At 65.0% G+C, this 57,671-nt stretch carries 44 protein-coding genes (2 of these 44 cut by a window edge); 27 read left to right on the forward strand and 17 right to left on the reverse strand.

Annotated elements, in window-relative coordinates; all coding sequences use genetic code 11:
- Positions 1–71 carry the end of a hypothetical protein gene (locus LFL96_RS03240; RefSeq protein ID WP_280997958.1) on the forward strand. It extends 547 nt beyond the left edge of the window, so only the last 71 of its 618 coding nucleotides appear in the window; the start codon falls outside the window, past its left edge; it ends in the stop codon at positions 69–71.
- A gap of 84 nt (positions 72–155) precedes the next feature.
- On the opposite strand, the gene LFL96_RS03245 is transcribed toward LFL96_RS03240, so the two are convergent.
- Positions 156–1,154 carry a 2-hydroxyacid dehydrogenase gene (locus LFL96_RS03245; RefSeq protein ID WP_280997960.1) on the reverse strand — a complete coding sequence of 333 codons (999 nt, stop codon included), beginning with the start codon at positions 1,152–1,154 and terminating at the stop codon, positions 156–158.
- 590 nt (positions 1,155–1,744) lie between these two features.
- On the opposite strand from LFL96_RS03245, the gene aspT (LFL96_RS03250) reads away from it, so the two are divergent.
- From aspT (LFL96_RS03250) to LFL96_RS03265, 4 genes are all read left to right on the forward strand, one after another.
- Positions 1,745–3,427, forward strand: a complete 1,683-nt coding sequence (gene aspT / locus LFL96_RS03250; protein WP_280997962.1) for an aspartate-alanine antiporter — start codon at positions 1,745–1,747, stop codon at positions 3,425–3,427.
- Positions 3,428–3,640: 213 nt separating this feature from the next.
- Positions 3,641–5,323 (forward strand): aspartate-alanine antiporter, encoded by a 1,683-nt coding sequence (aspT, locus tag LFL96_RS03255; RefSeq protein ID WP_281000533.1) that lies wholly within the window; start codon positions 3,641–3,643, stop codon positions 5,321–5,323.
- A 133-nt stretch (positions 5,324–5,456) separates the two neighbouring features.
- Complete coding sequence (locus tag LFL96_RS03260; RefSeq protein ID WP_280997964.1) at positions 5,457–7,121, forward strand: bifunctional aspartate transaminase/aspartate 4-decarboxylase; 1,665 nt, start codon at positions 5,457–5,459, stop codon at positions 7,119–7,121.
- Positions 7,122–7,340: 219 nt separating this feature from the next.
- Positions 7,341–8,579, forward strand: a complete 1,239-nt coding sequence (locus tag LFL96_RS03265) for an alanine--glyoxylate aminotransferase family protein (protein WP_280997966.1) — start codon at positions 7,341–7,343, stop codon at positions 8,577–8,579.
- 86 nt (positions 8,580–8,665) lie between these two features.
- On the opposite strand, the gene LFL96_RS03270 is transcribed toward LFL96_RS03265, so the two are convergent.
- Together LFL96_RS03270 and LFL96_RS03275 are read right to left on the reverse strand one after the other, a co-directional pair.
- Positions 8,666–9,994 carry a DUF1996 domain-containing protein gene (locus LFL96_RS03270; RefSeq protein WP_280997968.1) on the reverse strand — a complete coding sequence of 443 codons (1,329 nt, stop codon included), beginning with the start codon at positions 9,992–9,994 and terminating at the stop codon, positions 8,666–8,668.
- A gap of 225 nt (positions 9,995–10,219) precedes the next feature.
- Entirely contained in the window at positions 10,220–11,431 is a 1,212-nt protein-coding gene (locus tag LFL96_RS03275) for an MFS transporter (RefSeq protein ID WP_280997970.1), read from the reverse strand.
- A gap of 388 nt (positions 11,432–11,819) precedes the next feature.
- On the opposite strand from LFL96_RS03275, the gene xdhA reads away from it, so the two are divergent.
- The 3 genes from xdhA (at position 11,820) to xdhC (ending at position 16,461) form a co-directional block, all read left to right on the forward strand.
- Entirely contained in the window at positions 11,820–13,349 is a 1,530-nt protein-coding gene (gene xdhA / locus LFL96_RS03280) for a xanthine dehydrogenase small subunit (RefSeq protein WP_280997972.1), read from the forward strand.
- Positions 13,350–13,459: 110 nt separating this feature from the next.
- Positions 13,460–15,826, forward strand: coding sequence for a xanthine dehydrogenase molybdopterin binding subunit (gene xdhB, locus LFL96_RS03285; protein WP_280997974.1), 2,367 nt, complete (start codon positions 13,460–13,462; stop codon positions 15,824–15,826).
- Positions 15,827–15,894: 68 nt separating this feature from the next.
- Positions 15,895–16,461, forward strand: a complete 567-nt coding sequence (gene xdhC / locus LFL96_RS03290; protein WP_280997975.1) for a xanthine dehydrogenase accessory protein XdhC — start codon at positions 15,895–15,897, stop codon at positions 16,459–16,461.
- Between the two features lie 96 nt (positions 16,462–16,557).
- Here xdhC and LFL96_RS03295 read toward each other — a convergent pair whose 3' ends face one another.
- The 3 genes from LFL96_RS03295 to LFL96_RS03305 all read right to left on the reverse strand — a co-directional run bounded on the left by LFL96_RS03295 (position 16,558) and on the right by LFL96_RS03305 (position 20,002).
- Positions 16,558–17,535 (reverse strand): LysR substrate-binding domain-containing protein, encoded by a 978-nt coding sequence (locus tag LFL96_RS03295; RefSeq protein WP_280997977.1) that lies wholly within the window; start codon positions 17,533–17,535, stop codon positions 16,558–16,560.
- A 228-nt stretch (positions 17,536–17,763) separates the two neighbouring features.
- Complete coding sequence (locus LFL96_RS03300) at positions 17,764–18,441, reverse strand: 2-hydroxychromene-2-carboxylate isomerase (protein ID WP_280997980.1); 678 nt, start codon at positions 18,439–18,441, stop codon at positions 17,764–17,766.
- Positions 18,442–18,505: 64 nt separating this feature from the next.
- Positions 18,506–20,002, reverse strand: a complete 1,497-nt coding sequence (locus LFL96_RS03305) for a TAXI family TRAP transporter solute-binding subunit (RefSeq protein WP_280997981.1) — start codon at positions 20,000–20,002, stop codon at positions 18,506–18,508.
- A gap of 556 nt (positions 20,003–20,558) precedes the next feature.
- On the opposite strand from LFL96_RS03305, the gene LFL96_RS03310 reads away from it, so the two are divergent.
- The gene (locus tag LFL96_RS03310; RefSeq protein WP_280997983.1) at positions 20,559–20,906 is read left to right on the forward strand and encodes a BON domain-containing protein; all 348 of its coding nucleotides are present in this window, start codon (positions 20,559–20,561) and stop codon (positions 20,904–20,906) included.
- Between the two features lie 335 nt (positions 20,907–21,241).
- Positions 21,242–21,499, forward strand: coding sequence for a hypothetical protein (locus LFL96_RS03315; protein ID WP_281000535.1), 258 nt, complete (start codon positions 21,242–21,244; stop codon positions 21,497–21,499).
- A 40-nt stretch (positions 21,500–21,539) separates the two neighbouring features.
- Here the strand turns inward: LFL96_RS03315 and LFL96_RS03320 are convergent, their stop codons facing one another.
- Positions 21,540–22,328, reverse strand: coding sequence for a sulfite exporter TauE/SafE family protein (locus LFL96_RS03320; RefSeq protein ID WP_280997985.1), 789 nt, complete (start codon positions 22,326–22,328; stop codon positions 21,540–21,542).
- A 229-nt stretch (positions 22,329–22,557) separates the two neighbouring features.
- The gene (locus LFL96_RS03325; RefSeq protein ID WP_280997987.1) at positions 22,558–23,220 is read right to left on the reverse strand and encodes a LysE family transporter; all 663 of its coding nucleotides are present in this window, start codon (positions 23,218–23,220) and stop codon (positions 22,558–22,560) included.
- Between the two features lie 320 nt (positions 23,221–23,540).
- Between LFL96_RS03325 and LFL96_RS03330 the strand changes: the two genes are divergently transcribed.
- From LFL96_RS03330 to LFL96_RS03345, 4 genes are all read left to right on the forward strand, one after another.
- Entirely contained in the window at positions 23,541–24,434 is an 894-nt protein-coding gene (locus tag LFL96_RS03330; RefSeq protein WP_280997990.1) for a LysR substrate-binding domain-containing protein, read from the forward strand.
- Positions 24,435–24,633: 199 nt separating this feature from the next.
- Positions 24,634–25,740: a hydroxymethylglutaryl-CoA lyase gene (locus tag LFL96_RS03335; protein ID WP_280997992.1), complete on the forward strand. Its 1,107-nt coding sequence runs from the start codon at positions 24,634–24,636 to the stop codon at positions 25,738–25,740.
- Complete coding sequence (locus LFL96_RS03340) at positions 25,737–26,981, forward strand: CaiB/BaiF CoA-transferase family protein (RefSeq protein ID WP_280997994.1); 1,245 nt, start codon at positions 25,737–25,739, stop codon at positions 26,979–26,981. The genes LFL96_RS03335 and LFL96_RS03340 overlap by 4 nt, the downstream gene beginning before the upstream one ends.
- A 168-nt stretch (positions 26,982–27,149) precedes the next feature.
- Positions 27,150–28,634: an MFS transporter gene (locus LFL96_RS03345; protein ID WP_280997996.1), complete on the forward strand. Its 1,485-nt coding sequence runs from the start codon at positions 27,150–27,152 to the stop codon at positions 28,632–28,634.
- A 311-nt stretch (positions 28,635–28,945) separates the two neighbouring features.
- Here the strand turns inward: LFL96_RS03345 and LFL96_RS03350 are convergent, their stop codons facing one another.
- The gene (locus LFL96_RS03350) at positions 28,946–30,643 is read right to left on the reverse strand and encodes a hypothetical protein (RefSeq protein WP_280997998.1); all 1,698 of its coding nucleotides are present in this window, start codon (positions 30,641–30,643) and stop codon (positions 28,946–28,948) included.
- On the opposite strand from LFL96_RS03350, the gene LFL96_RS03355 reads away from it, so the two are divergent.
- Positions 30,606–30,914, forward strand: coding sequence for a hypothetical protein (locus tag LFL96_RS03355; RefSeq protein WP_280998000.1), 309 nt, complete (start codon positions 30,606–30,608; stop codon positions 30,912–30,914). The genes LFL96_RS03350 and LFL96_RS03355 overlap by 38 nt on opposite strands.
- A gap of 798 nt (positions 30,915–31,712) precedes the next feature.
- On the opposite strand, the gene LFL96_RS03360 is transcribed toward LFL96_RS03355, so the two are convergent.
- A complete protein-coding gene (locus LFL96_RS03360) occupies positions 31,713–31,856 on the reverse strand; it encodes a hypothetical protein (RefSeq protein ID WP_281000902.1) in 144 nt (47 codons plus the stop codon).
- On the opposite strand from LFL96_RS03360, the gene LFL96_RS03365 reads away from it, so the two are divergent.
- Positions 31,797–32,849 carry a glycosyltransferase gene (locus LFL96_RS03365; RefSeq protein WP_281000537.1) on the forward strand — a complete coding sequence of 351 codons (1,053 nt, stop codon included), beginning with the start codon at positions 31,797–31,799 and terminating at the stop codon, positions 32,847–32,849. The genes LFL96_RS03360 and LFL96_RS03365 overlap by 60 nt on opposite strands.
- 43 nt (positions 32,850–32,892) lie before the next feature.
- Here the strand turns inward: LFL96_RS03365 and LFL96_RS03370 are convergent, their stop codons facing one another.
- The 4 genes from LFL96_RS03370 to LFL96_RS03385 all read right to left on the reverse strand — a co-directional run bounded on the left by LFL96_RS03370 (position 32,893) and on the right by LFL96_RS03385 (position 38,528).
- Entirely contained in the window at positions 32,893–35,370 is a 2,478-nt protein-coding gene (locus LFL96_RS03370) for a PIG-L family deacetylase (protein WP_280998002.1), read from the reverse strand.
- A gap of 153 nt (positions 35,371–35,523) precedes the next feature.
- Positions 35,524–35,976 (reverse strand): GDP-mannose mannosyl hydrolase, encoded by a 453-nt coding sequence (locus LFL96_RS03375; RefSeq protein ID WP_280998004.1) that lies wholly within the window; start codon positions 35,974–35,976, stop codon positions 35,524–35,526.
- An 83-nt stretch (positions 35,977–36,059) separates the two neighbouring features.
- A complete protein-coding gene (locus tag LFL96_RS03380) occupies positions 36,060–36,185 on the reverse strand; it encodes a hypothetical protein (RefSeq protein WP_280998006.1) in 126 nt (41 codons plus the stop codon).
- 147 nt (positions 36,186–36,332) lie between these two features.
- Positions 36,333–38,528 (reverse strand): hypothetical protein, encoded by a 2,196-nt coding sequence (locus LFL96_RS03385; RefSeq protein ID WP_280998008.1) that lies wholly within the window; start codon positions 38,526–38,528, stop codon positions 36,333–36,335.
- An 876-nt stretch (positions 38,529–39,404) separates the two neighbouring features.
- Between LFL96_RS03385 and LFL96_RS03390 the strand changes: the two genes are divergently transcribed.
- The 9 genes from LFL96_RS03390 (at position 39,405) to LFL96_RS03430 (ending at position 52,047) form a co-directional block, all read left to right on the forward strand.
- On the forward strand, positions 39,405–40,430 hold the full coding sequence (locus LFL96_RS03390; protein ID WP_280998010.1) for a helix-turn-helix domain-containing protein: 1,026 nt from the start codon (positions 39,405–39,407) through the stop codon (positions 40,428–40,430).
- 92 nt (positions 40,431–40,522) lie between these two features.
- Positions 40,523–42,211, forward strand: a complete 1,689-nt coding sequence (locus tag LFL96_RS03395) for a sugar phosphate nucleotidyltransferase (protein ID WP_280998012.1) — start codon at positions 40,523–40,525, stop codon at positions 42,209–42,211.
- A gap of 53 nt (positions 42,212–42,264) precedes the next feature.
- Positions 42,265–43,650 (forward strand): undecaprenyl-phosphate glucose phosphotransferase, encoded by a 1,386-nt coding sequence (locus LFL96_RS03400; RefSeq protein ID WP_280998014.1) that lies wholly within the window; start codon positions 42,265–42,267, stop codon positions 43,648–43,650.
- A gap of 67 nt (positions 43,651–43,717) precedes the next feature.
- Positions 43,718–44,857, forward strand: a complete 1,140-nt coding sequence (locus tag LFL96_RS03405; protein ID WP_280998016.1) for a polysaccharide biosynthesis/export family protein — start codon at positions 43,718–43,720, stop codon at positions 44,855–44,857.
- 50 nt (positions 44,858–44,907) lie between these two features.
- On the forward strand, positions 44,908–47,142 hold the full coding sequence (locus LFL96_RS03410; RefSeq protein ID WP_280998018.1) for a polysaccharide biosynthesis tyrosine autokinase: 2,235 nt from the start codon (positions 44,908–44,910) through the stop codon (positions 47,140–47,142).
- A gap of 80 nt (positions 47,143–47,222) precedes the next feature.
- Positions 47,223–48,341 carry a GDP-mannose 4,6-dehydratase gene (gene gmd, locus LFL96_RS03415; RefSeq protein ID WP_280998019.1) on the forward strand — a complete coding sequence of 373 codons (1,119 nt, stop codon included), beginning with the start codon at positions 47,223–47,225 and terminating at the stop codon, positions 48,339–48,341.
- A gap of 5 nt (positions 48,342–48,346) precedes the next feature.
- Complete coding sequence (locus LFL96_RS03420) at positions 48,347–49,294, forward strand: GDP-L-fucose synthase (RefSeq protein WP_280998021.1); 948 nt, start codon at positions 48,347–48,349, stop codon at positions 49,292–49,294.
- A gap of 113 nt (positions 49,295–49,407) precedes the next feature.
- Entirely contained in the window at positions 49,408–50,550 is a 1,143-nt protein-coding gene (locus LFL96_RS03425; RefSeq protein ID WP_280998023.1) for a glycosyltransferase family 4 protein, read from the forward strand.
- 93 nt (positions 50,551–50,643) lie between these two features.
- A complete protein-coding gene (locus tag LFL96_RS03430; RefSeq protein WP_280998025.1) occupies positions 50,644–52,047 on the forward strand; it encodes a glycosyltransferase WbuB in 1,404 nt (467 codons plus the stop codon).
- A 32-nt stretch (positions 52,048–52,079) separates the two neighbouring features.
- Here the strand turns inward: LFL96_RS03430 and LFL96_RS03435 are convergent, their stop codons facing one another.
- The gene (locus LFL96_RS03435; RefSeq protein ID WP_280998027.1) at positions 52,080–52,637 is read right to left on the reverse strand and encodes a hypothetical protein; all 558 of its coding nucleotides are present in this window, start codon (positions 52,635–52,637) and stop codon (positions 52,080–52,082) included.
- Positions 52,638–52,821: 184 nt separating this feature from the next.
- Between LFL96_RS03435 and LFL96_RS03440 the strand changes: the two genes are divergently transcribed.
- Both LFL96_RS03440 and LFL96_RS03445 read left to right on the forward strand, forming a co-directional pair.
- On the forward strand, positions 52,822–53,442 hold the full coding sequence (locus LFL96_RS03440) for a DapH/DapD/GlmU-related protein (protein ID WP_280998029.1): 621 nt from the start codon (positions 52,822–52,824) through the stop codon (positions 53,440–53,442).
- A gap of 224 nt (positions 53,443–53,666) precedes the next feature.
- A complete protein-coding gene (locus LFL96_RS03445; RefSeq protein WP_280998031.1) occupies positions 53,667–55,406 on the forward strand; it encodes a GMC family oxidoreductase in 1,740 nt (579 codons plus the stop codon).
- A 114-nt stretch (positions 55,407–55,520) separates the two neighbouring features.
- On the opposite strand, the gene LFL96_RS03450 is transcribed toward LFL96_RS03445, so the two are convergent.
- Both LFL96_RS03450 and LFL96_RS03455 read right to left on the reverse strand, forming a co-directional pair.
- Positions 55,521–56,735, reverse strand: a complete 1,215-nt coding sequence (locus tag LFL96_RS03450; protein ID WP_280998033.1) for a glycosyltransferase — start codon at positions 56,733–56,735, stop codon at positions 55,521–55,523.
- Between the two features lie 63 nt (positions 56,736–56,798).
- A protein-coding gene (locus tag LFL96_RS03455) for a hypothetical protein (RefSeq protein WP_280998035.1) crosses the window boundary here: on the reverse strand, positions 56,799–57,671 show its 3' portion. It continues 609 nt past the right edge of the window; 873 of the gene's 1,482 nt are visible here — the last part of the coding sequence; its start codon lies off the right edge, out of view — the gene reads right to left on this strand; its stop codon occupies positions 56,799–56,801.

Consider the following 57,671-nt stretch of genomic DNA (forward strand, 5'->3'; position numbering starts at 1 on the left):
TGTGCGGCGCCCCGGACGATGCACGCACGGCGATCCGCTCGACCACGCTGGGCGGTCCTGGCAACCCATAAGCCGGCCGGGTGGCCGGGCGAGCTGCCCGGCGAACGGTGAAGCGGGCAAGAGGTTGAGCGCGCAGAGCTGTTCCGCGCGCCACCCTAAGCCGCGCCGCGCACCACATTGCGCGGCGTCCCCGCCTGCCACGCCGCGACGTTATCCAGCGTGGTCTGCGCGATCTCGCTCATCGCCTCGCGCGTGAAGAACGCCTGATGCGCGGTGACGATCACGTTCGGAAACATCAGCAGACGCGCGAGCACGTCGTCCTGCAGCGGCAGATTCGAGTGATCCTCGAAGAACAGGCCGCCTTCTTCCTCGTACACGTCGAGGCCGAGATAGCCGAGCCGGCCGTCTTTCAGCGCGCCGATCAGCGCATTGCTTTCGACCAGCCCGCCGCGGCCCGTATTGATCAGCATCGCGCCATGCTTCATCTTGCCGAGCGCGTGCCCGTCGATCAGGTGATAGGTATCCGGCACCAGCGGACAATGCAGGCTGACGATGTCCGATTCCGCCAGCAACGTATCCAGCGGAACATAGCGTGCGCCGAGCGCGAGCAGATCGCTCGCGGGCGTGCCCGGATCGTACGCCAGCACCTGCATGCCGAAGCCCGCCATGATCCGTCCGAACACGCGCCCGATCATGCCGGTCCCCACCACGCCGACAGTCTTGCCGTGCAGATCGAAACCGAGCAGTCCATGCAGCGAAAAGTCGCCCTCGCGGGTCCGCGCGGCGGCGCGCGGCAAACGCCGGTTCAACGCCAGAATCAGGCCGACTGCATGTTCGGCCACCGCATGCGGCGAGTAAGCCGGCACGCGCGCGACAGCAATGCCCAGGCGTTCCGCCGCCGCCAGATCGACGTGATTGAAACCCGCCGAGCGCAGCGCGACGAGCCGCGTGCCGCCCGCGTGCAACCGTTCCAGCACAGCGGCGTCCACGTTGTCGTTGACGAACGGACAGACCACTTCGTAGCCCTGCGCGAGGATCGCGGTCTCGCTATCCAGATGCGATTCCTGAAAGTGCAGTTCGTAGCCGTGCTTGCCGTTGGCCTCGGTGAAGGTGTCGTTGTCGTACTGACGGCTGCTGAACAGGATCATGCGCATGACGGGCTCCGGGAAAGGCAGGCCGGCGCGCCTGAATGAACGCGAACGGCGCACGGACGAATCAGTATAGGAGACGCGACTCGCCGCCTCTTTCCCGCACACGGCCGCGCCTGCGATCTTGTTCTGGATTGTGCCCGCGCTTGCGTTGATTTGCCGCAATTTGCCATTCGTCGATTGCTAAAGATCATCTTTTGCGAAGCCAATCCGGGCGAAATCGAAATTATTATTGACAGCCGTCGAGAATTTTAATATTTATTAAAAAAGCATCTGACAAAAACATGTCATTGATGTCGTAAAGCAGTCAAAATCGGCCATCGGAAGACGGCGCCTTTTTCAGGGGCGCCGAGCTTTTTTGCGAGGACAGCGTGACCGTTCAGCTATCACCAGCGCTTTTCAATAACATCGCCGCAGCGCGGCAATTTCCCCCGGCGCATTCCGCGTCATCCCATTGCCATAAATAGTGTCATTCAACCGTTATGCCGGTTGAGTAATTGCTGAGCCGTACCGGGTCCAGGCGAATTATTTGCACTTTTTCTGAGCATTTGTTTTTCAGTCTCCTGCTAATCAACCTTGTAAATCGGCGGATCTACATGATTGGTGAATTGCTGAGGTCTCAACCGGAGATCGCGCTGTTCGCAAGTCTCGCAATCGGCTATTTCATCGGCTCGTTCCGGGTCGGGCCGATTCAGCTCGGCGGCGTGTGCGGCACGTTGATCGTCGCGCTGCTGTTGGGACAGACCGGCGCGCGGCTCGCGCCCGACCTCAAGAACGTCGCGTTCGCGCTGTTCATCTTCGCGCTCGGCTTTACCGGCGGCCCGCAGTTCTTCGCCAATATCGGCCGCGGCTGGCGGTATGGCGTGTTGTCGCTGGTGGAGATCGTATCGGTGCTGGCGCTGATCCTGATCGCGGTCGTCGTGATGCGGCTCGACGCGGGCACGGCCGCCGGTCTGCTGGCCGGTGCGGCGACGGAATCGGCGGTGATCGGCACGGCGTCGGAGGCAATCGCCAAACTCGGGTTCGCCGACACGGAGACGTTGCGGCTCCAGGCCAACATCGTGACGGCGTACAGCGTGAGCTATCTGTTCGGCTTGATCACCATCGTGCTGTTCACGAGCCAGTTCGCGCCGCTGCTGTTGCGCGTCAATCTGCGCGACGAAGCCGAGCGCGTGTGGCGCAAGCTCGGCGGCGACGGCGCGTTCGGCGAGGGGCAGCGCGCGGGGGCGCCGGCGCTGGTGGGGCGGGCATTCCGGGTCGGCGCGGCGGCGGGCTCGACCGTCGAGGCCATCGAGCGGCTGCACGGCTACAACCTGACCATCGAACAGATCCAGCGCGCGGGCGGGGCCGTGCCGGTCGAACCACAAGCGGCGTTGACGGCCGGTGACCTGATCCTCGTGGCCGGGCGGCGCGAAGCGATCGTGACGGCGGCCGCCGCGTTGGGCGACGAAATCGACGGCGCCGTGTTCGGCCCGCTCGTCGCGGAGAAGATCGACGTCGTCCTGACACGGCGCGACGCGGAAGGGCTCACGGTCGCGCAGTTGCGCGAGCGCGCGAAGCCCGAGGACGGACGTGGCGTGTATATCGCGGCGGTCACACGGCTCGAAACCACGGTGCCCGCGTTACCGGGCACTGAACTCGATCGCGGCGACGTGCTGACGCTGGTCGGCGCGAAAGCCGACGTGGAACGCGGCGCGCGGCGCCTGGGTTACGTGTTGCCGCCGACGCAGAAGACCGACTTCGTCTACCTCGGTCTCGGCGTGCTCGTCGGCATGGCGATCGGTCACCTGGGCGGCCGCATCGGCGGCGTGTCGATCGCGCTCGGTACGGGCGGCGGCTGTCTGCTGTCGGGCCTGCTGTTCGGCTGGGTGCGTTCGCGCCATCCGCTGATCGGTTCGTTACCGTCGGCGGCCGCGCAGATTCTCAAGGACTTCGGCCTCGCCACCTTCATCGCGGCGGTCGGTCTGTCGGCGGGACCGGACGCGATCAAGCTCGTGCGCGAGTACGGTCTCGCGCTGCCGGTGGCGGGCATTCTGATGGTGCTGGTGCCGGGACTGCTGTCGCTGTGGATCGGCCGCATGTTCCTCAAGCTCGAAGCGCCGATGCTGCTCGGCGCGATCGCCGGCCAGCAATGCAGCACGCCGGCGATCAGCGCGCTGGTGGGGGTGACCGGTAATTCCACGCCGGTGATCGGCTACACGATCACCTACGCACTCTCGAACATTCTGTTGCCGTTGATGGGACCCGTGGTGGTGGGTCTCGCGGGCAAGCTCGGTTAGCAGGCAGGGCACGACACAACACAACACGACGCAGCACGACGCAACACGACACACGCGTCACGACAGGAAGCAGTACCACGCACGCGAAACGACAACGCGGCACGCGCATCGCGATTCCCATGACTTCGCTTCGCGCAACCGCAGGCACGGCGCCGGCCATCCCGGCACGCAGCACCCAGCACTCAATATCTCAAACTATCCAGCGAGGGCATGATGGACTGGCTACATCACATTTTTCAGAAATCACCCGAGATTGCGCTGTTTCTATCGTTAGCGGCCGGTTACTTCATCGGCCAGATCAACTTCGGCAAGTTTCAACTGGGCGGGGTCGGCGGTTCGCTGCTGGCGGCGGTCGTCATCAGCCAGGCGGGTGTGACGATCGACAACGGCGTGAAGTCGGTCATGTTCGCGGTGTTCATCTACGCGGTCGGCTACGACTCCGGTCCCGGCTTCTTCAATTCGCTGAACCGCAAGACCTTGCGCGAAATCGCGATGGCGGTGTTTCTCGCGGTGACCGCGCTGATTACCGTGGTGGTGTGCGCGAAGCTGTTCCACCTGAACAAGGGGCTCGCGGCCGGACTCGCGGGCGGCGCGCTCACGCAGTCGGCCATCATCGGCACGGCGGGCGATGCGATCGCGCGGCTCGGCCTGCCCGCCGATCAGGTGAAATCGTTGCAGTCCGACGTCGCGATCGCCTACGCGGTGACCTACGTGTTCGGCTCGCTCGGCGCGATCATCGTGTGCGTGAACATCCTGCCGAAGTTCATGGGGCAAAGTCTGCGCGATGCGTCGATCGAGGCGGAGCGCGAATTGTCGTCGGGCGGATCGTCGCTCGCGGCGGGGCAGATTCGCGCGCTGCCGGAACTGGTGGGACGCGCGTACCGGATCGACGTCAGCGCCGGCAAGACCGTCAAGGCGGTCGAGACCCTGCATCAGGACATGCTGACGATCGAGCGCATCAAGCGCGACGGCAAGAACCTCGACCCCGTGCCCGATCTCGCCTTGCAGGCGAACGACGAAGTGCTGGTGGTGGGCCGCCGCGAGGCGGTGGTCGCGTTCGGCGCGAACGGCAACGAGATCGCCAATGTCGAGGACATCGGCGTGGTGATGCAGACGCGCGACGGCGTGTTCACCCGCAAAGGCATGAATCACACGACGATCGCCGCCGCGCGCGACGTGGTGGATCGCGATCTGCGCCACGGCGTGTATATCCAGAACGTGACGCGCGCCGGCCAGCCGGTGCCGATCCTGCCGGAAACCAAGCTGGAGCACGGTGACGTCATCACGTTCTACGGCTCGCCGAAAGACACCAAGCGCGCGGTCGATGCCGCCGGCTACGAGCTGCCGTACAGCAACAAGACGGACTTCATCTACATGGGCGTGGGTCTCGTGCTCGGTCTGCTGATCGGGCTGATCGTGATCGACGTGGCCGGTATTCCGCTCACGCTCGGCTCGGGTGGCGGCTGTCTGCTGGCCGGCCTGCTGTTCGGCTGGATGCGCGGCAAGCATCCGATGTACGGGGTGATGCCGTCGGCCGCGTCGCAATTGCTGAAGGACTTCGGTCTCGCGGCCTTCGTCGCGGTGGTGGGCCTGAACTCCGGCCTGCAGGCGGTGGTGACGGTCAAGCAGAGCGGCATGACGATCTTCCTGCTCGGCGTGTTCGTCACGTTGTTCCCGCTGATCCTGACCATGCTGTTCGGCCGCTACGTGCTCAAGTACAACAACGCGGCGATTCTGGCCGGCGCGCTGACCGGCTCGCGCAGCGCGAACCCGGCCTTCGGCGGTGTGCTCGACAAGGCGGAAAGCGCGGTGCCCACCGTGCCGTTCGCGATCACGTATGCAATCGCGAACGTCGCGCTGACCTTGCTCGGGCCGCTCGTCGTCGGGCTCGTCTGACGCCGGCGGCGACCGGCGAAATACCCACGTCAACCATCGCATACAGCCGCTTTACCGATCTCTCTCACGCCGGCGTCCAACGGGCGATCCTCGCGACGCCGGCGTCATTCACCTGCTCACTGGAGAACGCATCATGGCAAAAGAGAAGGGCGACAAGAAACACGCCGACATGGCGCAAGCGGGTCTCGCCGCGCTCAGCCCGTTCGAACTGAAGGACGAACTGATCAAGGCGGCCGGTGGCGGCGCCGTGGAGCGCGCCGCGAACGTGTCGATGCTCAACGCCGGCCGCGGCAACCCGAACTTTCTCGCGACGATTCCGCGGCACGGCTTCTGGCAACTGGGCCTGTTCGCGATGCGCGAGTCGGAGCGCTCGTTCGCGTACATGCCCGAAGGCGTGGGCGGCTTTCCGCGCCGTGACGGTCTGGAGGAACGCTTCGATCTGTTCCTGCGCGAGAACAAGGGCGTGGCGGGCATCGACTTTCTGCGCGGCGCGGTCTCGTACGTGCGCGATCAGCTCGGCTACTCGGCGGGCGACTTCCTGTACGAAATGTGCGAGGGCATCCTGGCGTCGAACTATCCGGTGCCGGACCGCATGCTCAAGTTGTCCGAGCTGATCGTCGGCCAGTATCTGCGCCGCGAGATGATCGGCAATCATCCGTTCGTCGGCGAATTCGACGTGTTCGCGGTGGAAGGCGGCACGGCGGCGATGACGTACATCTTCAACACGATGCGCGAGAACCATCTGATCAAGGCAGGCGACACGATCGCGCTCGGCATGCCGATCTTCACGCCGTACATCGAGATTCCGCGCCTGAACGACTATCAGCTGAATGTCGTCAATCTCGAAGCCGACGTGGAAAACGGCTGGCAGTATTCGAAGAAGGAACTCGACAAGCTGCGCGACCCGAAGGTGAAGGCCTTCTTCCTCGTGAACCCGAGCAATCCGCCCTCGGTGAAGATCGACGACGAGAGCCTCCAGTACATCGCCGACATCGTCAAGGAACGGCCGGACCTGATCCTGCTGACCGACGACGTGTACGGCACCTTCGCCGACGACTTCGTGTCGCTGTTCGCGCTCGCGCCGAAGAACACGATCCTCGTGTATTCGTACTCGAAGTATTTCGGCGCGACCGGCTGGCGGCTCGGCACGATCGCGACGCATCGCGACAACGTGCTCGACCGTTTGATCGCCGAGTTGCCGAAGGACGCGAAGAAGCAATTGCACGAGCGCTACGAATCGATCACGACGGAGCCGGACAAGCTCAAGTTCATCGACCGGCTGGTCGCGGACAGCCGCACCGTCGCGCTGAATCACACGGCGGGTCTATCGACGCCGCAACAGGTGCAGATGGTGTTGTTCTCGCTGTTCTCGCTGATGGACACGCCCGACGCGTACAAGAACGCGCTGAAGCGGCTGATCCGCAAGCGCAAGCAGGCGCTCTACGAAGAGGTCGGCATTTCGTTCGAGGACGACGATCCGAATCAGGTCGACTACTACACGATTCTCGACATCGAATTCCTTGGCGAGAAGATGTTCGGGCGCGAGTTCGTCGACTGGCTGCTGAAAAACACCGAGCCTTCCGAGCTGCTGTTCCGTCTTGCACGCGAAGCGCGGGTCGTGTTGTTGCCGGGGCGCGGGTTTGGCACGCAGCATCCGTCGGGGCGCGTATCGCTCGCGAATCTGAACGAGTCGGACTATCGGCAGATCGGGCGCGCGCTGCGCAAACTGATCGAGGAGTACATCGAACGATTCAATGCCGCGACCGGAAAAAAGCTCGATAAAACGAAGGTGAAATAACACGCGGTGGGCGATTGTTGGCCAACTGGCAGGCATTTGCAGCGAAAGTGAATAAATTCGCTGCAAACGTGTTTAAAGGCTTGCGCAATCGCGCGGATCGGTGAATTATCCAACGCACGGCCTCGCCAGTGTCATTGCTGGCGAGGCCGCTTTTTACTCTGCGTTTGCTCGCGTTCCGACTTTCACGCCGACTTCTACGTCGACTCACACGTCTCGATCATGCCGACTTCTTCACACTCCTCCGTTGCTTCCGTCGTGCCCTGTCCGGTTGTCGACTCGCTCGACGCCATCCTTCCCGAAGAACCGTTGCTGATGATGGGCGCCGGCCCCGTGCCGATTCCCGCCGCCGTCGCCAAGGCCAACGCGATCGTGATCAATCACCTCGGCGGCACCATGGTGAAGGTGATCAACCAGGTGAAGACCATGGCGCGCTACGTGTTCCAGACGAACTCGAAGTGGGTGCTGGGTGTCGCGGGTCCGGGATCGGCGGCGATGGAAATGGCGATCTCCAATCTCGCGTGGCAAGGCACGCGCGTGCTGAGCATCAAGAACGGTTTCTTCAGCGAGCGGATGGCGGAGATGGGCCGCCGTGTCGGCGCGCAGGTGAGCACGCTGGACGTCGACGACGGCGTGGTCGCGAGTCTCGATCAGGTTGCCGAAGCGATTCGCCGCGAGCGGCCGGAGATCGTGACCGTAGTGCAGGGCGAGACCTCGAACACGGTGTGGAATTACCACCTGAAGGATATCGCCGCGCTCGCCAAGGCGGCTGGCGCGCTGGTGATCGTCGACGCGGTGTGCACGCTCAGCACGATGCCGCTGGAGATGGACGCGTGGGGCATCGACGCGGTGATCACCGGTGGGCAGAAGGGCTTGTCGTCGATCCCCGGCGTGTCGCTGATCGCGTTCTCGGATGCGGCGTGGGCGCGCGTGAAGGGACGCACGGCGTCGAACGCGCACTGGTGCCTGGATGCCTCGCTCGCGGAGAACTTCTGGCACAACGCGGGCTATCACTACACCGCGCCGGTGTCGGGCGTGCTCGCGTTGCACGAGGCGTTGCGACTGGTGTGCGCGGAGACGCTGGAGAAGCGTTTCGCGCGACATCTGAAATGCTCGCTGGCGTTGCAGGAAGGGATCGCCGCGTTGGGGCTGAAGCTGTATGCGCCCGCCGAGTGCCGGCTCAATTCCGTAGTCGGCATCGAAGTGCCGCAGGGTTTGAATCCCGGCGACATCTGCGGGCATATCTCGCGGCAGCATCAGGTGGAGATTTCGGGCTCGTTCGGTTTGCCGATCGTGCGGATCGGCCAGATGGGCGAGCAATGCCGCGAACACAATCTGTTCAGAACGCTGCACGCGCTGGGCCGCACGATGCGCGATCTCGGCGCGAACGTGGATTTGCCGGCGGGCGTAGCGGCGCTGGAGAAATCGCTGTCGGGTGGGGCGCGCGCGGCAGCGCGGTGACGCGGCGTGAACGTCCCTGTCGCACGCCTGATCGAAACTGAAGCAACGCCGAAGCCGGCCGCCGCGCGCGCGGGCAGCGCGGCGCTTCACTTGAGATAGAGCGCCGGCGCCCAGCCGCCTTCGCGCGAAGAAAACTGCACGCTGCGCCCCGTCGTGTTGCGTATGCAGATGCCGATCTGCGTCGCGCCGGCGGCGACCTGCGCGGCCACGTAGCTCGTCACGTCGTTCGTGCGCACGCCGGGCAAGTTGTCCAGATAGATGCCGCCTATGTGTTGCGTCGAGCAGGCGCTGGCAGTCGGCGGATGCGTCGCGTCGTCCCAATCCGTGGACGCTGCGTAAAGGTCGAGCATCACGGCCGTCGAGTCGCTGACGTTCTGCCCATAGGTTTGCAGCGAAGACGTCGCATACGGATAGGCGCCGAGATCGCGAGGCGTGTCGAATTTCATCAGTACGACGCTGCCGGTCGTCGACATCAGCGTGGCGTCGGTGGCATGCACCACGCCGTTCGTGTCGGTCCACGCGTCTGCGTTAGCGACCGAGTAATACGTCGGGATGCTCTTCGAGCAGGTCGAGCCCTGCGTTACCGGCGCGTTCATGCACGTGTCGATCATGTATTGCATCGAATCGACCTTCCACGCGTCGATAAAATCGCCGTGGGCCGTGTACATGCCGCCCCATTGCAGCACCCAGCGGCCATCCTGCCACACCGGGTCCAGCGATAGCTGCGCGCTCGACATATCGGGGTCCTGTCCGAGGTCGTACGCGATGTTCATCTGCAACTCCGGCAGCTTGACCGGGAAGGCGCTGGGGCACGTACCGTCCGCATTGCGATACGCCATGTTGACAATGCCGGCCATGGGGTCGGGCACCAGCGTTTTGCCGTCCCAGCAATCCGGGAAATGCACAGAGATGTCGAGCTGCGCGTACGGGCCGTCGCTGCCGGTCACGAGCGGGCACTGGGTCGGGGCGACTGTCGTGTACGAGCCGCCCGCGCACAGGAAGTTGATGTGGGGATTCGGTGTCGTGCCCTTGTGATCGCCCGCCAGCATCTCGAGGCCGGCGGGAATCGCCTGAAGCGGAACAACCGGTTGATCGTTCTTGTAATAGGTCTTCTGATACGACGGCACGACGATGCCGGACGCGCGCTTCAGTTGCGGCGCCCAGTAGGCCGAGACGTCGGCGGTCGAATCGCAGGTGGTGAGCTTGTTGTCGTTCAGTGAACCGTATGTGCTGGATGCATTCGTCGCCGTGTTGCCGAAGAAATCGTGACCCATTGCCTGACCGGGAAGACCGGGATACATGATCGGATCATCCGGCAATGTATGGGAGTAAGCGCATTGCACGTTGAACTCGTTGGCCCAGGCGGGGGCAGCGACCGACGCCAGAAGTATCCAGAGCACGCGAAAGATTTTCATGTCGGACTCCGTTGAGTCGCGACGTATCGCGAACCCGTGCGGCCGCGAGCGTCATTGATGAAACCTGTTTCGTAGTATGACGAACTAATCTGTCTGGAAGCGAAGACGGGACCGACAATGACGAAAGTCTAATGAGCGTGCAATCCGAATCCGCCGGTGCGGCGGGCGCCGTCTCCGACGCGGCGTGCCGCGTCGGACAGGAAGAAGGAACCGATCGAAGCTGAATCAGGTCGCCGCGGGGGCGACCGGCGCGCGTGCATTGCGCAGATAGAGAACCGTCGACAGCACGACGGCCGCGGCCGACGCCATCGCCGCAAACAGAAACACCGAGCCGTAGCCGAACTCACCGGCGATATACCCCGCCAGCGGCCCGGTAATCCCCAGCGACAGATCCAGAAACACCGAATACGCCGACAACGCCGCGCCGCGGCTTGCCGGCGGCACGAGGCCGACCGCCTCGACGCCGAGCGCCGGAAACACCAGTGCGAAGCCGAAGCCCGTCAACGCGGCGCCGGCGAGCGCCACGTGCGGTTCGGGGGCGAGCCACAGCATCAACAGCCCCGCGCATTCGAACGAGAACGACGCAATCGCGACGCGGAACCCGCCGTAAGTCTTGATCGTATTGGCGAACAGCAGACGCGCGCCGATGAAGAGCGTGCCGAACACCGTCAGCGACAGCGCCGCGTTCGGCCAATGCCTCGCCGCATAGAACAGCGTGATGAAGGTGGCGATCGAGCCGAACCCGGCCGAGCCGAGCGCGAGCCCGAGGCCATGCGGCAACACGCGCGTGAACACGCTGCCGTACGACATGCGCTCGCCGTGCACGACCGGCACCGGCGCGATGGGCCGCGCCAGATAGAAACCGAGAGCGGCCAGCAGAATCACCAGAATGCCCAGCGCGGCGAAGCCGACCGTATGCGCGATCGCGACGCCGAGCGGCGCACCGACCGCCAGCGCGCCATACGTGGCGATGCCGTTCCACGAAATCACCCGCGCGTTGTTGCTGGTGCCGACCCGGCCGATGCCCCACAGAATCGCGCCGGTGCCGCACAGGCTTTCGCCGAAACCGAGCACGAGCCGGCTACACACCAGCAGCGCGAGGCTCAGCACGGGCCAGCGGCCGCACAGCACCGCGGCCAGCAACAGCACGCCGCTCGCACCGCACCCCAGCAGACCGATCGACACCGTGCGTTTCGGCCCCAGCGTGTCCGCCGAGCGGCCGGCCAGCGGCCGCGACGCGAGCGTCGCCAGGTATTGCACGCTGATTGCCGCGCCGGCCAGCACCGCGCTATAGCCGAGGTCGTCGTGGACGTAGCCGGGCAGCACCGCGAGCGGAATTCCGATCGTCAGGTAGCAAATAAACGTGAAAAAAACGACCGGAATGATCTGCAAGGTCGTCGCAAACTGGCTGCGAGGTGCCGCTGAGTCGGTGGACATGGGGAAAACGAGACTTGAAAACGCCGGAAAGCCGTGATTTTCCCATGGAACCGATTCCCTTGCAGGGATTGCTTAATAATCCAGGCGGTTAATAAACGGTGCCGGATGCATATAGTGGTCAGTTTTTGCTGCTTCGACGTCGTTTTTTCCGGTGCGACAGGTGAGTTGCGGCAGAGTGGGGTTGTCTTTATTGGCTTATAAATTAAAAAAATACGGTAAATTTCGCCTATGAACATAAGCCACCGACCGCTCAAATCCATCTCTATATCGTTTCAAGGATATGTCCCGCATGCGATCCGAGCTATGGGTTGTATTTATTGAGGATGATAGTTTTCGAACCATCACGCAGCACGTCCCCACGGACACAGAACTTCGAGAGTAAAGAGACATGACTGAGCCGATTCGCTTCTACCACCGCAACGCGATCCGCGAGATCAAGGACGCGCCTGTTACCCGCACGGTCCTGCAGTATCTGCGCGAGGACGCGCACTGCACCGGCACCAAGGAAGGCTGCGCCGAAGGCGACTGCGGCGCGTGCACGGTCGTGCTCGGCGAACGCAATGCGGCGGGCGGCGTCGACTTCAAGGCGGTCAACGCGTGCATTCAATTCGTGCCGACGCTGGACGGCAAGGCGCTGTTCACCGTCGAGGATCTGCGTCAGCCGGACGGCTCGCTGCATCCGGTGCAGGAAGCGATGGTGGAGTGTCACGGTTCGCAGTGTGGTTTCTGCACGCCGGGCTTCGTCATGTCGATGTGGTCGCTGTATGAAAAGCACGGCCACGAGCATAGCTGCGCGAACAGGACGGTGCCGTCGCGCGACACGATCAGCAACGCGCTGACCGGCAACCTGTGCCGCTGCACCGGCTACCGTCCGATCGTCGATGCCGCCGTGCGCATGTTCGACGCGCCGCCGCCGAAAGCGCCGGTCAACGTCGAAGCGCTCGCCGCGACGCTCGCGAAGATCGAACGTACCGACACGTTCCACTATCAGCACGCCGGCCAGCAGTTCGACGCGCCGCGCACGGTCGACGCGCTCGCGAAGATCAAGGAAGCCGAACCGGCCACGCGGATTCTCGCCGGCAGCACCGACATCGGTCTGTGGGTCACGAAGATGATGCGCGAGCTCGGCAACATCGTGTACGTCGGTCAGATCGCCGAATTCCAGAAGCTGGAAGTCAACGGCGACTGGATCGAGATCGGCGCGGGCGTGAGCGTCGAAAAGGCCTATACGGAAATCATCAAGCAGTATCCGGAACTGTTCGAAATGCAGCAGCGCTTCGCGTCGCTGCCGATCCGCAACGCCGGCACGCTCGGCGGCAATATCGCCAACGGTTCGCCGATCGGCGATTCGATGCCCGGCCTGATCGCGCTGGGCGCGCACGTGGTCGTGCGCGGCGGCGATATCGAACGCGAAATGCCGCTGGAAGATCTGTACCTCGCCTACCAGAAGAAGGACATGGCCGAGCACGAGTTCGTGGTCGGGCTGAAGGTGCCGACCCGCACCGGCGCGCGCAAGAACCTGCAATTCCGCACCTACAAGCTGTCCAAGCGCTTCGACTCGGACATCTCGGCAGTCTGCGCGGCGTTCTCGTTCATCGCCGACGGCAACATGATCCGCGAACCGCGCATCGCGTTCGGCGGCATGGCCGCGACCTCCAAGCGCGCCACGCACGCCGAAGCCGTGCTGCGCGACGCGGAATGGCACGAAGCCACCGCGCAGGCCGCGATGATCGCGCTCGGCAACGACTACGCGCCGCTGTCCGACATGCGTGCGACCAGCAACTACCGGCTCGATGCCGCGAAGAACACCTTGTACCGTTTCTGGCTCGAAACGCGTCCGAACAATCCGCTGCCGAAGAGCGCGCTCGACGTGCGCGCGGTCGCCCCGGCCTGTGCCCCGGCCGGCGCGAATGTCTAAGACGAGATAAGTACACAAAAGGCCGGCCGCCTGGCGCTTGATGCCGGGCGGACGGGCAGGACAACCGGGGCGTCCCGGCGCGGTCCTGGAAGCATACGGAGAACATCACAATGAATCAGCAAGCCGAACCGTTCCTGAAAGACCTCAAGGAGCTCGAGGACTTCACCCAGGTCCACGTTTCGCGACCGCACGAGTCCGCGCATCTGCACGTGAGCGGCCGCGCGACCTATACCGACGACATCCCGACGCTCGCCGGCACGCTGCACGCCGCGCTCGGCCTGTCGCCGAAAGCGCACGCGAAGATCGTCTCGATGTCGCTCGACAAGGTGCGCGCCACGCCGGGCGTGGTCGCGATCTTCACCGCCGAGGACTTCCCGGGCGTCAACGACGTCGGCCCGATCATCCACGGCGACGATCCGATTCTCGCGGACGGCCTCGTGCAATACGTCGGCCAGCCGATGTTCATCGTGGTCGCGACCTCGCACGAAGCCGCGCGTCTCGCCGCGCGCCGCGCCGAAGTCGTCTACGAAGAGCTGCCGGCGGTGCTGACCGCGCAGCAGGCGCGCGCCGCGAACCAGCACGTGCTGCCGCCGATGAAACTCGCGCGCGGCGATGCCGGCACGAAGATCGCCCGCGCCGCGCATCGCGAAGCCGGCGAAATGCTGCTGGGCGGCCAGGAACAGTTCTATCTGGAAGGCCAGATCTCGTACGCGGTGCCGAAGGACGACGACGGCATGCACGTCTACTGTTCGACGCAGCATCCGACCGAAATGCAGCACATGGTCGCGCATGCGTTGGGCGTGGCGTCGCACAACGTGCTGATCGAGTGCCGCCGGATGGGCGGCGGGTTCGGCGGCAAGGAATCCCAATCGGGTCTGTTCGCCTGCTGCGCGGCGCTCGCCGCATGGAAGCTGCTGTGCCCGGTGAAGCTGCGTCCGGACCGCGACGACGACATGATGGTCACGGGCAAGCGCCACGATTTCCACTACACGTACGAAGTCGGTTACGACGATCAAGGCGTGATCGACGGCGTGTCGGTCGACATGACCTCGCGCTGCGGTTTCTCCGCCGACCTGTCGGGTCCGGTGATGACGCGCGCGCTGTGCCACTTCGACAACGCGTACTGGCTCTCCGACGTCTCGATCGACGGTTTCTGCGGCAAGACCAACACGCAGTCGAACACCGCGTTCCGCGGCTTCGGCGGTCCGCAGGGCGCGTTCGCGATCGAATACATCATGGACAACGTCGCGCGTTCGGTCGGCCAGGATTCGCTCGACGTACGTCGCCGCAACCTGTACGGCAAGACCGAGCGCAATCAGACGCCGTACGGCCAGGTCGTCGAAGACAACGTGATTCACGAGCTGATCGACGAACTCGAAGCGACCAGCGAATACCGCGCACGCCGCGCCGCGATCAACGAATTCAACGCGAACAATGAGATCCTGAAGAAGGGTCTCGCATTGACGCCGGTGAAGTTCGGCATCGCGTTCAACGTGACCCACTTCAACCAGGCCGGTGCGCTGGTGCATATCTACACCGACGGTTCGGTGCTGGTGAACCACGGCGGCACCGAAATGGGCCAGGGTTTGAACACCAAGGTCGCGCAGGTCGTCGCGCATGAACTCGGCATCAGCTTCGGCCGTATCCGCGTGACCGCGACCGATACCAGCAAGATCGCCAATACCTCGGCGACGGCGGCATCGACCGGTTCGGACCTGAACGGCAGGGCCGCGCAGGACGCCGCGCGTCAATTGCGCGAACGTCTGCAGGCATTCGCGGCCGAGCGTTTCGGCGGCAATCAGGTGAGCGCGTCGGAAGTGCGCTTCGTGCACGACCGCGTGGTGGTCGGCGACGCCGTGGTGCCGTTCGAGGAAGTGATCGCGAAGGCCTACGTCGCACGTATTCAATTGTGGTCCGACGGTTTCTACGCCACGCCGAAGCTCTACTGGGATCAGGCGAAGCTGCAAGGCCGGCCGTTCTTCTACTACTCGTACGGCGCGGCCGTGTCGGAAGTGGTGATCGACACGCTGACCGGCGAAATGCGCGTGCTGCGCGCGGACGCATTGCACGACGTGGGCGCATCGCTGAACCCGGCGCTCGACGTCGGCCAGGTGGAAGGCGCGTTCATTCAGGGCATGGGCTGGCTCACGACCGAGGAACTGTGGTGGAACGCGGGCGGCAAGCTGATGACGCATGCGCCGTCCACCTACAAGATTCCGACCGTCAACGACACGCCGCCCGATTTCCGCGTGCGCCTGTTCAAGAACCGCAATGCGGAGGACAGCATTCACCGTTCGAAGGCGACCGGCGAGCCGCCGCTGCTGCTGCCGTTCTCGGTGTTCTTCGCGGTGCGCGATGCGGTCTCGGCGGTGGGCAACCACAAGGTCAACCCGCCGCTGAACGCGCCGGCGACGAGCGAGGAAATCCTCAAGGCCGTCAGCGCGGTGCGCGCGGCCGTCGCCACGCCGCGTCAGTGAACGCGCGGCGCGACTGACGCAGGCGCGGCGCAAGACGCATGACTCAACCTCTCACTGGAATGATCGCCATGAACGCTTCTTCTTCCGTTCAGATCGGCCGGCGCAGCACCGTGCAGGTGCCGCGTCCGGCGCCGATGCACATCGTGCTGTTCGGTGCCGGGCACGTCGGTCACGCGCTCGTCGAGCTGCTCGGCAGCCTGCCGTGCGTGGTCCAGTGGGTCGACGAACGCGACGAGCTGTTCCCCGACGAGACGCCCGCCAACGTGCAGATCGAAGCGACCGACACGCCGGATGCGATCGTCGATACGGCGCCGCCCGGTGCGTATTTCCTGGTGATGACGCACAACCACGCGCTCGATTTCTCGCTGGCCGCGCGCATCATGCGGCGACGCGATTTCACGTACTTCGGCATGATCGGTTCGAAGACCAAGCGCGTGAAGTTCGAGCGCCGTCTGCTGGATCGCGGTGTGGATCTTGACCGGCTGGTGGAGATGACCTGTCCGATCGGCGTGGCGGGTATCGTCGACAAGGCGCCGCCCGCGATCGCGGTGGCGGTGTGTGCCGAACTGCTGCAGATCCGCTCGCGGCAGGTCGCGGCGCAGGCGACGCTGGATAAACTCTGCGCGAGCGTGTGAGCTTCACGTGAGCGTCGTGTGAGGGTTGTTTGAATGTGCCTTCGCAGTCTTTCTTCAAAGGGTGACGCGTAAAACGTCCCCTCCTTCCCGCTAACGTCAGCCTTGCGCTGACGTTTCTTTTTTCGGCGGCCGCTTGGCGCGCCGCACTTTCTGCGCGACCAGCTCGTCCGACACCTGCGACATCAGCGTGCGCAACCAGCCGACATCGCTCGGCCGATCTGGCTGCGGATGCCACAGCTGATAGCACTTGATGCGCGGAAACGGAATCGGCACGTCGACCACCGCGAGCGGCAGGATGCTCGCGTAGTGCATCGCGAAACGGCGCGTCGTCGTGAAGATCAGATCGGATTGCAGCAGCGTCTGCGGCACGAGGCCGAAGTAGGGCAGCGTGGCGACGATGCGGCGGTCGGCGCGCGCCCGCGCGAAGCCGATGTCGATCGCACCGCCGCGCGCGCCGCTATACGGCGTCGGCGCGAGATGCGGGGCCGCGAGGTAGGCCTCGCGCGTCATCGGCATGCGCGTGAGCGGATGGTCCGCGCGCATCAGGCACACCACCGTGTCGGCGAACAGATCGCTGCGCTCGAAGCGCGCGTCCGGCTTCGGCCAGTTGCCGATCACCAGATCGAGTTCGCCGGCATCGAGCGCGGCGGAGTGATCGAGCATCGGGCTCAGCGAATCGATTTCGAGCCGCGCGTTCGGCGCCGCTTCGCGAAAGCGAGCGATCACCGTCGGCATGAAGAAGTCGTTCAGATAGTCCGGCGCGGCCACGCGAAACGTGCGGCGCGAGCGGCCCGGATCGAAATCGCCGTGCGGCGTCGCGACGAAATCGACTTCACGCAGCACGCGCTGCGCGGAGGCCAGCAGCGACTCGCCGTATTCGGTCGGCACCATGCCGGATTTGCCGCGTACGAGGATCGGGTCGTTGAGGGTTTCGCGCAGCTTGCGCAGCGCGGTGCTGATGGCGGGTTGGGTTTGATTCAGACGCAGCGCTGTCTGCGTGACGCTGCGCTCGACGAGCAGCGTGCGCAGTACGCGCACGAGCCAGATATCGAGGGAGGCGGCGGTGTCGTCCATGTTCGAGGTAAAGCGGGGCAGGCGGTTCGAGCCGCGTAGAAGCGTCGGGCGCTGACCGGGCGCGGGTGGTCCCGCGCGAGGCGCGCAAAGGTTATAACCTTAGGCCCGATTGCAGGGTAGCAGCATAGCGGGCACGGTATGGCCAGCATCAGGACGGCTGTTGCGGCGGCTTTTTTCGTGCGTTTCCGCCATACGTGCCGTCCCGATCGCGCGAAGCTTGCGATTACCCTACGACGGATCAGCCGGTTTCGCCGCCTGCGGCGACATGTTCGTGAGTCCTGAGGGCAGCGAACTGATCCGCTTCACTTCCTTCGATTCGAGCCAGTTCGGCGTGCGCGCGCAGTACAGCACCATCGGCAACGCGTCCTCGCCCCAGAACAGTTGATCGTTGAGCCGGAAGGTCGGCACGCCGTAGACGCCCAGGCCGATCGCATCCGCGCCGTTGCGCCGCAATTGCGCGATCACTTCGGGGTCTTGAATCAGCGTGGGACCGTCGGGCATGCCGACGCGTTCGCACAGTTCGGCAAAGCCGCTTTCGCTCGACGGATCGCGGCCCTCGCGCCAGATGAAGCGGAAGATCTCGCGCACGAACTGGACGTCGCCCTTCGCGGCGGTGGCGAGCAGCAGCGGCTTCATGGAGTCGAACGGATGGGCCGGCGGCATCTTGAACGGAATGCCGAGCTGTTCCGCGCGGAACAGCGCGTGCCGGTACATGAAGGTGCGCTTGGACGGTACCGTCGACGCGGGCGCCTGCCCCCAATGCCGGTACAGATCGTTCAGCACGACCGGGGTGAACGCGAAGTCGAAGCCCGGCCATTTGTCGTGCTGCTCGAGCAACAGGTACGTGAACGGCGAGACAAAGTCGTAAAACCAAAGCGCTTGTTTGGCGTCGATGCCAACGGTCATGGATGTCTCCCGGATTGCCTGATCCGCACGGCGCGTCTGCTGGACCGTCGGAATTGTAATGATCTTACGCGGTGTGGCGAGGGCTTGCAGTCCGCGTGTTCCCGGGGTCGCCGACGGTGTCCGGGGCGCTCGCGCCGTGCTCTGCGTCGTGTGCGTCTTTCACGCGAGGGTCGTGCGCATCGTCCGCTTCGTCCTGTTCGTCTTCCTCGTCGCGTTGTCCGTCGCGGGCCTGGGTGAGGCGCGAACGCACGAAGCCGATATGCTCGCGCAGCACGTAGAACTGGTCCGCATAGGCGAGCGGCATCTTCAAGCCGTTGACCGATTCCTCGATCGCGTCGAGCCGCTCGATCAGCGACGCCCGCTCCGCCGCCGAATGCTCGCTGAGCGCGCTGCGTTCGATCGCGATCAGCGCGCCATACCAGCGGTAGATGCGCGATTTCACCCGCCACGCATACAGCGAAGGCACGAGGCGCAACGCGGGCACCAGCAGCACGATCAGCGGCACCACGACTACCAGCAGCCGGTCGGCGAGGCTCGCGAGCCAGAACGGCAGGATGCGGTACAGGAAGCTCTTGCCCGACTTGTAATAGCGCGCGGCGTCGTCGCTGATCGGGAAGTCGTGCGCGAGCGGCGCGGGGAATTCGCCAGCGCGCTGCAGCACGTTCGCCTTGCCGTGCACTTCGCGCGCGGCTTCGATCAGCAGGTCCGACAGCGCGGGATGCAGCGAGTCGCGCGCCACCAGTTCGGCGGTCGGCGCGACCATGTGAATCGGCGCGGACGGCAGGTTCTTGCCGAGGTCGAAGGCGCCCATCGGCATTTCGAGCTGGGTCAGGTACGGGAAGCGGCGCGTGTAGGCATCGGCCTGCGTGAAGTCGTAGAACTGCACGTTCGGCGTGCGGTACAGCTTGCCCATCACCGCCGGCTGCGCCGAATCGCCGGCGAGGAACGCCGCGTCGACCTTGCCGGAGACGAGCGCCTGGGCGGCATCGTCGCCCGACAGCGGCAGCAGCTTCGTCGCGCCGCCCGGCTCGATGCCGTTGGCCTTCAGCAGCGCCAGCGCCAGTTCGCGCGTGCCGCTGCCCTCGGCGCCGACCGCGAGGCGCTGGCCCTTGAACTCGGAGAGCCGTGTGATGGTGGGGCCGTGATAGAAGATCGCGAGCGGCACGTAGGCGACACTGCCGAGCGACATCAGACCGTCGCTGACCGGACCGGGCGCGACGCCGTCCTGCACGAAGCCGACATCCACGTCCGACTTCGGGTCCGAGAGCCGCTTGAGATTCTGCAGCGAGCCTTCCGAGGCCAGCACGTTCAGCGTGATGCGGTTGCGCGCGAGGATCGCCTTGTACTTCTGCGCGGCGTTCCAGAAGGTGCTGCCCTCGGGGCCGGCGCTGATCGTCAGTGTGCTCGGCGGCGCGGGCTGGATCAGGCGCACGGCGACCCAGATCGCCGCGGCGGCGATCAGCAGGATCGGCCCGAACGAGACCGCAAGGTCGCGCCAGGAGATCGCGACGAAACGGGCGACGAGTCGGGGAGGGCGTTTGCGGCCGGTGGCTGGCTTCATCGATTGACGTGACGGCGACGGTCGAAGGTGGACGGGGCGCGGCGGGACGGCTGTGCGCGTCGCGCCGATGGTACCTGAGATTGCCGGCGCGGCGGAATGCGGGGCGGGCGGGCGCGGCGAGAAACGCGTAACAAATCGTGAATGCGGCGTGAATGCAGCGTGAACGCAGCGTGAACGTGTCGTGAATGCAGCGTGAACATCGGATGACCGCGGCGTGGCGCGTCGCTACCTAAACCCTTTGCGCTTCTCGCCCGGCTAGATTAAATTGTGCATCGCTGCCGCGAACCGATGTTTGCGCGGCGCGACCCGGCAAGACTGACAAGAACCGGGCGCGTCGGCGGACTTCGCGGCATGCCGGTTCGATCCGCATCGCCTGCATCTTTTGTATGCCTGGCATGTGGCGCGGCCGGCCTCTCTCGCCTCTCGCACATCGTGTCGCCGCCTTAGTCGGCCATACCGCGCCGCGTTCCATCGCGCGCGTCGTATCGGGTCGCCCGTAGTCGTAACGAAGCCGCTTAGACATGCGGTCCAATGTGAAGCTAAGGAGAAGAGAAAGATGAAATCGGTCGGTTTTCTGAAAACGCTGGGCTCGGTGGTGGCAATGGTGGTGGCGTGCAACGTGTACGCCCAGGCAAGCGACGCGCAAAGCACGACCGCCGCGCCGGCTGCCAGCGCCAAGGCGACCAAGAAGGTCAACAGCCAACTGGGCCGTAAGGTGCGTGCGGCGTTGGCGAAGACGCAAGGCGTCGACGTGTCGAACATCGCGGTGCGCGCGCGCGGCGGCGTGGTGACACTGACGGGTTCGGTGCCGGACCAAGGCCAGATCGATGCGGCTGGCGACGCCGCCAAGGGCGTCGCTGGCGTGACGTCGGTGACGAACAAGCTGACCGTCGTGCAGCAATAAGCTGGCGGAAGGCCGCTGACGCATCGCTCCGATGCGTGGCGGAACAACGAAGCCCCGGTTCATCGCCGGGGCTTTTTTTGTGCCTTTTTCCGGCGCGCGGAGGATCGGAGCGATGGCGGGCGAGTGTGATGATTTTCGTGTCGCCGGCGCGTCGCCGCGGTGTCGGAAAGCGCGTCGATTTGCTGCGACGCAACGAACTGTGCCATCCGCTGAGCGGCGCACCGGGCCGTGCGTTGCGCGACGAGGCCGGCGTCACATCGCCACTGTGCGCTGCGACACACAAACGACGCCGGCCGAGGCGTACTGTGACTGCATGGGGAATCGGAGTTGCAGCCATGGAAACCACGCTACTGCGCTACACGGATTTGCCGATCGGCGATCGGGCGGCTTTCGAACTGGTGTGCGCGCGGCATGGTTTCGCGCCGGCGCATTTCCACATCAGCGCGACCGTGACCGTGGGGCAGGATGCGTCCGAGCGCCTCGTCACGGTGCGCCGCGGCGGTTGGGCGCAGTCCTATCATGACCGGCGCGGTCAGTGGATCCGGCAGTTCGAGGCCGATCTGACCTGCCGGTTCTTCAAGTTTTCCAGGTAAGCCCGCTCGACCTGCGTTTCAGGTGTCAGGGTTCGGGTTTTCAGGTCAACACGAGGCGTACGCCGACCAGCGTCAGCGTGGCGGCGAGCACGTTGCGCAGCAGCGCGTCCGGCGCGCGCGACGACAGATAGCTGCCGATCGCGATGCCCGGCAGCGAACCCACCAGCAACGACAGCAGCATCGACCAGTCGATCGACCCCAGCAGCCAATGCCCCGCGCCTGCCAGCAGCGTGAGCGGCACCGCGTGCGCAATATCCGAACCGACGATGCGCGTGGTCGGCAGCAACGGATAGAGCAGCAGCAACACCGTCACGCCGATCGCGCCGGCGCCCACCGACGTCAACGACACCAGCACGCCGAGGATCGCACCGGTCAGCATGGTCAGCGCGAGCGTGCGGCCCTGGCTGGGCGCGCGCGGACGGCGCGCGCCGAGCGCCGCGAGTTGCGGGCGGAACACCAGCGCCACCGCCGTCACGAGCAGCGCGACGCCGAGCACGATCTGGATCAGCCGGCTCGCGCCCGGCGAGTCCATCCCATAGCGATGCAGCAGGATCAGCGTGACGGTGGCGGCCGGTACGCTGCCGGCGGCGAGACGCAGCGTGATCTGCCAGTCGACGGAGCCTTTGAGGCCATGCACGAGCGTGCCGGTCGCCTTGGTGGCTGCCGCGTACAGCAGGTCGGTGCCGACCGCCGTCGCCGGATGCACCTTGAACAGGAGGACGAGGATCGGCGTCATCAGCGAGCCGCCGCCGACTCCCGTCAGGCCGACCAGAAAGCCGACGAACAGGCCGGAGCAGGAGTACAGCAGATCGATATGGGGAAGAGCCATGGAGCGGACGGCTGAAGGTCGGTTGGATGGAAAGGGTGGCTGCGGCTTGCGACGCATGTAGCGCATGCGACTTGCAGGGCGCATGGCGCCTGCGCGCGCCGTGCCCGCTGTGCCGTTGCATGGGTTGCAGCGGCTGCGCGTGCTGTACCTTTGCGACCTTGTGGACCTGCGCGGGCGAGCGGCGAAAGGCGCTATTGTCGCAAAACCGCGCCGCTCGCGTGTGGAATGGCTAAAGCGCCCGCCGAATCTCGACCACGCCGAAGGCCGCGAGCGTGACGCCGACCACGCGGTCGATCGCCACGCGCAGTTTCGCGCCGATCGCGTGGCGCGCGAGCGAGACCACGGTCACGAGGAAGCACCACCAGGCGATCGAGCCGCAAAACACGCCGCCGACGGTGGTCAAGGCGATCGTCGATGAAAACGCGCCGCGCGGCGCGAGCGTGGTGAAGAGCGCGGCGAACATGATCACGGTCTGCGGGTTGGTCAGCGTGAGGAGCAGCGAGCTGGCGTAGGCACGCAGGGCGCCGGCGCGACCGACCTGCGAGAGCTTGCCGTCGGCCGCGTCCGTGACGTTCGCGTTGCCGGTCGCATCCGGCTCGACGGGCGACTTCTGCAGCAGGGTGCGCATGCCGAGATACAGCAGGAACAGACCGGCGAGCAGGTGCAACGGACGGTCGTAAGCCAGCATGAACTGCGAAATGCCGACGAGCCCGAGCGCCGCGATCAAGCCATAGGCGGCGTCGCCGCTCGCTATGCCGAGTCCGATCGCGAGTCCCGCGCGCGGGCCGCCCGTCAGGGTGCGGCGAATGCAGAGCATGCCCATCGGGCCGACCGGCGCGGCGATCGCGAGGCCGACGCCGGCAGCGGTGAAGAAGAGACTGATGGTGGACATCGGAACCCCTGATCGATTGTTGTGATGCGCTGTTGCTCGACGTGTTTCGCGTCGGCGCTTCCCGATGAGCCGACGACGTCAATCGCGCGGGCATGCGGGCGGGAAGGAACTCAGCATAGCCAGACTTAAAAACCCGGGCAAGGCGGTTCGCGTTGCGGGACATCGAGCGCGGCGTTTAAGCGATCCAGCAAGCGATCGAGCAAGCGATCGAGCCATCGCGCAACCGTGAGTGCCGCAGCCGTGGATACCCTGGGAGCGCCGCTCGCCGGATTGTCCTCGGGCATAATTTTCGGACCTCACTTCCTGGAACACGCCCGCTCATGTGGCAAATCGATCAGGTGACCCTGCGCCTGTTCATCGCCGTCTGCGAAGAAGGCACGATAGCGCGTGCGGCCGAGCGCGAATTCATCGCGCCGTCGGCGGTCAGCAAGCGGCTGGCCGATCTGGAGGCGCTGGTCGACGTTGCGTTGCTGTCGCGCAGCCAGCGCGGCGTGCGCGTGACCGCGGCCGGCGAGGCGCTGCTGCGCCACGCGCGGCTCATCATGCGAGGCCATGAGCGTCTGCAGGCCGAGCTCAGCGAATATGCCGCGGGCGCGCGCGGCCATGTGCGCGTGCTGGCGAACGTGTCGTCGATGGTGGAGTTTCTGCCCGAGGCGCTGTCGTCGTTCCTGACGGCGAATCCCCGGATTCGCGTGGACGTCGAGGAGCGCGTGAGCGCCGAGATCGTGCGCGGCCTGGAAGAGGGCGTCGCCGATCTCGGCATCTGCCGCGACGTCGTGCCGATGGGCAGTCTCGACGTGCTGCCGTACCGGGCCGATCATCTTGCGCTGATCGTGCCGCGTGCGCATCCGCTCGCGGGGGAGGCGGCGATCGGCTTCGAGCAGACGCTGGCGTTCGATCATCTCGGGCTCGCGTCGAACGCGTCGGTGAATGCGCTGATGCAGCGCATCGCCGTGGAGAAGGGCCGCGAGTTGAACTACCGCACCTACGTCTCGACCTTCGACGCCGCCTACCGCTTCATTCAGGCCGGCCTCGCGGTGGCGATCCTGCCGCGCGAAGCGCTGCCCCGGCATGCCGCCGATGAATACGGCATCGTCGCCGTGCCGTTGCGCGAAGCGTGGGCCGAGCGGCGTTTCGTGATTTGCGTGCGCGACCGTCAGGCGTTGACGCTCGCGGCCTCGCATCTGCTCGATCATCTGCTGCGAGCGCTTTGAAGCGCTTCTGAAAAGCCCTTAAGGGTTTCCCCTTTGCGGCGGCGCAAGGCCGCCCCGTCTGCCTGAGCGGCCATCGCGAGCGGCGATGGAGTGCGTCGCCATCGCAGACTTTGCCGTGCGCTCCGGCGCGTGCACGCTGTCACTCAGTTGCCTCGTCCCCTACATTCAAAGCGACCTTCAAAGGTTGGGATTCGACATCATGAGTGATACCCAGGAGCGCGTCGTCGTGACCGAAGTCGGTCTGCGCGACGGCTTGCAAAGCATTGCCCGCATCATGCCCACGGAGTTCAAGCGGCGCTGGATCGACGCGGCCTATGCAGCCGGCGTGCGGCATATGGAAGTCGCGTCGTTCGTGCCGGCGAAATGGCTGCCGCAAATGGCCGACGCGGATGCCGTCATCGCCCATGCGCTGACTTACGACGATCTGATCGTCACCGCGCTGGTCCCGAACCTCAAGGGCGCGCAACGGGCGCTCGAAGCCGGCGTGCACCGCATCGTCGCGCCGATCTCCGTGAGCGCCGCGCACAGCCTCGCGAATGTGCGCAAGACGCCTGGCGAGATGATCGACGCGTTTGCCGCGATGCGCGAGTTGATCGACAGCGCGGGGCGCGGTGTGGAGGCGGTTGCAGGTGCAGGCGTAGGTGCAGGCGCAGGTGGCGATGCCAGCCGCGACGCAGATCGCGGCGCAAGCTCTGGCGCAGCGGCTGGCGCCGGAACGCGCGGGCGGCGCGTCGAACTGATCGCCGGTTTGTCGACGGTGTTCGGCTGCACGCTGCAAGGCGCGGTGCCCTCTACCGATGTCGCCGCGATCGCGCGCGCTGCCGTGGCGGCCGGCGCCGACGTGATCGCGCTCGGCGACACCACCGGCGAAGCAACGCCGCGTCAGGTCGGCGAGATCATCGAGGTGGTTCGCGGCGCGGCCGGCGACAGGCTGCGCTCACTGCATTTTCACGACACGCGCGGCCTTGGCCTCGCCAACACGCTGATTGCCCTGCAACACGGCATCCGCGAATTCGACGCTTCGCTGGCCGGTCTCGGCGGGTGTCCGCATGCGCCGGGCGCGACCGGCAACGTCAACACCGAAGACCTCGTCTTCATGCTCGACAGCATGGGTTACGACACCGGCATCGACATCGCGCGGCTGCTCGCTTCGCGCGCGGTGCTCGCCGACGCGTTGCCCGGCGAGCCGCTGTACGGCTATCTGGCGCGCGCCGGTTTGCCGAAGCAGTTCACGGCCGCTCGTCCTCGCGCCGGTTCTTCCGCCGGTTCCTCCTCCGACTCTCCCGAATCACAGGTGCTTCAATGACTACGCCATCTTCCGTATCGTCTTCGGCCGAGCCCCGGACGCAGCCTCAGCCTCGTTCGTTGCCGCTCGCCGGCCTTCGCGTGGTCGAGTTATCGCACATGGTGATGGGACCGACCTGCGGGATGATTCTCGGCGATCTCGGCGCCGAGGTGATCAAGGTCGAGCCGCCGCGCGGCGACGGTACGCGTCGTTTGCTGGGTACCGGCGCGGGCTTTTTCCGCACCTTCAACCGCAACAAGAAGAGCGTTGCGCTCGATCTCGACAGCGAAGCGGGACTGGCCGCGCTGCATAAGCTCGTCGATACCGCCGACGTGTTCGTCGAGAACTTCAAGCCCGGCCGCATGGCGAGTCTCGGGCTCGATTGCGCGTCGCTGCGCGAGCGCAACCCGAAGCTGATCTACGTGTCGCACAAGGGCTTTCTGAGCGGTCCCTACGAACACCGTCTCGCGCTCGACGAGGTCGTGCAGATGATGGCGGGCCTCGCGTACATGACGGGCCCGGTGGGCCGACCGTTGCGCGCGGGCAGTTCGGTCAACGACATCATGGGCGGCATGTTCGGGGCGATCGGCGTGCTGGCCGCGCTGCACGAACGTCACACGAGCGGATGCGGCAAGGAAGTGCAGAGTGCGTTGTTCGAGAACTGCGTGCTGCTGTCCGCTCAGCACATGCAGCAATATGCCGCGACGGGCGTGCCGGCGGCGCCGATGCCCGAGCGCATCAGCGCGTGGGCCGTGTACGACGTGTTCACGCTGGCCAACGAAGAACAGATGTTCATCGCCGCGACCGGCGACGGCCAATGGCGTGCGCTGTGCGCGATTCTTGGCCGCGCGGATCTGCTGGCCGATCCGCGTCTCGCGACGAACAACGACCGCGTGCTGGCGCGCGAGTGGCTGCTGAAAACGTTGGGCGAGACGTTGCGCGAGCGCGATGGCGCGTCGCTGGTGCCGCTGTTCGAGCGCGACCATATTCCGTTCGCGTCGATCACGAAGCCCGAGGAGTTGTTCGACGATCCGCACCTGAACCAGACCGGCGGCCTTGCGCGCCTGACGCTCGACGACGGCAGCGAAACCGGCATGCCCTTGCTGCCGGTTTCGCTCGATGGCGCGCGCCTGCCGCCACGCCGGCCGATCGCAAAGATCGGCGAGCACACCGCCGAGGTGCTGCGCGATCTGGGCTACGACGACGCCCAGATCGCGGCGCTGGCTAGCGGCGCGGCGCAGGCGCCGCGCGAGGCAGCTTGATACATGCATGGCGCGCGCTTGATGCGCGAGTCTCGCATGCGTGTCGCGCGAGGCATGGAACGTAATCGATCGATCTCATCCGGCGGCGAGACCGGAGGTCGGCAACCGTATTAGATGGACCGGCATGAGCGCTGACGCGCCCCCACCGGTCGACAATGGAGACAGACGATGAAATCGTCAAATCAGGCGGCGTATGCGACGGCGCTCGGCGATGCCGGCGCGCTGGGCGGTGTGTCAGCGGGCGCGGGCATGTCGAGCGGCGAGCGTGCCGACGGCATTGCATTGGACGGCGCGCGCATCTCCGCGCGGCTCGACCGGTTACCTGCGACGCGTTCGATCTGGAAGCTGGTGATGTTGCTCAGCCTCGGGCTGTTCTTCGAGCTGTACGACCTGATGTTCTCCGGCTATATCGCGCCGGGGCTCGTGCGCAGCGGCATTCTCACCGCGACCACGCGGGGCCTGTTCGGCAGCAGCGGGGTGGCGAGTTTCATCGCCGCGTTATTCGCGGGGTTGTTCATCGGCACGGCGGCGTGTGGATTTTTGGCCGACCGTTTCGGGCGTCGAGCGATCTTCACGTGGTCGCTGCTGTGGTACACGGCGGCGAACATCGTCATGGCGTTTCAGGACACGGCGCTGGGGCTGAACCTTTGGCGCTTCATCGCGGGCGTTGGCATTGGCGTGGAGATCGTGACGATCGGCACGTACATTTCCGAACTGGTGCCGAAGCATGTGCGCGGGCGAGCGTCGGCGTGTTCGCAGGCGGTGGGATTTTGCGCGGTGCCGATCGTCGCGTTTCTATCGTATCTGCTGGTGCCACACCGTTACTTCGGCATCGACGGCTGGCGCCTCGTCGTACTAACGGGTGTAGCGGGCGCGGCGGTGGTGTGGTGGATTCGCCGGCGGTTGCCGGAGAGTCCGCGCTGGCTGGCGCAGAAAGGCCGGATCGACGAAGCGGACGCGGTGATGACACGACTCGAAGCGCGCGTGGAGCGCGAGTACGGCAAGCCGTTGCCGGAGCCGGCATTACCTGAACCGGTGCGCGCGCGGGCGGCGTTTCGCGATTTGCTGGTGCCCCCGTACCGCCGGCGCACGTTGATGCTGATCATCTTCCACGTCTTCCAGACGATGGGCTATTACGGATTCGCGAACTGGATACCGACCTTGTTGATCAAGCAGGGGATCACGGTGACGACCAGTTTGATGTACGCGAGCATCATCGCGATTGCGGCACCACTGGGGCCGTTGCTGGGTTTATTGATCGCCGACCGTTTCGAGCGCAAGACGGTGATCATCGCCATGGCGGCGGTCAACGTAGTGTGCGGCCTGGCCTTCAGTCAGGCGCGGGAGACGGTATTACTGGTGAGCTTGGGGGTGTGCCTGGTGCTGGCGGGCAACATCATTTCGTACAGCTACCACGCGTACCAGGCGGAGTTGTTCCCGACGGGCATCCGCGCGAGGGCGGTCGGCTTCGTTTACTCGTGGAGCCGCATATCGGCGATGTTCTCGGCATTCGTGATTGCAGCCTGCCTGAGCCGCTTCGGCGTGAACGGCGTCTTCGTCTTCATCTCGGGCGCCATGGCGATCGTGATGATAGCGATCGGCCTCCTGGGACCAAGAACCCGCGACGTCTCACTGGAAGACCTATCGAGGTAAAACCACGAGAAAGAGAAGAGAACCAGAGAACCCAGAAAAACCAGGAAGCACGGCAACGACAAAACGCGAGGGCGCGCGAAGCGCCGCCGGAAGAATGACTGCTGTGTCACGAAGGTTGAATGCGCGAGGGAACGGATTCCAGATGTACCACTACGGGTACTGCGCGAGGTGCCCGCTTATGAGCTAGCGGGTTGAAGCGGCTTTCTCTGCTTACTCTCTTTGCCGCGGCAAAGAGAGTAAGTGCCGCCCCGCACAGGGGCAACGCAAATAGACCACTAACAATACAAGGAAAGGCCAAAAAAAACCCAGAATCACATCCCCACATACCCCACCGGCACGGTGGAATGACTCTGCGCGACAGCCGCATTACCAGACACAACATAAACAGGCGACTCAGTAAGCTGAATCGTAAGCACCCCATTGCTATAGCTCGCGGTAGAAGCATTCCCCATCATATCGATGACCTTAACGGTACCGCTGGTGCCCGGCGCATCGACGGCAAGGGTATAAGGCACGCTATAAGTCGAGCTAAACCCGCTGCCAGCACTCCACGCATTATTGTTATGCGTCCAAAGCGCGGTAATGACAGCCCCATTGTTCAGCTGCTGAAACGCATACGCATAAACACCGTTAGGCGCCCCATTCACAGGTCCAAGCGTAGTCGTCCCATCCAAGGTATGAGTCATGGCACTCAAAGCCATGGCCACCGGCTTAGGACTGATATTGCTAGCCCCGAACGCGCCCTGCGCATCATTCAGATCGAAGAACGTACCGTACCCGACCTCACCCGGATAATCCGCCCCATAGAACACATAAGTCTGATTAGCCCCCTCACCCAAGGTAATGATATGCATCCGCGCAGCAACCGCAGCCTGCGCATACAGCACATTGGCCGTCGGATAGTTAGGCCCATAAGCGCTGCCCAGGTCATAACTGATCCCCGCCTCGGTCGAGAACAACTTCATTCCCGGCCGATAGTCGGTCGCCATTTCAGCGCGTAGTGCCTGCATCTGCCCACGCAGCGATCCCGACGCGGTCGACGGATCGCTGTCGTAACGCTCCGGCGGATGCGACGGCGACGTCCCCGCGTCGTAGTAGCCGTGCGTGGCCACCGCGTCGATGTACTGCCCGAAGCCGAGCGGCGCGAGGCGCTTCAGGCGCGTGGTGGTCAGGCTCGGGAACGCGTCGGTCGGGCCCATCACCACGGCCTTCGGATCGGTCGAATGCAAGCCCTGATAAACCGATTGATACAGCGCGACGAAATTGGCATCCGTGTCGGTCCAGAACTCGTTCGGCTCCCACGTCACCTGGTAGTAGTTCGCGGATTGCTGCGGGAAGTACGTCGAGCGGATCGTGTTCGATTCGGTGCCGACGCGGCTCATGTAGTTCTGGTAGTACGACAGATTGGTCGGCACGCTGACGTCGTCCTGGAACGCGCCGGTGCCGCTCGCCCATGCGGGAATACCGTCGAGGCGGATCAGCCGCATCACGTCGCCGGACTTGTAGAACGGATCGAGCGTGCTGGACGACGGATTGAAAGTGTTCGCGCCATTCGGTTCCATGGTCGACATCTGGCGATCGTCGATCGTCGACGAAATGCCGAGGTCCGCGAGCAGCGGGCCGTTGTCGTTCGCGCCCTGCATGCCGAAGCGATGCTGCTCCTGGCGCGCGTACGTCACCGCCGGCACCACGCCCGACAGATTCGCCAGCACGCCGAAGGTCGCGATGCCGACCGGACGCGTGCCGGCTTGCGGCAGTTGGCCGCCGTTCTTCGCGAGCGTGCCGGTGGCCGCGAAATAGCCGGCGAGCGTCGACGAGCAGTTCAGGGTGATCGCGTTCGAGCCGCCCGGCACCGGCGCGCTGCCGCTTGCCGCGACGTGCCCCAGCGTGTCCGTGACGGACCAGTTCAGCGTGTCGGCGCCCTGCACGTTGGTGTTGAAGACGAGCTGGAACGTGCTGCCCGACGGGAAGATGCGTGTGCCGTCGGCGCTCGGCGTGTCGGCGGACAACGTGGCGCTGCCCGATCCCGACGAGGTGGCCGGCGCGGCGCAGGTCATCGCCGCGTTCGAGGTGCCCGCCGCATTCAGCGTGCTGTTCGTCGTCGCGCCGTTGCTTGCCGTGCTCGAACCGGTCGTGCCGTTGGCGGTCGTGCCGCCGGCCGTCTGGGCTGCCGCGGTGCTGGTGCCGCTACCGCCGCCACCGCCGCCGCAGGCTGCGAGTACGAGCGAGAGAGAGGATAGCGAGGAGAGCAGAAGAAGTTGCGATTTCATCGATCTGTAAGCCTTGCGTTGCTTGCGATCCGTTCGGCTCGTCGCGCACCGCGCGTCAGGAGACCAAACGAACAACGGGGTTCATTCGCAGACCGGCCGACACGACTCGTCGACGCTGGCCATCGGGCGGCGCAACTGTCCATTTGCGCCAGGGTGAGGTCTTCCCGGGTTGTCGGCTCCAAACGCGTTTCTCTTCAACGAACTTCACGTCAGACAAAACAGGCACGAGACGACTCACCGTGACTTGCGTCGCGTTGGCGGAAACAGACGACCGGGGGAAGATAAGACGAAAACCACCAACCTGATGCAGCACAGCGCCGTGCATCGCAGTGCGCGAATTCGCTGCACTGATCAATGCATCTTTTACTGTGCTGTAAGTCACATAAAACAGCGGTTGGGAACAAACGACCGTCACCTTACCGATTAGTCTGTTTAAAAAAAGTAACGAGTCGTTACGTATGAACAAACAGGCAGTACTAATTGCATTGATCCGATGAAAAAATATGTAAGGAGATATCTGTCTTTTTCCGCCAGATTGAAATGGGGTCGAACGGAGATGAAACGGATAACTAAACAGGTGAGCGGCCCGCAATCCGCAGAGAAATGGGCGTTAGCGCGCATTGCGTAGCGGCGGACGCCTTGGAGTTGGCGGAGAAGCGCTGTATCTTCGGTGTAAGGTTTCTTCGCGACGTGAGCCGCGCTGCGGAACTGTCGCTGTTTAACGGAGACCATGACGCGCGCCGGTCCAGGTGCGCGCCAGATAAAAGCTGAGGGGAAACCGGCATCGTTCAGGGTCCACACCCGATGGTCAGGTTTCTTTTTCGTTGCGCAAAACAGGCGGTATCCAGAGAGATAAATCGTGAGAATTCTTCAACTGGTCCTCGCACCGCGCTTGTCCGGGGCAGAAGTACTCGTCAAAGGTCTTGCCATTCATCACCAGCGAGGCGGACATGAAGTCTGTATGACATCGCTGCTTCCGCAGCAGTCCGATTTCGCGGACATTCGTGCTGAGCTGCAGGCTGCGGGCGTCACCTGCATGTTTCCCGAAGCGCGCTATGGACGGATCGGCAAACTGCTGCATCTCTATCGGGTGGTGCGCCGGTTCCGGCCGGATTTCATCATCGCGCATGCGACGCTCGCCGCGATGTACGTGCGCCTCCTGCCGGTCCATACGCCGATCGCGTGGGTCATGCATTCGGGAGTCAACGACTTCGAGAACGGCATGCTCAAGCGCGCCGAACGGCTGTTGTCGCGTCGCGCGCGGGCGATCATCGGCGTGTCGCAACAGAATCTCGACGACTACCTGCGCGAGATCGGCCGGCATCCGTCGATGGTGGTGATCCCCAATGGCGTCGACGCGTCGCAGTTCGCCGAATACGACGACCTGTCCGCGCCGGCGCTCGAAGTACCGGCCAAGCAGATCGTTCAGCTCGGCCGCTATATGGAGTGCAAGAGCCAGCTCCATACGGTGCGCGCGTTCGAACGCGTGCTGCGGTCCGAGCCGGCCGCGCGGTTGCTGTTATGCGGCGTCATCGAGGATCTCGACTATCACGCGGCCGTGGTGGCGTTGGTTCAGGAACTTGGCTTGCAGGACAAGGTGCAGGTGTGTGGACCGCGTTCGGATGTCGCCGCGATCCTGCGGTCGTCGCGCGTGTTCGCGATGCCGTCGCGCTTCGAGGCGCAGAGCATCGGCTTTCTGGAAGCGCTGGCGTCGGGTATTCCGGTGGTCGCGAACCGGATCGCGTCGTTTGGTTTCGCGACGGCGTTCGGCAGCGTCAGCCTCGTCGATACCGCCGATCCGGACGCGTACGGCAATGCGCTGCTGCACGCGCTCGACATGCCGCGCGCGGACCGTCAACTGTCGGGCTACACGCTGCACGATACCGCCGACCGCTATATGACGATCGCGCGGCAGTTCGTGCAGCCGCTGCAAATCTCCGCCTGATCTTCAAGTTCCCCGTGCTTCCTGCGTATCGATTCGCCCGCGCTCACTGAGCGAGGCGGTCGATACGCAGCGTCTCCGAAAACAATCCCGGCAGTTCACCCAATTCCTGCGCGGCGCCGAGTGCGAGACGCGGGCCGCTTTGGCTCGCGGGATTCGCTTGATTCGCTTGAGTCGCCTGACTTGGCGTTTCCACCGGATACGACGTCAAGGCCGGTGCGCCGCCGGTGTAGTAGAAATTCCCCAGTGTCGCGTCGACGCGCCGATACAGCACGAGCGCGGTCTGGCGTTTGTCGTGCACGAAAACCGGCGACACGTCCGACCACGACAGACCACGCAATGTCGCGGCATGGACCGGCGTGAAGGCCGGCGCGTTGCTCGCCGCGCCCGTCGCGGCATTGGCCAGATGGTCCATATCGAGCGTGGCGACATCGATCAATGCATCGTCGTCGGCGCCGTCGAGATGCGGGCTCAGCAGGATCAGCGTGTCCTTGTTCGCGCCGTCGCCGTTGACCGCGCCCGTGATCGCCTTCACGAAGCCGGCGACGAAACTCGCCGGCAGCGGCTTGCGCTCGCCGATCGTCATGTGCGTGCCGTCGTTGGCGATCGGCGTGATGGTCAATTGTTCGCCATGTTCTTCAAGCGCGACGAGCGAGGCGCGCGAGCCTGCCTTCCCGAGCGTCAACAAGTTGGCGTTGGCCGCGAGGTTTTTCGCCTGCGCGAGCAGCGTCGGCTCCGTGCCGCTCTTGCCTTGCGAGGCCGCAAGCCACAGATCGAGTCCGCTATCGGCCCGCTTCTGCGCGATCAACACGCCGGCGCGGCCGGTGCCGGTGAAATCCGCGGCGACGTACTGCTGCGTCGCGTCCGGCTTGAACGCCGCGCTGGTTTGCAGCCACAGGCGCGGCGCGTCGAAGTGATCGCCCGCGCTGCGCAGCAGCCAGAATGCCGTGCCGCCTTCGCGCGCGGTGACGACCATCAAATCCGCGTGACCGTCTCCATCGAAATCGCCGAGCAGAAAACGCGCGCTGTCGAAACACAGCGCGTCGCGGCCGCAACTCGGCGCGCTCGCCTGCGGATCGAACGGCACGGTGCTCGCGTACCACAGCGCGGGCGGCGCGGCTTTCGTCAGCGATGCGACGTACACGCCGAAGCCGGGGCCGTCTTTTTGCCGCTGTACGTACACTGCCGACTGCTCGCCCTTGCCGTTCACGTCGCCGGCCATCGCGGTGGCGAGCCGCAGATCGTTCGCCTGCGTGTGCTGCGTCGACGCCCAGCGAAAACGCGTGGTCAGCGCCGCGCAACCGCGCATGGTGAGCTTGCCGCCGGTTTCGCCGAGGCAATGACGCATGGGTGTATAGACGAGGCCGAAATCCCACGGCGTCCAGCGTTGCGCGAGATCCCATTGATCGCAGGTTTCGCCGACCAGATAACCGTCGCGCTCGGCGATGCATTGCGATGTGGCCACGCTCACCAGGGCGGCGTTGCGCGTGTTGCCCGGATAAACGGTGACCGGCTCCCAGCGCCATTGCTGATTCGCCGAACCGTTGCAGGCGGCGAGCGTCGGCGCGCGGCCGGTGCCCGCGGCCGTCAGGCACTGGCTCGCGGCCGCGTTGAAAAGCTGGATCGGGTGGACGACGAAATCCGCGAGGCGATGATCGCTGCGATCCGCGAACGCGTAGCGGCGCGCGACCCAGTTGCCGTCCCATTGAAACTCGCCGAACACATGCGAGTACTCGCTGCCGTCGATCGAAAAATAACTCGCGACGATATCGCGCTTGCGCTGCACTTCGGCGCTCGGCAGATTGGCGGGCAAGCCGCCGGTCGGATAGGTCAGGTGATAGACGATCGGCACGCTGTGGCCGAGCGTCTGCGCGACGTGCCGCGTGATCCGCGCGCTATAGATGTGATCCGGATGCTCGATGAACGGCACGGTATCGGGATTGAGCGTATAGATCAGCGTGGCCGGTTCGAGAATCACACGCAGCGCGGCCGATAGACCTTCGCGATCGTACTGCACGCGCTCGCTGCCGTTCGCGTTCATCGGATAGCTGGTGAGTGTCGCGTGCTGTTCCCACAACAGGCCGAGCGGCACGCGTCCGCCGCGCACGGCGCCGCCGGGCAGACGAAATTCGAGCAGGCGGATCTGCGGTTTCGCCTTCAGCACCATCTGATGCACGAGCTTGCCGGCAAACGTCACGTTCGTTTCGATCCACTCGTTCGGCACGTGCGCCATGCGCGCGTAGGCGAGCCGCGATGCGCGCTCGCGCGTCTGCACGTAGGCGAAATTCGCACCGTTGGCGCCGCCGATCAGATGCACGGTGGTGATGCACCAGCCGGCGTCGAGGCGTTCGGCGATGGCGGGATCGACGAACAGCAGGTCGTCGTCGAGATGGGCGACCACGGTGACGAGCGTGCCGGCGGTGCAGTCGGCCGCGCGCGCCGCGCGTGGCGACAGGGTGAACAGCAGAAGAACAAGCAAAGCAAACGATGAAACGCGAACGAGCCTGGTTGCCGATGATCGCATGATGTCTCGATGCCCTGAAGGAGGGCTCAATCATACTTCAGCGGAATAGGTCGGCACGTGGGGAAGGCCACAGTCGGCGAGGGGGGCGCCGGTTACGCGCGATTACGTGCGATTAAGTGCGATTAAGTGCGATCACGTGCAAGCACGCGCCGGCTAGCGAAAATAGGCTTTCGTATTGTCGTGAACATCCACCCGCGCAAGCAGCTCCACCGGCGTCAGCCAACGGTAATCGCTGTGCTGGTCCGGCCGTCCAAGCGGCGTGGCGCTGGTGAACGTCAGCGTATAGGCCAGCACGATGTAATGCGTCGACACGTCCGGCTCGCCGGCGAAGTTGTCGCCGTAGTGATGTTCGAACACGCCCTCGAAACGCGCGGTCGAGCGTTGCAATCCGGCGATGCCGAGTTCGGCGTCGGCGATCCGCGCGAACGCGCTGTCGAGCGTTTCGTCTTTATGAATGCGCCCGCCCGGCACGAACCATGTGCCGCGTGCGGGACGGTTGCGCCGATGGCCGAGCAGCACGCGCCCTTCGTCGTCGCGAACGATCAGGTCGATCGCGATCAGCGGCGTGAGTCGGACGATGTCGAGAAAGTCCATCGCGGTCAGCATAGGTTCCCCCGCGCGCCCGGGCATGCCGGCCGGCGTTCTAAAAATTGATCGTTAACAGTGGCAATCGCCGTCTGCAGTCGCCGTCAATAGTCGCGCTGCTCGTCTTCCCGCGCGAGCCGGCCCGACACGTTCGCGAGGAACAGCGCGAGCAGCACCGCGCCGATCGTCGCGAAGAGAAACGCGCCGACCATTGCAGCGAGAACCAGCATGATCCACTCGAAGCCGTTCATATCCGGAGGTCAGCATCGTCGAGACAAATTTGATGCTAACCCGCGCGTGCGCGCCGCTATGTGCGCCAATCCTCACCGGCACTGTCATCGTTCGCCGAAGTACCGTCCGAACGCGCCGCTACGGCGTCATTGGCGCGCAACATAGCCCTCGGGCGTGGTGACGGCGTCCTTGAAAACGGCCGCGTTGCCGGACACGACATAGACCGGCGCGGCCGTAAGCTTCAGCGCGGCGACGCCGTCGCGATACGGCACGCTCGACACGTTGCCCATCATGTCGAACACGCTGAGGTTGCCGGAGGTGCCGGGTGCGTCGACGCGCAGCCGGTAGTCCACCGTGCGGCTCGCGTCGAAGCCGGTTTTGGCGGACCACGCGTCGTTGTCGTGCGTCCACAGCGCGGTCACGATCCGGCCGCCGCCGAGCCGCTGGAACGCGTAGCCGTAGACGCCCGCGGGCAGCGCCTTGAGCGGGCCGAGCGTCACCGTGCCGTCGACCATTCGCGTCAGGGCCGCGACCGCGAGCGCGGCGGGCTTCGGGCTGATGCGCGTGGGGCCGTACGTGCCGGTCGGATGATCGAGTTCGAAGAAGAGCCCGTAGCCGGGCGCGGCATCCGGCATGTCCGCGAGATAGAACACGTAGGTCATGTCGGCGCCTTCGCCGAGCAGGATCAGATGCGTGCGCGCGACCACGGCGGCTTGCGCGTACAGCACGTTGGCACCCGGATAGTTCCGGCCGTACGACGCGCCGATGTCGTAGCTGATGCCGGTCTCGGTCACGAAAAGCGGCGCGCCGGGCTTCAGATAGAGACGCATCTCGTGACGCAGCGCGCGCATCGAAGCCGGCAACGCGCCCGGCAAGGTGCCTTCGTTGCCGGCATCGTTCACGCGTTCCGGCGGATGGGAGGGCGAGGTGCCGATGTCGTAGTAACCGTGAATCGACATGCCATCCATATAGCGGCCGATGCCTTGCGGACCGAGCCGCCGCATCAGCTTCACGTTGCCCTGCACCGACGAATACGTGAGCCCCATCACCACCGCATGCGGATCGGTCTGATGGATGCCTTCCCACACGGCCTTGTACATCGCGATGAAGTTGGCGTCGCTGTCGCGCCACGGCAGGCCGCCATCGGCGTCCGGTTCCCACGTCACCTGATAGTAGTTGTCGCGTTGCTGCGGGAAGTACGTGGTGCGCACGCGGTTCGATTCGGCGCCGACCCGCGTCATGTACTCCTTCATCTGCGCGAGCGAGACCGGCGCGTAGCTATGGGTTGCCTTGCCGGTCGGGCTCGCCCATCCGGGGATGCCGTCGAGCTGGATCAGCCGCATGATGTCGCCGCGCTGGAAGTACGGCGTGAGCTGTTTGGTCGACGGATTGAAGGTGTTCGCCTGCTTCGGCTCCTCGACGTACCAGTTGCGGTTGTCGTTCACCCATGAAAGGCCGAGCGCCGTATAGACCGGGCGATAGCCGTCGCCATCGCAGCAATGCTGACCCGGCGCGAGATACGCGGTCCCCTGGCCGCCGAAGCGATGCTGGTCCTCGAACGCGAAACGCACCACGGGCAATGCGGCGGCGGTGTCCGGCAGCACGCCGAAAGTGGCGATGCCGGCGGGGCGTGTGCCGCGCGCGTCGAGTTGTCCATGCGTGCGTTCGAGCGTGGCGGAGACGGCGAAGTAGCCCGCCACGCTGGACGCGCAACTGAGCGCGGCGAGCGTGGCGCCGGCCGGCACCGCGAAGCGTCCGCTCGCGCGCACCGCGTTCCAGCTATCGCGGATCTGCCAGCTCAGCGTGTCGCTCTGCCTGGGTCGTGTGACGAATACCAGCGCGAAGGGCTTGGCGCTGGCGAACAGGCGTGTGCCGTCGCTGGGTGTGTCCGCTTCGAGCAAGGGACCGTCGGCGTTGGTCGCCACCTGCGAGGCCGGCGCGGCGCAGCGCAGTCCCTGGCCCGGCGGCGCCTTGAGTTCGATGGCCACGGCAGCGGCGGGAACGGAAATCGTGGCGGCGGCAGCGGATGTCGCTCCACCTTTTGGCCCGGCCTCCGCGCGCTTTTCCGTCAGTGCGACCGCGCAGCGTTTATCCGCACCGGGTGCGGGATCGCCGAACACGCCGTTATTGCAGTCGGCGCTGCCCGTGAATGTTTTCACCACGTATTGCGTCGTCGTGCCGTACAGCACGTCGCGCGTACCGTCGAAGCGGCAGGTGCCGTTTTCCGCCGCGCAGGTGGCCCACGTGCGGCCGTCGGCGGTGAAGTTTGCCTTTACGCCTTCCTTGAGTTCGGGCGCTGCGTGAGCCGCCGGGAGCCACGCGAGAAGCGCGGCGACGGCCATCGCGCGGACCCCGCCAGGGCGTGATGTCCGGCGCGCAGCCCGGCTGCCGGCGAGTGCTCGCCGCGTGCAACATTCCCGTTCTTTCGACATGTTTTCCCCGTCCCGTTTTTGCATGCGCGGTCGTCGCCGGATGGCTAGCGCACCAGGTCAGACCCGCCGCCGCCGGCATCGTGCAAGCACCTGTTGCGCAAACAACATAGTGCATTTCCGCAATCGCCTGGCGGAAATCCACCGTCTTCCAACCGACACATTCCGCCATGGGTCCGCCTATTGCCGGTCGGCTAAAGCGGCCTTATTTCCGTGTTTCACGTTTGAAACATTAATCGTTGCCTTTATATTCAGCAGATCGAATAACAACCAATTAAATAATTTGCTCGAGCGCTGAAGTGCTTATATTAGGCGATGTAATTCCTTAATGGCGTGCGTCGCGTTTATCGTCGGAGGAAAGGCTGGACGGCGTCAGCCTGACGAATATTGGTGCATGAAAGGAAGCTGGTCTCATTGTCCTGCCAACACGAGAAAAAGTCACTTCAAATAGGCCGGTCGGTGGATGGAACGGATTGCAAGTCCGTTTTTTCGAGTAGCGACAGTATGTGTGCTGGCGAACGAAATAGCCTTTTTATTTGCATTAAGATTCGCACAATGCCAATTCATTGATATGTGGAATCGGCAATTAATTCGCTAAAAATCCGGAACGGGAAGAATCGTTCCGAAAATCACTGCCCGGCCACCCCAAGCGCACGCCAACATGTCTGCTTCATCGGTCATGGCGGCTAAATGCTTGATTTACGGTGGCTATGATGCACTGCACAGAGTTGGCCCCTTTGTGCAGCCGTTCAAGGTGAAAGTAGCTCCGTTTTTCTGACGAGGATGACTATGACCTGCGCGAGTCTCGAGTCTGCAATGCTGCGCTGGGTGCACGCTCCGAACAAGGGAATGCGTCGCATCGCGATACTCATGTTCAACGACTGTTCGCTGCAAGGGGCGGGCGTGGTGGCCGAGGTGTTCCAGGTCGCGAATGAGCTGGCCTCGTCGGGTTCCGGCGGCTGGCTGTACGACGTGTCGTTTCTGTCGGCCGACGGCGGCATGGTGACTTCTTCCTCGGCGCTGCGGGTCTGGACCGATGGACTCGACGCACGGCACTACGGCGGTTTCGATGCGCTGTACGTGGCGGGTGGCAAGGGCGCGAATGCCGCGGCCGGCGACGAACGCCTGATCGCCTGGCTGCGTCGCGTGCGTCGTAATACCGGCATGATCCGGCCGATCGCGGAAGGCCGCGCGCTGCTCGACGCGGCCTATCTGCCGGAAAGCCGGCGCGATGGCGAGTTCGGCGCTCAGCCGAACCCGTCCGCCGTTCGTCCCGTGGAAGCGGGTAACGGAAACGGTAACGGCAATGGCACCGGCACCGGCGCCGACGCCGGCGACCGCCTCGAATCGATGCGCAGCGCACTCGCGATGATCAAGCGCGATCTCGGCGGCGCCGCTGCCCGCACGGTCGCCGAACGTCTACTGGCGGACTCCTGTTCGAATCTCGCGCCGCTGCTTGGCGAGGACGGCGCGCTGAGCCCCGGCGACAAGGTGCGCGCCGCCGCGCGCTGGCTGCAGGAAAACTGCCAGCAAGCCATTTCGATTGCCGACGCCGCCCAGTTCGCCGCGATGAGCGAACGCAACTTCCTGCGCCGCTTCAAGATGGAAATGGGCATCACGCCTTCCAGTTTCCTGTTGCACGAACGCCTCGCCGTGACCTGCAGCCTGCTGACCGAATCCGAACTGCCGGTCGACAAGATCGCCCGGCGCACCGGCATGGGCAACGGCGATCGCCTCGCGAAAGTGTTCCGCAAGCGCATGAGAATTTCCCCCACCGAATTCCGGATTCAGAGCCGCCGCATGGTCGGCGAATAACACGCACGGGTCGAGCGCCGGGCGACGCGACGCGATGCGTGGCCGGCGGCAAGTTTTTCCGTCGTTTTGTCGGAACTATAAGGAATACGAATATGTTGACTCAGGGAGCTGTGAACGCTGTGTCGGCTGAGCCGAACGGCGCGGATACCGCGACGGCCGGCGCGCGTTGCGCGCGCATCGTGCCGGTGATTCTCGCGGGCGGTTCGGGCACACGGCTGTGGCCGGTGTCGCGCGAAAACTATCCGAAGCAACTGATCGACGTGGTCGGTTCCGACTCGCTGCTGCAAGCCACCGCGCGTCGCATGAACGGGTTTCCGGCGGGCTGGAAGGTGGATGCGTCGCCGATCATCGTGTGCGGCGAGGAACACCGCTTCGTGATCGCCGAGCAGTTGCACGCGAACGGCGTCGAGGCGCGCCTCGTGGTCGAACCGGCGCGCCGCGACACGGCGCCCGCGCTGACCATGGCGGCCGCGCTCGCCTGCGCCGGCGGCGACGACGCGATCCTGATCGTGATGCCGGCCGATCACTCGATCGCCGATATCGGCGCGTTGCAGCGCGCGCTGGAATGCGCGGCGCGCTACGCCGAACAAGGCGCGATCGCCACGCTCGGCGTGCCGCCGACGCGCCCCGATACGGGCTTCGGCTATATCCGCATCGGTGCGGCGCTGGGCGAAGGCAGCCATGCGATCGACGGCTTCGTCGAAAAACCCGCCGAGGAAATCGCCGCGCAATACGTGGCGGCGGGCACGTACTGGTGGAACAGCGGCATTTTCATCGTGCGGGCGAGCGTGTGGCTCGATACGTTGCGGCGTCTGCAGCCGGAGATGCACGCGGCCTGCGAGCGCGCGTTCAACGGCGGCAAGACCGATGGCGCGTACTTCCGGCCGTTGCTCGACGCGTTCCTCGGCGCACCGGCGGATTCGATCGATTACGCGGTGATGGAACGGTTGACCGAGACGGGTGCGGGCGCAACGGTTTCGCCGGACGACGCGAACGTGACGACCGGCACCGCGAACGCGGACGCCAACGCAGAAACAGGCGCGGAAACAAGCGCTGAAACAAGCGAAGAAATAAACGAAGAAATAAACACCAATCCCACGACAAATGACAGCGCCACGCGCGCCACCGCACTGAACCCGGTCGGCGTCGTCGTCAAACTCGAAGCTGGCTGGTCCGACCTTGGTTCGTGGGACGCCGTCTGGGCCGCGATGGAAAAAGACGCCAATGGCAATGCCGGGCGCGGCCGGGTGGCGTTCGAAGGTGCGGTATCGAGCTATGCGCATTCCGAAGGCCGGCTGGTCGCGTGCGTCGGCACCACCAACGTCGTGGTGGTCGAAACCGCCGATGCCGTGCTGGTGGTCGACCGCTCGCATGTGCAGGACGTCAAGGGTCTGGTGTCGCGCATCAAGGCGCAGCACGCGCCCGAGGCCGACGCGCATCGCAAGGTACGGCGTCCTTGGGGTTTCTACGATTCGATCGACCACGGCGAGCGATTCCAGGTCAAGCGGATCGTCGTCACGCCGGGCGCGCAGCTGTCGCTGCAATTGCATCACCACCGCGCCGAGCACTGGATCGTGGTGCGCGGCACGGCGCTCGTCACGCGCGGCGAAGAGCAGTTCCTGTTGAGCGAGAACGAATCGACCTACATTCCGCTCGGCACCCGTCACCGGCTCGAAAACCCGGGCAAGGTGCCGCTCGAAATCATCGAAGTGCAGTCGGGCACGTATCTGGGCGAAGACGACATTGTGAGGTTCAACGACAACTACGGCCGCTGCCCGTAAGCAGCAACAGTCACGTTTTTGCGGAAAAGAACGGTAAGAACGAGGTAAGCAAAATGCGCAAGTTTCAGGATTTGCTCGCGCGAGTGTTCGATGTCGCGCTGGTGTTGGCGGGGGCGGCCGTGGCGTCGCAGATCCGCTTCGATTACCTCGCTCAATCCGGGTTCTATTGGGCGCTGGTGATGTTTTGCGCCGCGTTCGCACTGGCTATCTTTCCGGCCTTCGGCGTGTACGAATCGTGGCGCGGCCGCTCCAAGCTCGCGCTGGCCGGTCAGGTGTCGCTCGCCTGGCTGATGGTGCAGGCCTGCGCGCTGGTGCTGATGTACTCGCTGCATCGCGCCGACTTCGTGTCGCGCTTGTGGTTCTCGTACTGGACCGCGGTGACGGGCGGCCTGATGATCGCCTACCGGCTGATCGCGCATGCGGCACTGGCGCGGGCCCGCTCGGCCGGGATGAATCTGCATCAGGTGGCGATCGTCGGCAGCGGCTTGCAGTGCGATGCGATTCTGCGCCGGATCGATTCCGCGCCCACCACCGGTTTTCGCGCGACCGCCGTGTACAACACGCGTCCCGATGTCGCGCCGGTCACGGCCGCGCGCGTGCCGGTGTTCGAGAAGGTCGACGCGCTCGCCGAATACATCCGCACCAACGACGTTCACGAACTCTGGCTGATGCTCTCGCTTAGCGAGGAGCCGCTGATCTGCTCGCTGATCGGCGAATTCCGCGACGACCTGGTGAACATCCGCTTCATGCCGGACGTGCGCAGCCTCGCGCTGTTCGAAGGCAGCGGCGTGATCGATCTGCTCGGCGTGCCGGCGATCAACCTGGTCGCCTCGCCGCTGTCCGCGAGCTCGATGCTGAAGAAGGAAATCTTCGACCGGCTGTTCGCGGCGACCGCGCTGCTCGGTCTCGCGCCGATCCTGCTGGCCATCGCGATCGCGGTGAAGTGCTCGTCGCGCGGCCCGGTGCTGTTCAAACAGAAGCGCAAGGGCGCCGACGGCCGCGTCTTCACGATCTACAAGTTCCGTTCGATGCGCCTGCATACCGAGGCCAAGGGCACGCTCAGCCAGGCGACGCGCCACGACGCGCGCGTGACGAAGGTCGGGGCGTTCCTGCGCCGCACGAGCCTCGACGAACTGCCGCAATTCTTCAACGTGTTGCGAGGCGACATGTCGGTCGTAGGACCGCGTCCCCACGCACTCGAGCACGACGACCTCTATCAGAAAGTGGTCGCCGGCTACATCAATCGCTACCGCATCAAACCGGGCATTACGGGTTGGGCGCAGATCAACGGTTTTCGTGGCGAGACGGACCGCATCGAAAAAATGGAGCGTCGTGTCGAACATGACCTGTACTACCTGGGGCATTGGTCGTTCGCGCTCGACATGCGGATCATCGGGGCGACGATCGCGGCCGGACTGGTGCATCGCAACGCTTACTAAGTAGTTAACAAGCACGCTGGGCGCGGCCTTTTCCGAGGGACCCGTCGTGGCGCAAGGAGGAAACATCATGAGCTCACTTGGTTTACGCACGGGAAGTTTGCTGGTTTTCGCCGCAGCCACATTGCTGAACGGATGCGGGAGCGTCCCCGGTCAGCAGATGATCACGCCCGCCGCGCTTCAGGACACGGGCGGCGACTACAGCACGGAGGCGTCCACGCAGCAGCAGATCCAGATCACGGACATCAATCTGGCCTTGCTGCGCAAGATGCATCAGACGCAGGCCGCCACGACCCTGCCGACGCAGACGGCGGGCCTGTTCGGCAAGCCGGTGTCGTACAAGGTGGGCCCGGGCGACGTGCTGCAGATCGTCGTGTGGGATCACCCGGAACTGGCGGCCGCGCTCGGCCAGCCGGCGCAGAACAACAAGCCGTCCGACGCCGCGCCGGGTTTTCTGATCGACGAGAGCGGCGACGTGCAGTTCCCGTACGCGGGCACCATGCACGTGGCCGGCAAGGACGTGTCGACGATCCAGAAGGAACTGCATCGCCGCCTGAGCAGCGTGTACCAGAAGCCTGAAGTGACGGTGCGGGTCGCGTCGTTCCGCAATGCGCAGGTCTACGTGGACGGCGAAGTCCGCACGCCGGGCGCGCAGTCGCTCAACGACATTCCGATGTCGCTGACCACCGCGATCAGCCAGGGCGGCGGCTTCAGCGCGAACGCGGATCGCAGCCGCGTCGAGCTGATCCGCAACGGCACCACGTATCAGATCAACGTGGACGACCTGATCAAACGCGGCCGCAACCCGTCGGACATCTACCTGCAACCGGGCGACATGCTGCGCGTGGCTTCGCGTGAAGACAGCGGCGTCTACGTGATGGGCGAAGTGAACAAGCCCGCCACGATCCTGCCGATGCGCAACGGCTCGCTGACCTTGTCGCAGGCGATCTCCGACAGCGGCAGCTTCGACTCGAACACGGCCGCGGCCAGACAGCTGTTCGTGATCCGCAACTCGATGAGCGATTCGCCGCAGGTCTATCACCTCGATGCGACCTCGCCGGTGTCGATGCTGCTGGCCAACCAGTTCGAACTCCAGCCGAAGGACGTGGTGTACGTCGGTCAGGGCGGACTGGTCCGCTTCAACCGTGTGCTGAACCTGCTGCTGCCGGCGATCAACGCGGCCGTGACGGGCGCTGTCCTCGCGAAATGACGTTCCTTGAAACGTGACCTTGAACCGCCGGGCTTTGTTGGGTGATGAAAATGGCAATCAACTTCGAAAACCGCTACACCGACGTGTCCGGACCGGACGAGCTGCATCTGTCGGACTATCTGCGGACGATCGTGCGCGGGTGGCGCACGATCGTCGTGGTCACGCTGATCGCGCTCGCGCTGGGGTGCGCGTACGCGTTCCTCGCGCCGCCGACCTATCGCGCGGATGTGCTGTTCCACGTCGAGGACAAGACGGCGAACAACAATAACAACGGCAAGGATTCGCTGCCGCCCCTGACCGGTATGTTCGACACCAAGCCGTCGACGGCCGCCGAGATCGAGTTGCTGAAGTCGCGGCTCGTCACGGAGGAAACGGTCAAGACGCTGCATCTCGACATCAGCGCGACGCCGCGCTACATGCCGGTGATCGGCAGCATGATCGCCGGGCTGGTGAACGGGCAGTGGGGCTTCAAGCTGCCGCGCTTCATCAACCTGTCGGGCTATGCGTGGGGCGACGAAAGCATCACGGTGTCGCAGTTCGACACCTCGAAGGACATGTACGACACGACCTTCACGCTGATCGCCGGAGCGGACAACAGCTACGTGCTGCGCGACAGGAACGGCATCGCGATCCTGTCGGGCAAGGTCGGCGAAACGGTGCAGACCGATACCGCGGATGGTCCGATCGCGTTGCACGTCGACAAGCTGGTCGGCGAGCCGGGCTCGCGTTACGAACTGACGCGCGCGTCGACACTGAGCACGGTGGACCGTCTGCAGAAAGCGCTGGTCGTGCAGGAAACCACGCTGCAGTCGGGCGTGATCCGCGCGAGCCTCGAAGGCGGCGACAGCGCGCTGACGGCGGCGATCGTCAACAGCATGGCGCGCGAGTTCGTGAAGCAGGACGTGGAAAGCCGTTCGACCGAAGCCGAGCACATGCTGGCCTTCCTCGATCAGCAACTGCCGGGCTTGCGCAAGGAACTCGACGAAGCGGAACAGCGCTACAACAAGTTCCGCAACGCGCACGGCACCGTCGACCTCGGCGAGGAAAGCCGTCTGCTGCTGCAACAGATCGTCGACAACAAGACCAAGCTGATGGATCTGCAACAGCAACGCGCGGAGATGTCGCAACGTTTCACCGCGAATCACCCGGCGGTCGCGGCGCTCGACGCGCAGATCGCGGCGCTGCAAGGCGCGGCGGCCAGCATGAACAAGAGCGTCGCGGTGATGCCGGATACCGAGCAGACCGCGCTGCGCCTGTTGCGCGACGTGCACGTGGACACCGAGCTGTACACCAACCTGCTGAACAGCTCGCAGCAACTGCGCGTGGCGAAGGCCGGCCAGGTGGGTTCGGTGCGCGTGGTGGATTTCGCCGAAGCGCCAGACGAACCGGTACGGCCGAAGCGCGTGCTGGCGATCCTGATCGCGCTGGGCGGCGGCCTGCTGGTCGGCATCCTGCTGACCTTCTTCAAGCGCGCGATGTACGGCGGCGTCGAACGTCCGGACGAACTCGAAGCGGTGCTTGGCGTGCCGGTGTTCGCGGTCGTGCCGCGCAGTCAGAACCAGCTGCGTCTGCAGGAAAACGTGATGCTGCGCCGCCGTGGCCTGCACGTGCTCGCCCAAACGGCGCCCGAAGACATCGCGGTGGAAGGCGTGCGCAATCTGCGCACCTCGCTGCAGCTCTCGCTCGATCACGCGGAGAACAACGTCGTGATGATCACCGGCTCGCGGCCCGATACCGGCAAGTCGTTCCTGTCTGTGAATCTCGCGGCGCTGGTGGCGTCGGCCAACAAGCGCGTGCTGATCATCGACGGCGACATGCGGCGCGGCGACGTGCACTCGCACTTCGGCATCGGCCATCAGCCGGGTCTGTCCGACGTGCTGAGCGGCGGCGATCTGGCGTCGATCGTGCAGCGCGACGTGCTGCCGGGCCTCGACGTGCTCGCCAAGGGCACGCTGCCCTCGCATCCGTCCGAGCTGCTGATGAGCAAGCGTTTCGAAACCATGCTCGAGGAACTGAAATCGCACTACGACCTGGTCATCGTCGATACGCCGCCGGTACTGGCGGTGACCGACTCGACGCTGATCGGCAAGTACGCGGGCACCACGCTGCTGGTGGTGCGCCATGGCCGCCATCCGCTGAACGAGATCGGCGAAACGGCCAAGCGGCTGCGTAACGGCGGCGTGGCGCTCAGGGGGGTGCTGCTGACCGACGTGCCGCAGGAAGGCGCCTTCCTCGGTTCGGGGTATCAGGGCGGGTATTACGGCTACGACAGCATCGCGGGATAAACACGGCAGGCCGCTGGGGACCAATCGACGGGGCAGCGGCTGCCGCCACGGCATCTAAAAGTTCAAACGAGGAGAGCTTCATGAAACGCAAGGTCGCGCTGATCACCGGCATCACTGGACAGGACGGATCGTATCTGGCCGAGCTGCTGCTCGCGAAGGATTACGACGTACACGGCATCAAACGCAGGTCATCCCTGTTCAACACAGACCGGATCGATCACCTTTACCGCGATCCTCACGATCCGGACCAGCGGCTCTTTCTGCATCACGCGGATCTGACCGACTCCACCAGCCTGCTGCGCGTGATCCAGCGCGTGGAGCCCGACGAGATCTACAACCTGGCGGCGCAGAGCCACGTCGCGGTGTCGTTCGAGGAACCGGAATACACGGCCAATGCCGACGGTATCGGCGCGCTGCGGATTCTCGAAGCGATCCGCATTCTGGGCCTCGAAAAGAAGACGCGCTTCTATCAGGCGTCGACCTCGGAACTGTACGGTCTGGTGCAGCAGGTGCCGCAGACGGAGCGCACGCCGTTCTATCCGCGCAGCCCGTATGCGGTCGCCAAGCTGTTCGCGTACTGGACCACGGTCAACTATCGCGAAGCCTATGGGCTCTATGCGTGCAACGGGATTCTGTTCAATCACGAATCGCCGGTGCGCGGCGAGACGTTCGTGACGCGCAAGATCACGCGCGCTGTCGCACGGATCGCGGTCGGCATGCAGAAGACGCTGTATCTCGGCAATCTGTCGGCGCTGCGCGACTGGGGCCATGCGCGCGATTACGTGGAGATGCAATGGCGCATGCTGCAACAGGAGCAACCGGAGGATTACGTGATCGCCACCGGCGTGCAGTACAGCGTGCGGCAGTTCGTCCAGCATGCGGCCGCGGAGCTGGGCGTGACCGTGCGCTTCGAGGGCAGCGGCGTGGATGAAGTCGGCATCGTCGAGAAGGTCGAAGGGCGCGAGATCAAGATGTCGCCCGGCGACGTGATCGTGCGTGTCGATCCGCGCTACTTCCGCCCCGCCGAAGTCGAGACGCTGCTCGGCGATCCGTCGAAGGCGCACGCGCAGCTCGGCTGGCAGCCGACCACGTCGTTCGAGTCGCTGGTCAAGGAAATGGTGCGCTCGGATTATCAGATCGCCCGGCGCGACGCGCTCGTCACGCTGGCGGGATTCACGGCGCTGGAACATCACGAGTAACGGCGATGAACAAACAGGCTCGCATTTTCGTCGCGGGACACCGCGGCATGGTCGGTTCCGCGCTGGCGCGGCGCTTGAGCGCCGAAGGCTATCCGAACGTGATCACCCGTTCGCGCGCGGAACTCGATCTCACCGATCAGGCGGCGGTGCAACGCTTCTTCGAAACCGAGCAGATCGACGTGGTGCTGCTGGCCGCCGCGCGCGTGGGCGGGATTCTCGCGAACGCGTCGCGGCCCGGCGAGTTCATCTACGAGAACCTCGTGATCGAGGCCAACGTGATTCACGCGGCGTATCGCGCGAAGGTGGAGCGCCTGGTGTTCTTCGGCTCGTCGTGCATTTATCCGAAGGCGTGTCCGCAGCCGATTCGCGAGGAGTATCTGCTGACCTCGCCGCTCGAACCGACCAACGACGCGTACGCGATCGCGAAGATCGCCGGCGTCAAGCTGTGCGACGCGTACAACCGCCAGTACGGCACGCAGTTCGTCGCGCTGATGCCGACCAACCTGTACGGCCCGAACGACAACTACGACCTGAACAGCAGCCACGTGTTGCCGGCCTTGCTGCGCAAGGCGCATGAAGCGCGTTTGAGCGGCGCGGCCTCGCTGACGGTGTGGGGCTCGGGCACGCCACGCCGCGAGTTTCTGCATGTCGACGATCTCGCCGCGGCGACGCTGTTCATGCTCGAAAACAACGTGACCGAAGGGCTGTTCAACGTCGGCGTGGGCGAAGACCTGTCGATCCGCGAGCTGGCCGAGTGCATCTGCAGGGTGGTCGGCTTCGAGGGCGAACTGGTGTTCGATGCGTCGAAACCGGACGGCACGCCGCGCAAGCTGCTCGACGTCTCGCGGCTCGCGCAGATGGGCTGGCGCGCGTCGATCGGACTCGAAGCGGGGATCGCGGCGACGTACCGCGAGTTCGTCGAACTGCACGCGAGCATGCCGGCGGCCGCGTAGCGGCCCGGAACGCGAACGCCTCTATCGACGCCGACCGGCTCCCTGACCCGCAACGCCGTGCGGGCGCGCCAGCGCCACGCACCCATGGACGATTTTCCTGGAGTGGCAAACCCATGACTGCATCAGTCACGATCTTCCACAACGTCGTATGGTCGCGCCACAAGGGTGTGGTGTTCTCCGCGTTGCACAACATCTCGGCATCCGGCGCGATCCGTTATTCGATGGTGCAGATCGCGGACACCGAACACGACCGGATCGGCTTCTCCGAGGTGGACTATTCGTTCCACCGCTACCCGATGCAGAAGCTGTTCGACGGCTGCTACGAAGACGTGCCGACGCTCAAGCTGATCGCGCGTCTCACGTGGGAAGTGCTGCGCGCCAAGTCCGATCTGATCGTGCTGCCCGGCTATCACCGTCCCGAGTACTGGGCGATGCTGGCGGCGTGCATCGTCACCGGCAAACGGCGCGCGGTATTCTGCGATTCCACCGCGCGCGACCGGCCGAAGAAGCTGCTCACGTCGATCCCGAAGCGCGTGTTCTTTGCGTTGTGCGACGGCTATTTCGGTTTCGGCGAGCGTAGCCGCGAATATCTGCTGTCGCTCGGCGCGAAGAACGACAAGATCTTCGTGCCGTGCCAGGCCGCCGCGTTGCCGGGCTCGTTCTCGCCGGAGCGTGCGCTGGTCGAGCGCACCGCGGCGCGCGCCGGCAATCCGCCGGTGTTTCTGTACGTCGGGCGGCTCTCGGAAGAGAAGGGCATCGGCACGCTGATCGAAGCGTTTGCCGGTCTGCGCCGGCGTATTCCGGCGGCGAAGCTGCGCATCGTCGGCACGGGACCGATGAAGGACGCGTTGCTGGCGAAGGTCGCCGACCTCGCGCTGGACGATGCGGTGACCTTCGTCGGCAGTCTGCAGGACGAGCCGCTCACGCGCGAGTACTACGGCGCGACCTGCATGGTGCTGCCGAGTTACAGCGAGCCGTGGGGACTGGTGGTCAACGAGGCGCTCGCGCACGGTTGTCCGGCGGTGGTCAGCGAGAGTTGCGGCTGCGTGCCGGAACTGGTGGTCGATGGCGTGAGCGGTTACGCGTTCACGGCGGGCGATGTGCCGGGTCTGCAACGCACGATGCTCAAGGCGATGGAAGCGTTCGCGGATGCGAGCGGCACCGCGCATCGCTGCATGGATGTGATCCGGCGTTTCGATCCGCCGTCGGCGGCGGCGAATATCGCCCGAGGCTGTGCATTGATGTTGAGCGATTGATCGGGTTGCGGAAGGCCGGGCAGGCCAGCCGCGATCGGTCGGGCCGCGTCCCATGGCGCGCCAATGAAGTCCTAACGTTCTGGCAGTCGAATAATGAAAATCCTGATCTACGGCATCAATTACGCGCCGGAATTGACGGGGACGGGTAAGTACACGGCGGAAATGGCCGCGTTGCTGGCCCGCAGGGGACACGAAGTGCGCGTGGTGTGCGCGCCGCCTTATTACCCGGAGTGGCGCGTGACGCAGGGCTATTCGGCGTGGCGCTACCGCCGGGAAACGCGCGAGGGCGTGACGCTGTGGCGTGCGCCGTTGTGGGTGCCGGCGCGACCGGGCGGCCTCAAGCGCATGCTGCACCTCGCCAGCTTCGCGGCGAGTTCGCTGCCGCTGATCGCGCGTCAGGCGCTGTGGCGTCCCGACGCGGTGATGCTGATCGCGCCGACGCTGATGTGCGCACCCGCCGCGCTGATGCTCGCGCGCGTGACGGGCGCGCAGGCGTGGCTGCATATCCAGGACTACGAAGTCGATGCGGCTTTCGAGCTGGGCTTGCTGAAGAGCTCGCGCGCCGCGCGCTTCGCACGCTGGGTCGAACGCGGGCTGTTGCGCCGCTTCGACGCGGTGTCGTCGATCACGCGGCAGATGAGTGCTCGCGCGCAGAGCAAGGGCGTGGCGCCGTCGCGCGTGGTGTGTCTGCCGAACTGGGTCGACGTGTCGGCGATCTTTCCGCTCGAACGCGAGAGCGACTACCGTCGCGAACTTGGCCTCGCCGCCGGTCAGAAGGTGGTGCTGTACTCGGGCAACATGGGCGCGAAGCAGGGGATCGAGACGCTCGCCGACGCGGCGACGCTGCTGGCCGATCGCCGTGACATCACGTTCGTGTTCTGCGGCAGCGGTGCGGCGCGCGACGATCTCGCCACGCGTTGCGCGGGCTTGAGCAACTGCATCTTCATGCCCTTGCAACCCGTCGAACGTCTGAACGACCTGCTCAATCTCGCCGACATTCATGTGCTGCCGCAACGCGGCGACGCCGCGGATCTGGTGATGCCGTCCAAGCTCACCGGCATGTTCGCGAGCGGCCGCGCGACGGTCGCGATGGCGCGCGAGGGTACCGCCTTGCATGAAGCGGTCGCGCCGCGCGGCGTCGTGGTGCCGCCGGATAACCTGAACGCGCTGGTGGGCGCGATCGCCGCGCTGGCCGACGATGGTGAACGCCGTGCGGCGCTCGGCAGCGCCGGGCGTCACTACGCGGTGGATGCGCTGTCGCCGGAGGCGACGATCCGCACATTCGAGGAAAGGCTGGAGATGGCGTTGCGTCAGCGCGTCATGGCCGCCGACGAGGGGCGCGCGCCGGGGGGGCCTGGTGTATCGGGTGTGCCTGGCGTACCTGGCGTATCGGGTGTACCCGGAGAGGGACCGTATTTCGCCGCGCGCCCCGCCGGCGTCGCAGCCACGTCGCGCCGGTCCCAGGCGGCCACGGCGGAGGACGCCGCGCCGGATTGATCCGGCGTGCGGCCCGCGTCATGACATCACACTCACCACGGGGAACGATAGACGGTGCCCTTGCGCGTCGCGTACGGATCGGCGTACGTGTTCTTCGCGGCGCCGGCGGGCATCAGCGCGTCGGCGGCATTCACCGGCGCGTTCGCCTGGTCGGCGACCCGGAACTGCGCGGCGCCGTTGGCGGCCGCGTTGGCCTTGACATTGCCCTTGCCGACGCCCTTGCCGAGATTCGGCTGTCCACCCTGAGCACCCTGCGCGTTGCCCAGCACCTTCATCCGCTGCTCGTTGAGCAGCGCGGTGCGTTGCGCGTCCTCGGTATCGCCTTGTTTCAGGTCGTCCGAACTGTATTCGCGCGGTGCGCCGAGCAGGGTCTGTTCGCTCGCGCGCTGTTTCGCCATCCGGTCGACGGGCGCCGGGGCATTGATGCCGTAGCCGGTCGCGACCGGCGCGGCAGCGGGCGCGGCGTTGCCGTTGCCATTGACGTTGCCGTTGTTCTGCGCGAAGGCCAGCGCCGGTGCGGCGAGCGTGGCCAGCGCGAGCGCGCTGCAGAAGGCGGTGTAAAGGGTAGTGGTCCGAAACGCGTGCTTCATGGTGATCCCCGGGGAGATGCTGTCGCTGTACAGCTATCGTGCGCCATCCATGCCGCGCGTAGCCGCCAAAACGCTTGCCGGCACGGCCACGCCGACAAGCCCCGCAAGGCGCGGCAACATAATGTAAGGAAGTTGCTGGCTTGCTTGTGTCTGTTTACCACCGTTCGTGGTTCGGAGAAAGCTGATGGGTAACATTGCCGACGATCCGCGCATCGCTTGCCTGCCGCAAGCCGACGACGCGCAGCAAACTGGCCGGGTCATCGACCTGAGTCTGGCCGGAAAGGGCAACTACCGCGCAAGCCGCGGCGCGCTGATCGAGCTGATCTGGTTCGTGCTCGAAGCGTGCGTGATCAACAACAAGCTGCTGCCGCTGTCGTTCGTGCGGGTTGGTTTGCTGCGGCTGTTCGGCGCGAAGATCGGCAACGGATGCCGCTTCGTGCACCCGATCCGCGTGAAGGCGCCGTGGAATCTCGAAGTGGGCGACAAGTGCTGGTTCGGCGTCGACGTCTGGATCTACAACCAAGCGCCCATCAAGATCGGCTCGAACGTGTGCATTTCCCAAGGCACGTTCCTGACCGCCGGCTCGCACGACATGAGCACCAACATGGACCTGCACGTCGCGCCGATCGTGATCGAGGACGGCGTATGGATCACGTCGAAATGCGTCGTGCAGATGGGCGTCACGATCGGCCGCTCGGCGGTGGTGACACCGCTCTCGGTCGTGCATCGTTCGCTCGAAGCCGAGGGCGTGTACGGCGGCAATCCGTGCCGTTTCATTCGGAAACGGTTTACTTCAGTGCCCTGAACCACAGACGTAAACCCACGGCGTCCTTACGCTGAGGAAACCGGGGTCGTGCTATCCGCCAGGCTAACTGCTGCAACGAAACCGTCGATCGGATATCGACGTTCGCGGCGCCGCCGGCGTGCAAAACGGAGTGCGACGTGTGCGTCAGTCCGCGTGCCGGCCAGAAGAGGCCGGTAACGTCAGCGACGGACGCCAAAAATGTATGAAGAAGATGGGGAGCAGGGATGTTCATCGACACTCGTACGGTTGCGCAAAACACGGTTATCGAAACGACGGTCTGCATCATCGGCGGTGGGGTCGCCGGGATCACGCTCGCGCGTGAGATGTCGAGGGCGGGCGTGGATGCCTGTCTGCTCGAAAGCGGCGGTTTCGGACCCGACGACGAAACCCGCGATCTGTATCGCGGCGAAAACGCGGGCCTGCCGTATACCTTCGCGGACGGCTCGCGCAGCCGTTATTTCGGCGGCAGCAGCAACTGCTGGGGCGGCTGGTGCCGCCCGCTCGATCCGTGGGACTTCGAGAAGCGCGACTGGATCGCGCACAGCGGCTGGCCGTTCGGCCTCGACGAGCTCGCGCCGTACTACGCGCGCACGCACGAACTGCTGAAGCTCGGTCCGCAGAATTTCGATCCGGCCTACTGGGAGCGCGAGATCGGCCGTCCGGACGTGCGCCGCGTGCCGCTCGCGAGCGGCGACATGCGCGATACGGTCGCGCAGTTCAGCCCGCCGCTGCGCTTCGGCAAGGTGTATCGCGACGAACTGTTGCAGTCGCAACGAGTGCGCGTGTTCCTCTACGCGAACGTGTTGAATATCGATGCCGATGCGGCCGGCACCACGATCACCCGCGTGCAGGTCGGCACGATCAGCGGCCGGCGTCTGACGGTGCAGGCGAAGATTTTCGTGCTCGCCACCGGCGGCATCGAAAACGCGCGCCTGCTGCTCGCGTCGAACGACGTGCAGGCCGCCGGGCTCGGCAATGCGCACGATCTGGTGGGCCGCTATTTCATGGACCATCCGCGCATGATGTCGGGCAAGGTGCGTTTCCGTCCGGGCAACGCGCGCAACAAGCTCTACGACATCAAGTATCACTACCAGAACCCGGCGGTGTCGGCGCACGGCACCAAGATCTCGTCGCAGTTCGCGCCGACGGCCGAATGGATGGAGCGCGAAAAGCTGCTCAACTCGCGCGTGTGGCTGTATTCGAAGTGGTACGGCGAAGGCAGCGCGGCGTCCGAGGCGTTGATTCACTGCAAGGAGGCGTTGTTGCAGAAGGATCAGCCGGGCCGCAGCCTGAAGCGCGATATCCAGACGATGATCGCGCATCCGCTGCATACGGTCGGGTTCGGTCTGACGCGGCTGCTGCAATGGCCGGCGCTGATTTCCGACGTGACCTTGCAGGCGATCGTCGAGGCGGTGCCTGATCCGGACAGCCGCGTGACCTTGTCGCCCGACAAGCGCGACCGCTTCGGCATGCCGCGCGTACGCGTCGAATGGCGTCTGGGCGAGCAGGTGCAGCGCACGTTCGACAAGACCTTCGCGCTGCTCGCGCAGGAGCTGCAAACGGCCGGCATCGCCGACGTCCAGCTCGACGCGCCGCTCGAAGGCCGCACGTGGCCGGTGAAACTCGAAGGCACGTGGCATCACATGGGCACCACACGCATGCACGATTCGCCGCGCGAAGGCGTGGTGGACCGCGACTGCAAGGTGCACGGCATCAGCAATCTGTATATCGGCGGCAGTTCGGTGTTCCCGACCGTCGGCGCGAATTTCCCGACCATCACGATCTCGGCGCTGTCGTTGCGGCTCGCTGGGCATCTGGTGCGGCAGCTCGATCTGCCGGATATCGTCGGCAATACGCGCGGCGACGCGGCCAACGGTCCGGCCAGGTCGATGCAGGCGACGCCGCAGGTCGAGACGCTGCCGATCGCCGCGTCCACGTTGACGCCGTTGATGAAGGAACAGTGAGGTTGGACCCGGTGGCGTACGCTGAATGGCGTCGCCGGGTCGTGCTGGAGGGGTCTGGCTTTTCGGGGGTGGCGGGATTCATGAGGTGATGGCCGCATGAATCCCGTTTGCCGTTTACGAACTCTGCTGGGCCGTTTCGCGCATCGTGGCGAGCGGGGTGTCGCGTGCTTCGGCGGGTGCGCCGCGGGTTTCCAGCAGCGTGGTCAATGCGCTCACCATCGTTTCGATCCGGAAGCGCGCGTCGAAGGTGCGCGAGGCTTGCGCGCGCATCGCGGCGCGCGCGTCGTCGTCGAGCTCGAGCCAGCGCAGCAGACTCTTTTCCGTACCGTCGACGGTATCCGGCGCCACCATGCCGGCGCCGTCCGCTTCGATTTCGCGCCACACGTTGACCTTGTCGGAGATCAGCGTCGGCAGTCCGCAACCGAGCGCCTCGGCCACCGCGACGCCGAAGTTCTCCTGATGCGACGGCAGCACGAACACATCGCTTGCATGAAACGCTCCCCACTTCAGGTCGCCTTGCAGCATGCCGGGCAGGCTCAGACGCTGGGCGACACCGGCCGCCTGCGCCTGGCTGCGCAGCGTCGCGCCCCAGCCGGTTTCGTCCGGACCGGCGATCACCAGATGCAAGGACGGATCGCGGCTCGCGACCCGCGCGAACGCATCGATCAGCAGATCGCAACCCTTCTTCGCATGCACGCGGCCGAGGAACAGCACGATGCGTTTGCCGCGCAAACCAGGCACGGCCTGAAGGAACGCCTCGCGCAACGGCGCGCCGTCGAGCGCGGGCACCGCCGCGCCGAACGGCACGATCTGTTCGCGCGCGCGATACAGCCAGAACGACTGGTGGGCGCGTGTGCGTTCTTCCTCGGTGGTGTAGATCACCGTGTGCGCGTCGCGCAGCACGCGATATTCCGCCCACGGCCAGTACAGCCACTTCTTCATGTGCTTGAGCGGATAGGCTTGCTTGAACCACGGGTCGAGCATGCCATGTACGTACACGTAGTACGGCACGCCGCTGTGGTGCAGCGCTTTCCAGGCCGCGAAGCCGTGGTATTGCCAGAGGCCGTGCACGATCACCGCGTCGAAGCGCTTCGCGTTCGCGGCGAGCCACGGCGCGAGGCGCGGGTTGTAGCCGTAGCGGCTGCGCGCCGGGCCGAACGTATGGACGGCGAACGGGAAGGTCGCGAGGTAGGCGTCGCCGGGCGCGTCGCAGGTTGCCACTTCGATGTCGTGACCGGCGTCGCGCATCGCGATGCCGCTGCGGCGCACGCCTTCGACGGGGCCCCCCGCGCGGGGATCGACACTGGCAAGCAGATGGAGGATTTTCATCGGGCGATCGTCGGTCGGTTATCGGGCGGTTATCAGCCGGTTATCGGGCGTTTGTCCGGCCGGTCAGGAATGCCGGGTCCCGGACGCCGGCGTATTGCGCGGCGCGAGCGCACCGAGCGATTTCGTGTCGTGCGCGGAGTTGGCCTGACGCGGCGCGGTGAGCGCGGCCGGCAGATCGGCGCGGCCCATGCCGGGATGAATCCGCCCCGGCAGGTCGGGCATCATCGCCGGCCGCCAGTTGGGTGGACTGCGCGGACGCCGCACGCGGGCCGGCAGCGCGCGCTGCAAACGCGCGTAGGTGGCGACCATCAGGCCGAGACCGATGCCGAACACGAGACCGGAAAAACGCGGGCCAAGCGGATTGCCGCCGATCGTGGTCGCGGGCAACGCGGCGAACAGCAGGATCGCGCGGCCCAGCACCGGCAGCATCGGCGCATCGGGAACGACCGCGCGCCAGTACCGGTACGCGAAGATGCAGACGACCATTGCGGCCAGCGTCGCCAGCGGCATGCCGATGCCGAACAGCAGCCCGCCCGCGAAGAACTGATAGACCCAGAAGTTGTGACCGGCCGCCCACTCGTTGATCGCGTAGAAATCTTCGTCGGTGATCTGCCCGACGAGGTCCGGCAGATAGAGCGGCGAGTAATGGTAGTAGTGCCCGTAGCCTTCGCCGAACAGCACCGTTTCCGGCGACGAGGTCACCTGGTCGTACTGGTCGCGCATTTCGGCGAGCCGCGTGACCGTGGTCGGGTCCTTGCCGGAAATGGTTTCGTGCGACACGAAAATCCGTTCGGTCCAGTGTTCGGCGACTTCCGGAAAACACAGCGCCGAGACGCCGGCGATGCCGGCAAGCACGCCGCCGATCACGATGGTGCGTCCGAACGCGCGCCAGATATGCCGGAGAGTCGGCGCGCTCATCAGCATCGCGAGCAGGAA

The organism is Paraburkholderia sp. D15, assembly GCF_029910215.1.
Lineage (GTDB): Bacteria > Pseudomonadota > Gammaproteobacteria > Burkholderiales > Burkholderiaceae > Paraburkholderia.

Excerpts from the sequence above, each read along its gene's own strand:
- LFL96_RS03245 (WP_280997960.1), bottom strand. The coding sequence starts at position 1,154 with ATGCGCATGATCCTGTTCAGCAGCCGTCAGTACGACAACGACACCTTC.
- aspT (WP_280997962.1), top strand. The coding sequence starts at position 1,745 with ATGATTGGTGAATTGCTGAGGTCTCAACCGGAGATCGCGCTGTTCGCA.
- aspT (WP_281000533.1), top strand. The coding sequence starts at position 3,641 with ATGGACTGGCTACATCACATTTTTCAGAAATCACCCGAGATTGCGCTG.
- LFL96_RS03260 (WP_280997964.1), top strand. The coding sequence starts at position 5,457 with ATGGCAAAAGAGAAGGGCGACAAGAAACACGCCGACATGGCGCAAGCG.
- LFL96_RS03265 (WP_280997966.1), top strand. The coding sequence starts at position 7,341 with ATGCCGACTTCTTCACACTCCTCCGTTGCTTCCGTCGTGCCCTGTCCG.
- LFL96_RS03270 (WP_280997968.1), bottom strand. The coding sequence starts at position 9,994 with ATGAAAATCTTTCGCGTGCTCTGGATACTTCTGGCGTCGGTCGCTGCC.
- LFL96_RS03275 (WP_280997970.1), bottom strand. The coding sequence starts at position 11,431 with ATGTCCACCGACTCAGCGGCACCTCGCAGCCAGTTTGCGACGACCTTG.
- xdhA (WP_280997972.1), top strand. The coding sequence starts at position 11,820 with ATGACTGAGCCGATTCGCTTCTACCACCGCAACGCGATCCGCGAGATC.
- xdhB (WP_280997974.1), top strand. The coding sequence starts at position 13,460 with ATGAATCAGCAAGCCGAACCGTTCCTGAAAGACCTCAAGGAGCTCGAG.
- xdhC (WP_280997975.1), top strand. The coding sequence starts at position 15,895 with ATGAACGCTTCTTCTTCCGTTCAGATCGGCCGGCGCAGCACCGTGCAG.
- LFL96_RS03295 (WP_280997977.1), bottom strand. The coding sequence starts at position 17,535 with ATGGACGACACCGCCGCCTCCCTCGATATCTGGCTCGTGCGCGTACTG.
- LFL96_RS03300 (WP_280997980.1), bottom strand. The coding sequence starts at position 18,441 with ATGACCGTTGGCATCGACGCCAAACAAGCGCTTTGGTTTTACGACTTT.
- LFL96_RS03305 (WP_280997981.1), bottom strand. The coding sequence starts at position 20,002 with ATGAAGCCAGCCACCGGCCGCAAACGCCCTCCCCGACTCGTCGCCCGT.
- LFL96_RS03310 (WP_280997983.1), top strand. The coding sequence starts at position 20,559 with ATGAAATCGGTCGGTTTTCTGAAAACGCTGGGCTCGGTGGTGGCAATG.
- LFL96_RS03315 (WP_281000535.1), top strand. The coding sequence starts at position 21,242 with ATGGAAACCACGCTACTGCGCTACACGGATTTGCCGATCGGCGATCGG.
- LFL96_RS03320 (WP_280997985.1), bottom strand. The coding sequence starts at position 22,328 with ATGGCTCTTCCCCATATCGATCTGCTGTACTCCTGCTCCGGCCTGTTC.
- LFL96_RS03325 (WP_280997987.1), bottom strand. The coding sequence starts at position 23,220 with ATGTCCACCATCAGTCTCTTCTTCACCGCTGCCGGCGTCGGCCTCGCG.
- LFL96_RS03330 (WP_280997990.1), top strand. The coding sequence starts at position 23,541 with ATGTGGCAAATCGATCAGGTGACCCTGCGCCTGTTCATCGCCGTCTGC.
- LFL96_RS03335 (WP_280997992.1), top strand. The coding sequence starts at position 24,634 with ATGAGTGATACCCAGGAGCGCGTCGTCGTGACCGAAGTCGGTCTGCGC.
- LFL96_RS03340 (WP_280997994.1), top strand. The coding sequence starts at position 25,737 with ATGACTACGCCATCTTCCGTATCGTCTTCGGCCGAGCCCCGGACGCAG.
- LFL96_RS03345 (WP_280997996.1), top strand. The coding sequence starts at position 27,150 with ATGAAATCGTCAAATCAGGCGGCGTATGCGACGGCGCTCGGCGATGCC.
- LFL96_RS03355 (WP_280998000.1), top strand. The coding sequence starts at position 30,606 with ATGCGTGTGCCGTCGGCGCTCGGCGTGTCGGCGGACAACGTGGCGCTG.
- LFL96_RS03360 (WP_281000902.1), bottom strand. The coding sequence starts at position 31,856 with ATGTCCGCCTCGCTGGTGATGAATGGCAAGACCTTTGACGAGTACTTC.
- LFL96_RS03370 (WP_280998002.1), bottom strand. The coding sequence starts at position 35,370 with ATGCGATCATCGGCAACCAGGCTCGTTCGCGTTTCATCGTTTGCTTTG.
- LFL96_RS03375 (WP_280998004.1), bottom strand. The coding sequence starts at position 35,976 with ATGCTGACCGCGATGGACTTTCTCGACATCGTCCGACTCACGCCGCTG.
- LFL96_RS03380 (WP_280998006.1), bottom strand. The coding sequence starts at position 36,185 with ATGCTGGTTCTCGCTGCAATGGTCGGCGCGTTTCTCTTCGCGACGATC.
- LFL96_RS03385 (WP_280998008.1), bottom strand. The coding sequence starts at position 38,528 with ATGGCCGTCGCCGCGCTTCTCGCGTGGCTCCCGGCGGCTCACGCAGCG.
- LFL96_RS03390 (WP_280998010.1), top strand. The coding sequence starts at position 39,405 with ATGACCTGCGCGAGTCTCGAGTCTGCAATGCTGCGCTGGGTGCACGCT.
- LFL96_RS03395 (WP_280998012.1), top strand. The coding sequence starts at position 40,523 with ATGTTGACTCAGGGAGCTGTGAACGCTGTGTCGGCTGAGCCGAACGGC.
- LFL96_RS03400 (WP_280998014.1), top strand. The coding sequence starts at position 42,265 with ATGCGCAAGTTTCAGGATTTGCTCGCGCGAGTGTTCGATGTCGCGCTG.
- LFL96_RS03405 (WP_280998016.1), top strand. The coding sequence starts at position 43,718 with ATGAGCTCACTTGGTTTACGCACGGGAAGTTTGCTGGTTTTCGCCGCA.
- LFL96_RS03410 (WP_280998018.1), top strand. The coding sequence starts at position 44,908 with ATGGCAATCAACTTCGAAAACCGCTACACCGACGTGTCCGGACCGGAC.
- gmd (WP_280998019.1), top strand. The coding sequence starts at position 47,223 with ATGAAACGCAAGGTCGCGCTGATCACCGGCATCACTGGACAGGACGGA.
- LFL96_RS03420 (WP_280998021.1), top strand. The coding sequence starts at position 48,347 with ATGAACAAACAGGCTCGCATTTTCGTCGCGGGACACCGCGGCATGGTC.
- LFL96_RS03425 (WP_280998023.1), top strand. The coding sequence starts at position 49,408 with ATGACTGCATCAGTCACGATCTTCCACAACGTCGTATGGTCGCGCCAC.
- LFL96_RS03430 (WP_280998025.1), top strand. The coding sequence starts at position 50,644 with ATGAAAATCCTGATCTACGGCATCAATTACGCGCCGGAATTGACGGGG.
- LFL96_RS03435 (WP_280998027.1), bottom strand. The coding sequence starts at position 52,637 with ATGAAGCACGCGTTTCGGACCACTACCCTTTACACCGCCTTCTGCAGC.
- LFL96_RS03440 (WP_280998029.1), top strand. The coding sequence starts at position 52,822 with ATGGGTAACATTGCCGACGATCCGCGCATCGCTTGCCTGCCGCAAGCC.
- LFL96_RS03445 (WP_280998031.1), top strand. The coding sequence starts at position 53,667 with ATGTTCATCGACACTCGTACGGTTGCGCAAAACACGGTTATCGAAACG.
- LFL96_RS03450 (WP_280998033.1), bottom strand. The coding sequence starts at position 56,735 with ATGAAAATCCTCCATCTGCTTGCCAGTGTCGATCCCCGCGCGGGGGGC.